At 59.3% G+C, this 47,374-nt stretch carries 39 protein-coding genes and 3 pseudogenes; 9 read left to right on the top strand and 33 right to left on the bottom strand.

The genetic code is table 11. The features are described 5' to 3' along the window. From EM858_RS25125 to EM858_RS25175, 11 genes are all read right to left on the bottom strand, one after another. Positions 1-244 (bottom strand): transposase (locus EM858_RS25125; protein ID WP_164865476.1); only part of this gene is annotated, 244 nt, incomplete at its 3' end. Positions 245-492: 248 nt separating this feature from the next. Beyond that, complete coding sequence (locus EM858_RS25130; RefSeq protein ID WP_127758347.1) at positions 493-1,407, bottom strand: alpha/beta fold hydrolase; 915 nt, start codon at positions 1,405-1,407, stop codon at positions 493-495. Positions 1,408-1,476: 69 nt separating this feature from the next. After that, complete coding sequence (locus tag EM858_RS25135) at positions 1,477-3,321, bottom strand: HAMP domain-containing methyl-accepting chemotaxis protein (RefSeq protein ID WP_164865567.1); 1,845 nt, start codon at positions 3,319-3,321, stop codon at positions 1,477-1,479. A gap of 62 nt (positions 3,322-3,383) precedes the next feature. Further along, on the bottom strand, positions 3,384-4,649 hold the full coding sequence (locus EM858_RS25140; protein WP_127758349.1) for an NAD(P)/FAD-dependent oxidoreductase: 1,266 nt from the start codon (positions 4,647-4,649) through the stop codon (positions 3,384-3,386). A 77-nt stretch (positions 4,650-4,726) separates the two neighbouring features. Then, the gene (locus tag EM858_RS25145; protein WP_127758350.1) at positions 4,727-5,035 is read right to left on the bottom strand and encodes a putative quinol monooxygenase; all 309 of its coding nucleotides are present in this window, start codon (positions 5,033-5,035) and stop codon (positions 4,727-4,729) included. A 12-nt stretch (positions 5,036-5,047) separates the two neighbouring features. Further along, a complete protein-coding gene (locus EM858_RS25150; RefSeq protein ID WP_127758351.1) occupies positions 5,048-6,151 on the bottom strand; it encodes an NAD(P)-dependent alcohol dehydrogenase in 1,104 nt (367 codons plus the stop codon). 67 nt (positions 6,152-6,218) lie between these two features. Beyond that, positions 6,219-7,217, bottom strand: a complete 999-nt coding sequence (locus tag EM858_RS25155) for an ABC transporter permease (protein ID WP_127758378.1) — start codon at positions 7,215-7,217, stop codon at positions 6,219-6,221. A 5-nt stretch (positions 7,218-7,222) separates the two neighbouring features. Then, positions 7,223-8,164: an ABC transporter permease gene (locus EM858_RS25160; protein ID WP_127758352.1), complete on the bottom strand. Its 942-nt coding sequence runs from the start codon at positions 8,162-8,164 to the stop codon at positions 7,223-7,225. A gap of 10 nt (positions 8,165-8,174) precedes the next feature. Next, entirely contained in the window at positions 8,175-9,704 is a 1,530-nt protein-coding gene (locus tag EM858_RS25165; protein WP_205649562.1) for a sugar ABC transporter ATP-binding protein, read from the bottom strand. A 56-nt stretch (positions 9,705-9,760) separates the two neighbouring features. After that, the gene (locus EM858_RS25170) at positions 9,761-10,849 is read right to left on the bottom strand and encodes an ABC transporter substrate-binding protein (protein WP_127758353.1); all 1,089 of its coding nucleotides are present in this window, start codon (positions 10,847-10,849) and stop codon (positions 9,761-9,763) included. Positions 10,850-11,626: 777 nt separating this feature from the next. Further along, entirely contained in the window at positions 11,627-12,736 is a 1,110-nt protein-coding gene (locus EM858_RS25175) for an alcohol dehydrogenase catalytic domain-containing protein (RefSeq protein WP_205649563.1), read from the bottom strand. A 307-nt stretch (positions 12,737-13,043) separates the two neighbouring features. On the opposite strand from EM858_RS25175, the gene EM858_RS25180 reads away from it, so the two are divergent. The 5 genes and pseudogenes from EM858_RS25180 to EM858_RS27480 all read left to right on the top strand — a co-directional run bounded on the left by EM858_RS25180 (position 13,044) and on the right by EM858_RS27480 (position 18,098). After that, entirely contained in the window at positions 13,044-14,150 is a 1,107-nt protein-coding gene (locus tag EM858_RS25180; protein ID WP_127758354.1) for an NAD(P)-dependent alcohol dehydrogenase, read from the top strand. 78 nt (positions 14,151-14,228) lie between these two features. Then, entirely contained in the window at positions 14,229-15,893 is a 1,665-nt protein-coding gene (locus EM858_RS25185; protein ID WP_127758355.1) for a GMC family oxidoreductase N-terminal domain-containing protein, read from the top strand. Further along, positions 15,890-16,372, top strand: a complete 483-nt coding sequence (locus tag EM858_RS25190; RefSeq protein WP_127758356.1) for a hypothetical protein — start codon at positions 15,890-15,892, stop codon at positions 16,370-16,372. The genes EM858_RS25185 and EM858_RS25190 overlap by 4 nt, the downstream gene beginning before the upstream one ends. Positions 16,373-16,393: 21 nt before the next feature. Then, the gene (locus EM858_RS25195; protein ID WP_245483044.1) at positions 16,394-17,269 is read left to right on the top strand and encodes an N-acyl homoserine lactonase family protein; all 876 of its coding nucleotides are present in this window, start codon (positions 16,394-16,396) and stop codon (positions 17,267-17,269) included. 367 nt (positions 17,270-17,636) lie between these two features. Continuing rightward, a pseudogene (locus EM858_RS27480) lies at positions 17,637-18,098 on the top strand (mannose-6-phosphate isomerase). Between the two features lie 298 nt (positions 18,099-18,396). On the opposite strand, the gene EM858_RS25205 reads toward EM858_RS27480, so the two are convergent. The 21 genes and pseudogenes from EM858_RS25205 to EM858_RS25305 all read right to left on the bottom strand — a co-directional run bounded on the left by EM858_RS25205 (position 18,397) and on the right by EM858_RS25305 (position 41,560). Continuing rightward, positions 18,397-19,884: an NAD-dependent succinate-semialdehyde dehydrogenase gene (locus EM858_RS25205; protein WP_127758357.1), complete on the bottom strand. Its 1,488-nt coding sequence runs from the start codon at positions 19,882-19,884 to the stop codon at positions 18,397-18,399. 23 nt (positions 19,885-19,907) lie between these two features. Further along, positions 19,908-20,927: an ABC transporter permease gene (locus EM858_RS25210; RefSeq protein WP_127758358.1), complete on the bottom strand. Its 1,020-nt coding sequence runs from the start codon at positions 20,925-20,927 to the stop codon at positions 19,908-19,910. A 12-nt stretch (positions 20,928-20,939) separates the two neighbouring features. Then, positions 20,940-21,914, bottom strand: coding sequence for an ABC transporter permease (locus tag EM858_RS25215; RefSeq protein ID WP_127758359.1), 975 nt, complete (start codon positions 21,912-21,914; stop codon positions 20,940-20,942). After that, positions 21,911-23,464 carry a sugar ABC transporter ATP-binding protein gene (locus tag EM858_RS25220; RefSeq protein ID WP_127758360.1) on the bottom strand — a complete coding sequence of 518 codons (1,554 nt, stop codon included), beginning with the start codon at positions 23,462-23,464 and terminating at the stop codon, positions 21,911-21,913. The genes EM858_RS25215 and EM858_RS25220 overlap by 4 nt, the downstream gene beginning before the upstream one ends. Positions 23,465-23,553: 89 nt before the next feature. Further along, a complete protein-coding gene (locus tag EM858_RS25225; RefSeq protein WP_245483046.1) occupies positions 23,554-24,696 on the bottom strand; it encodes an ABC transporter substrate-binding protein in 1,143 nt (380 codons plus the stop codon). Between the two features lie 49 nt (positions 24,697-24,745). Beyond that, positions 24,746-25,642, bottom strand: a complete 897-nt coding sequence (locus EM858_RS25230) for an alpha/beta hydrolase (protein WP_127758362.1) — start codon at positions 25,640-25,642, stop codon at positions 24,746-24,748. Then, positions 25,639-26,022 (bottom strand): hypothetical protein, encoded by a 384-nt coding sequence (locus EM858_RS25235; protein WP_127758363.1) that lies wholly within the window; start codon positions 26,020-26,022, stop codon positions 25,639-25,641. The genes EM858_RS25230 and EM858_RS25235 overlap by 4 nt, the downstream gene beginning before the upstream one ends. A gap of 78 nt (positions 26,023-26,100) precedes the next feature. Continuing rightward, positions 26,101-26,529, bottom strand: a complete 429-nt coding sequence (locus EM858_RS25240; protein ID WP_170985392.1) for a carboxymuconolactone decarboxylase family protein — start codon at positions 26,527-26,529, stop codon at positions 26,101-26,103. A 91-nt stretch (positions 26,530-26,620) separates the two neighbouring features. Further along, a complete protein-coding gene (locus tag EM858_RS25245) occupies positions 26,621-27,457 on the bottom strand; it encodes an NAD(P)-dependent oxidoreductase (protein WP_245483047.1) in 837 nt (278 codons plus the stop codon). A 145-nt stretch (positions 27,458-27,602) separates the two neighbouring features. After that, positions 27,603-28,280 carry a GntR family transcriptional regulator gene (locus EM858_RS25250; protein ID WP_127758364.1) on the bottom strand — a complete coding sequence of 226 codons (678 nt, stop codon included), beginning with the start codon at positions 28,278-28,280 and terminating at the stop codon, positions 27,603-27,605. A 538-nt stretch (positions 28,281-28,818) separates the two neighbouring features. Beyond that, positions 28,819-29,242 (bottom strand): annotated as a pseudogene (locus tag EM858_RS25255) (RpiB/LacA/LacB family sugar-phosphate isomerase); the annotation flags it as partial. A gap of 65 nt (positions 29,243-29,307) precedes the next feature. Next, positions 29,308-30,330, bottom strand: a complete 1,023-nt coding sequence (locus EM858_RS25260; protein WP_127758365.1) for a glycerol-3-phosphate dehydrogenase — start codon at positions 30,328-30,330, stop codon at positions 29,308-29,310. 33 nt (positions 30,331-30,363) lie between these two features. Beyond that, a complete protein-coding gene (locus tag EM858_RS25265; RefSeq protein WP_127758366.1) occupies positions 30,364-32,412 on the bottom strand; it encodes a bifunctional aldolase/short-chain dehydrogenase in 2,049 nt (682 codons plus the stop codon). A gap of 72 nt (positions 32,413-32,484) precedes the next feature. Next, positions 32,485-33,549 carry a sn-glycerol-3-phosphate ABC transporter ATP-binding protein UgpC gene (gene ugpC / locus EM858_RS25270; protein ID WP_127758367.1) on the bottom strand — a complete coding sequence of 355 codons (1,065 nt, stop codon included), beginning with the start codon at positions 33,547-33,549 and terminating at the stop codon, positions 32,485-32,487. 50 nt (positions 33,550-33,599) lie between these two features. Beyond that, positions 33,600-34,325, bottom strand: coding sequence for an SDR family oxidoreductase (locus tag EM858_RS25275; protein ID WP_127758368.1), 726 nt, complete (start codon positions 34,323-34,325; stop codon positions 33,600-33,602). 73 nt (positions 34,326-34,398) lie between these two features. Next, positions 34,399-35,895 carry an extracellular solute-binding protein gene (locus tag EM858_RS25280; protein ID WP_127758369.1) on the bottom strand — a complete coding sequence of 499 codons (1,497 nt, stop codon included), beginning with the start codon at positions 35,893-35,895 and terminating at the stop codon, positions 34,399-34,401. A gap of 82 nt (positions 35,896-35,977) precedes the next feature. Beyond that, positions 35,978-36,853 carry a carbohydrate ABC transporter permease gene (locus EM858_RS25285; protein WP_127758370.1) on the bottom strand — a complete coding sequence of 292 codons (876 nt, stop codon included), beginning with the start codon at positions 36,851-36,853 and terminating at the stop codon, positions 35,978-35,980. Positions 36,854-36,855: 2 nt separating this feature from the next. Next, positions 36,856-37,743 (bottom strand): sugar ABC transporter permease, encoded by an 888-nt coding sequence (locus EM858_RS25290; protein WP_127758371.1) that lies wholly within the window; start codon positions 37,741-37,743, stop codon positions 36,856-36,858. Between the two features lie 124 nt (positions 37,744-37,867). Further along, on the bottom strand, positions 37,868-39,403 hold the full coding sequence (glpD, locus tag EM858_RS25295; RefSeq protein ID WP_127758372.1) for a glycerol-3-phosphate dehydrogenase: 1,536 nt from the start codon (positions 39,401-39,403) through the stop codon (positions 37,868-37,870). Then, a complete protein-coding gene (locus EM858_RS25300; protein WP_127758373.1) occupies positions 39,400-40,212 on the bottom strand; it encodes an HAD-IIB family hydrolase in 813 nt (270 codons plus the stop codon). The genes glpD and EM858_RS25300 overlap by 4 nt, the downstream gene beginning before the upstream one ends. Positions 40,213-40,216: 4 nt before the next feature. After that, positions 40,217-41,560, bottom strand: a complete 1,344-nt coding sequence (locus EM858_RS25305) for a sn-glycerol-1-phosphate dehydrogenase (RefSeq protein ID WP_245483045.1) — start codon at positions 41,558-41,560, stop codon at positions 40,217-40,219. Positions 41,561-41,689: 129 nt separating this feature from the next. Between EM858_RS25305 and EM858_RS25310 the strand changes: the two genes are divergently transcribed. The 3 genes and pseudogenes from EM858_RS25310 to EM858_RS27485 form a co-directional block, all read left to right on the top strand. Continuing rightward, positions 41,690-42,676, top strand: coding sequence for a sugar-binding transcriptional regulator (locus EM858_RS25310; RefSeq protein ID WP_127758375.1), 987 nt, complete (start codon positions 41,690-41,692; stop codon positions 42,674-42,676). Between the two features lie 120 nt (positions 42,677-42,796). Next, positions 42,797-44,284, top strand: a complete 1,488-nt coding sequence (locus EM858_RS25315) for an FGGY-family carbohydrate kinase (protein WP_127758376.1) — start codon at positions 42,797-42,799, stop codon at positions 44,282-44,284. Between the two features lie 176 nt (positions 44,285-44,460). Next, positions 44,461-44,828 (top strand): annotated as a pseudogene (locus tag EM858_RS27485) (IS21 family transposase); the annotation flags it as partial. 64 nt (positions 44,829-44,892) lie between these two features. On the opposite strand, the gene EM858_RS27335 reads toward EM858_RS27485, so the two are convergent. Next, positions 44,893-45,450, bottom strand: coding sequence for a DMT family transporter (locus EM858_RS27335; RefSeq protein WP_280960152.1), 558 nt, complete (start codon positions 45,448-45,450; stop codon positions 44,893-44,895). Positions 45,451-45,981: 531 nt separating this feature from the next. Between EM858_RS27335 and EM858_RS25330 the strand changes: the two genes are divergently transcribed. Further along, a complete protein-coding gene (locus EM858_RS25330) occupies positions 45,982-46,791 on the top strand; it encodes a LysR substrate-binding domain-containing protein (protein WP_127758377.1) in 810 nt (269 codons plus the stop codon). Positions 46,792-47,374: the final 583 nt, after the last annotated feature.

A 47,374-nucleotide genomic window follows, 5' to 3' on the forward strand; every position in this document is an offset into this window, starting at 1 on the left:
CGCGGTTCTCCCGCTCGAGAGCCTTCATCTTCTCGGCGACATCGCTCGGCAGGCCTGCTCGTTTGCCGCTGTCGACCTCGGTCTTCTTTACCCATTCATGCAGCGTGGCTGGCGAGCAGCCGATCTTGGCAGCGATAGATGAAACGGCAGCCCACCGCGAAGGGTGCTCGGCTTCGTGATCCAGCACCATACGAATGGCACGTTGACGGACTTCAGGTGAAAACTTGTTCGTTGTCTTGCTCATGATGGCTCCACTCTCTCAGAAGTTGGAGCCTCCGGCAAACCCGGAGCGGTTCAATCCCTGGTGTTACCACTAGGACGTCCGATGTTCGGGCTCGCCTCACAAGGCGGCCATCACCGTGTGCTTACCGTGTTGATCCAACGGTCCTGCGGAAACCCCGCGGTCCGCTGCGAAGGGTTCACATATTCAGCCGGACCGCGGCGCACTTTCTGCCGCGGCCCCAACATGTGCCCTGGGAGGAGCAAAATTGCTCAACGCTTCGCGAGCATGAATTCTCGAAGCGCCAAGGCCAGTTGCGCTTCGGCTTCCCACGCTAAGCTGTGGCCACATTCTGCAAAGACCTCGGAACGCTCGACGCGCTCGGCCACCTTTCGCATCTGCTGCTCTACGAAAGGGCCGAAGAACTCTGGAGCTCCAATGGTCATTACGGGCAACGTCAGCTTTTCCGTCGAAAGGCGCCGATTGATCTCGGCATTTTTCAGGCCGGCCCTGTAAGTTTCGAGGCACCCCCTCAGTCCACCCGGCGCTGCGAGGCGGGCGACCCATTCGCTGATGGCAGCGTCGTCGATCGCCGTTGGATTCCAAGTTTCGGCTCTTATCCAATACTCCCAGAATTCCCTCTCGCGTCCCGTTATCAGCATTTCCGGAATATGAGGAATCCAGAAGAACGGCAGATGCCAATTCCAGACGCCCTGCTGTCGATACTGGGCACTAATGTTCTCGGGTGTGAAATGCGAGAATTCCTCAAGACCCAGTCCCGACAGCATCATTTCGCAGAACGAGAGTGTGAGCACACGGTCGCGTTGAGTCGCCGCAAGAACATAGCCAAATTCCGCGCCACGATCTTCCCCGTGTAGGTGGAATCTCTCATGTCCAAGTTGGGTCATGAGTTCGGCCATATCGCTCGCGTTGGTGAGGGAGTCGTACCCTTGCTCAGCAGGCGGCTTGTCCGTGTACCCAAATCCTCGCAAATCAGGAGCGACGACCGTGAAATGCTTCGTCAGCAGCGGCATTAACTTCGCCCAATAGTACGAGGTCTTCGGCGTTCCGTGGAGAAGCAGAAGGGGCTCTCCCTGTCCAGCGCTAACATAATGCATCCGAATACCATTGATGCGTGCCCGGCCGTGTTTCACCGGGTTTCCGGTATGGTCCAGTATATCGACCATGTCGCCTCCTTATGTTTCGGCGTAACATTAGAGCTTGTAACGGAACGCCCTTTGCCGCGGGCCATCGCGTTATTCCGCAATTCGCTGACGCAGCGGTGGTACGTCGCGATCGGAGTTGGTGTCGGCGGAAGTCATGGCCTCAATCTTGAACTGTGTCAGCAGGTTGGTGAGCGCTTCGACGTCCAACGCAAGCTGAGCTCCCGCGGCAGCAGTCTCCTCGGCAATCGACGCGTTCTTTTGAGTTTCGTGATCAATGGACGCAACCGACTCATTGATGCTGTGAAGGGTTGAGGACTGCTCTTGAGCAGATGCTGCAATGGCTCCAACATGCACATCGATTTCCGCCACTCCACTGATGATGCGGTTCAGCGTCGTTCCTGTCTCGCCGACAAGAACAACTCCCTTGGCCACTTGAGTGGCCGAACTTGAAATAAGTTCTTTGATCTCGCGCGCTGCACTTGCAGATCGTTGTGCTAATTCTCTAACTTCTTGCGCGACCACCGCAAAACCGCGGCCTGCCTCGCCTGCCCGCGACGCCTCTACACCGGCGTTAAGTGCTAACAGGTTCGTTTGGAACGCGATTTCATCGATCACGACGATGATGCTTGTGATCTCTTGCGAGGATTTCTCAATCGTGCGCATGGCTTCGATTGCGGAGCGAACGACGTCACCCGAGGCAATTGCCTCAGATCGAGCTTGCGCAACAAGAGTTTTGGCGTCGGAGGCACGGCCGGCACTATCTTTTATCGTCACAGTAAGCTGCGCTATGGCGCTCGCGGTCTCCTCAAGGGAAGCTGCTTGTCGTTCTGCTCGACTTGCGAGGGCATCTGCTGCCGAACTGATTTCCCCGCAACTATGGTCGATCCTGCGAGCATTCTCACTAACGCAATTTAGCGCGGCCAACAATTTTTCAACCGAGGTATTGTAGTCGAAACGGAGAGCGTCCAGGTCATGTCGAAACGTTGTTTCGATCCGATGCAGGAGATCGCCGTCAGCCAACCTTCGCAGCGCAAATCCAAGAGTTTTCACAGCGAAATCTGTACTGCTGGCATTTGCGGTGTCCCTCTCTAATTGGACGCGTCGACCTTCCTCCACTGAAAGTCTCGTGGCCTCTCCCTCCTGTTCGAGGCGTTGCCGCTCCACCGCGTTAATCCTGAAAACGGAAACTGCCCGCGCCATGTTTCCGAGCTCATCGCGCCGTTGTACGCTGGGTATATCAGCGCTTGTTTCGCCTTCAGCAAGCGCGATCATCCTATCCCGAAGTTTGACAATCGGAATCGTTATGAAACGAGATGAAATGAAAAGGGAAGCTGAAAGGAAAGCCGCGAATGCCAGAGTGATAATTGCAAGTGAATATTTGCTCGTCGCATCGGCATCAGCCGCAAGCTCGCTGCTTTCCATGTCCACCGACTGCGTAAATTTGTCGGTCCAATCCCGGACGGCCAGGACTTGGCTTGCAATGAGTGGGTCAGCTTTGCGCAGAGATGCGTTCGCGGCAGTGGCATCGCCTTTAAGCGCGAACTGCACGGCCTGATTGGTGAGTAAGAGAATATCGTTTGCTGCAGCGATGAACCTGTCGATCGACGTTTTTTGATCCGGAACCAGGCGCTTGACGAGCCGCAGCTCGGAAACAAGCTTCGCCTTGTTATTCTCGTAAAAAAGGGCAAATTTTTTGATATTCGGGTCTTTGATATCATAAGAAAGGATTTGATAGGCGTTATAGCTCACAGCCGTGAAGTGCTGGTTCGCACGTGCCATATGGATTGCGGCGGCCCCATCCTCCGCTATGAAACTGACGTAGCTTTGAGAGGCGTTTCGGTACTTGAGTGAGACGAACGTCAGTCCGGCGATGCCAATCGCACAAATCGGAACGACTAAAAGCAGCATTTTCGTTTTGATACTGATATGTTCCATGAACGACATTATTGCCGACCCTTTTCTATATGTTGTTCACCACCCCACCCCCTGGCGTGGTTCTAGACCTCGTTCTTCAGCGTCTCCTTCTGCGTAATCAGGCGGGCAGAATGGTGCCCGGCAGTAAATGCCCAAAGCCAGCTCAGAGCGACGGCCATGCGGCTCCTTGTTCCGATCAAAAAGTAAATGTGCGCGAAGCCCCAGATCCACCATGCGAGCGTTCCCTTAAGCCGAAGCTTACCGAAATCGATCACAGCAGAGCTCGGTCCGATCGTAGCAAGGTTACCAAGATGCTTGTATTTGAAGGGAGGCGGTGTTGGGCGCTGGTTGGCGCGGGCCTTGATCACCTTAGCGACATATTTTCCTTGCTGTTTTGCGGCTGGCGCAATGCCGGGAACGGGCGTTCCCTCGCCGGTTTTCACCAAAGCGGCGTCTCCGATAACGAAAATCTCCGGGTGATCCATGACCGTGAGATCGGGCTGCACGATTGCCCGCCCCACTCGATCTTTCTCCGCGCCGACCCAAACTGACGCCTTCGATGCTTGCACGCCTGCAGCCCAGATTACCGTGTGACTTGGCACGAACTCATCTCCAATCGATATTCCATGCTCATTACAGTTCGTTACCGGCCTACCGGTTCGAACTTCGACGCCCATCGCTGCAAGTGATCGCTCAGCATAATGCGACAACGTCTCATGGAACGCGGGCAAAACGCGGGGCCCTGCCTCTACAAGCAGGATGCGGGCTCGCGTTGTGTCAATGGATCTAAATTCCTCGACAAGCGTTCTGTGGGTCAACTCCGCGATAATGCCGGCCATTTCCACCCCAGTCGGCCCCGCTCCAATGATGCTGAACGTCAGCATCGCCCGTCGGATGTCGGGATTGCTTTCGAGTTCCGCCTTTTCGAACGCCAGAAGAAGCCGTCGGCGGATTGTCGTAGCGTCCTCCAGTGCCTTCAGCCCCGGAGCAAATGGTTCCCAGTCGTCGCGTCCGAAATAGGCGTGACGCGCCCCGGTCGCAAGAACGAGCGTGTCGTAAGGGATCGTATGTCCGTCCTTAAGTGAGACAAGTCGTGCTGCTGTATCCACTCCAATGACCTCGCCAAGGAGCGTCGACACATCTTTCCGGCTGCGGAATACCGCCCGAATGGGCCACGCGATTTCTGATGTCGCGAGGACGGTAGTGGCGACCTGATAAAGCAAAGGCTGAAAAAGGTGGTGGTTGCGTCTGTCGATGATCGTGATTGAGGTGTCGGGGCACTTGAGGTCCTTGGCCAGTTGCAGGCCTGCGAACCCACCGCCAACGATAACGACACGATGCTCAGCCATTCAATTCTCCGTTCACAGTTCTAAAAAACGCGCCCCTAACCCAGAGCGCGTTCATTGGAATCGAAAGTCCTTACCAGTCAGTCGCTGACGCGGTTGCTGACGATGATTGACGGAGGGCTGGCCAGAAGGGGCAGGAGCGGCTCAAGGACGCGCTTCACGTTCGGATGCTCGCCGTGTCCAGCAACTGCCGCCTCGTTGACCCAGCCGTCCAAGATAAAGAACGTGTTCGGATCATCCGAACGCTGGTAGAGGTCGTAGTACAGGCAGCCAGCCTCCTCCCGTGCAGGTCCGATGAACTCCTGAAGAAGCGCCTTTACGCGGTCCCGGTTCTGCGTCGTGGTCTTGAATTCGACGATGAGGTGCTGTTCCTCTGTCTTGCTTGTCATCCAAACTTGCTCCTAGTTGAAGACGATAACTGGTTTGATCACCCGGCCGGCTTCCGCGTCCGAGATTGCCTCGTTGATCTTCTCGAACGGATACTTCGTGATCAGTTTCTGAAACGGGAACAGGCCGGCTTGATTAAGCTCGACCATCTGCGGAATGAACAGTTGGGGGATTTGATCGCCAAGGATCGCGCCCTGGATTTTGCGATTGAACACCATGAGGTCCAGCGGGATCGGAATGTCCTTACCGAGCGCGTCGAGGCCAAGGAGAACGACATGACCACCCGCCCTCGTGCATTTGATCGAATTCAAGATAACAGGGATGATACCGACCGCGTCAATCGCGAAGTCAGCACCACCGCCCGTTAGCGCGTGAATTTGCTCCACAACGTCGGTATCTTCGCCGTTGATCGCGTGGGTGGCTCCAAGCTCCTTGGCCATATCCAACCGTTGCTGGTTCAGGTCAACGATGATGATTTTGCTGCAACGGCGTACCTTAGCCGCCATCACGGCGGCCATCCCGACCGCCCCTGCCCCGAAAACGGCGATCGTCGATCCGATCTCCGGCTTCATGGCGTTGATGACCGTGCCCGCGCCCGTCGCCATGCCACATCCAAGGGGCGCGGCATTCGTCAGATCGAAGTTTTCCTTGGGAAGGAGCGCCGCGTTGTTCTCAGTGGCAAGGATATGCGTCGCAAATGAAGACTGGCCAACGAAATTGCTACCGATACCGACCTCGTCGCAAAGCAGGGCTTTCTTGCCATTGGGCCGAAGGCCTGTCAGGTTGTACTGGGTATAGTTCTGGCAATTCATCGGGTGCGAACGACGGCAATCGGCGCAAAATCCACACGAGCTTTGGCTGAGAGCAACGTGATCGCCAACCTTGAGGCTTTGCACGTCTGCCCCGATCGCTTCGACGATGCCCACTCCTTCGTGGCCGGGGATGACGGGAGCCGGAGGCCCGAAGATGCCATCGCGAAGAAGCAGGTCGGTATGGCAGATACCTGTCGCGACAGTACGAACCAGAATCTCGTTGCCTTCCGGATCAGCCAGTTCCAGTTCACGGAACTCCAACGGTGCCTTGGGCTTTACGGCAACCGCCGCTGTGATCTTCACCATTATTCTTCTCCAGCTTTATTTCCGCGACTACAGCGGCAATTATTTGATCGACCCAACGGGGGAAAACCTAGACCCGTCCGGTGCGCGCCCCGTAGATGATGGCGGCAAGTGCGATGATCCCGCCTTGTACGATTAGCTTCCCCGGCTCCTGGATACCGAAGACGGTCAGCATCGCGAAAAGGAAACTGAACGCCACTACGGCGACGAAGGGTCCTGCGACGCCGCCCCGGTCCACACCGAAAGTTACGCCACCAAGAATGGTCGCGGCGAGCGCGTTCATGAAGGTATCGAAGCCGGGCTTGATGGTTCCGACGGCGAGCGCCGAGACTTGCACCAAGGCAGCGATCCCGGTGAGCGTTCCAGCGAGCGTATGGGAAACGAAGATTGTGCGGGCGAGCGGGATGCCCGTGGTTTCGGCTGCCCGCGGATTGTCGCCGACGGCGCGGAAATAGCGGCCTATGATGAGGAACCGGAACGCCAGCGCGACGAGGACGGATATTCCGATCCAGACGATTACGGAGTACGAGAGCCCATGGATATTGCCGCTTGTAAGAACCCGAAGCCAACTCGGCGTCGATCCCGGCGCGCGCCCCGCGCTCAAGTACTGCACAATACCGATGAGAATGGCCGAGACGCTGAGCGTCGAGATGACTGCTGACGCGCGGATGTACGCGACGAGGACGCCGTTGATCAGACCGACAGCAAGGCCGACGACGATCGGCATCAGGACGGTCACATACGGTGGATAGTTGTTCAGAAAGCCCGAGCTGGCCAGGTAGATCGCGAACGCGAATACGCCGCTGACCGAGAGGTCAATCGAACGCACGCGCATGACCAGGGACTGCGCCAGCACAGCAATGCCCAATGGAGCGGACTGCTTGAGGATCACGAACCAGTAATTCGGGTTGATCAGCGTCGCGCTGACCGCCGGAGCAACCGCAATCAGGATCGCGAGAACGTAGTAGGCAGGCGGCAGGCCGAGTATCCAAGAGATCGCGCGCTTCGCGCTCAGGGCGCGCGATGGTGTCTCAATTTTCGAGTCTGTCGTTGTCATTGAGAAGTCCATCTCTTTCAAAGTCCAATTGTTTTGCGACGCTGCGAAACGACGAGCACGAGGAGCAGCAGACCCTTGACGACCGACTGGAGGTAGGCCGACACATTGGCGAGGTTCATCACGTTGTTGACGATGCCGAGAATGGCCGCTCCGACGACGGTCCCGAGGATGCTGCCGATACCCCCTGCGAGATGGACACCGCCCAGCGCCGCGGCTGTGACGGACTCGATGCCGAAGGTCGCACCTCCCTTGGGGTCACCCGAGGCGAGTCGCCCGGCAAGGAACATTCCGGCGGCGCACGCGAAGAGTGCCGACAGCATGTAGGCCTTGATGACCGTGCGCCCCACGGGAACGCCGTTCATGCGGGCGTTGAAGTCGTTGCCGCCGGAGGCGAAGAGATAGAGACCGAAAGGTCTGCGGTAAAGAATCCAGGCCGCGGCGCAGGATGCGGCGATCAGCCAGAGAAGCGAGTTGGGTATCGGGCCGATCGATCCAGCTACAGACGCGGACAACCATTCGGGAACGCGGCCTCCGGGAATTGGGAGGATGATGAGGGCCAGTCCCTGGCCGATACCCATCGTCGCCAGCGTCATGATGATCGGGTGGACGTTCAGTCGCGCCACCCCGTACCCGTTCGCCAGGCCGAACGCCACCGCCACCGCGATACAGAGCAGGACCCGGACGATTTCGGGAAGGTCGAGAGTCATGATCGTGGTCGTGATGCTGATGATCGATCCGACCGAGACATCTAGCCCGCCCGTCAGGATGACGAACGTCTGCCCGAGCGCCGAGATGACCAGCACGGTGGACTGGGCGAGCAGGTTCGAAAGGTTCTCGGGAGCGAGGAAGCCCGGAAGGAGGATGACCGATGCGATGAGCATCACCAAAAGCGTTCCAATCGAGAGAAGGATCGCTCCGGCTCGATACGGAACCTTGATAAAGTTCGTTACTGTATTCATGGGTTCCTCCTCAATGAACCGCTGCGCGCGGATCGTCCGCGGAGTTAGAACCAAGCGCGGTTCCAAGAATGCTTTCTTCAGTTGCATCCGCGGCGGGCATCTGCCCGACAATCTTCCGGTCATGAACGACGAGAATGTTGTCGCAGAGACCGATAAGCTCGGCGTGTTCGCGGGATGAGACGATCACCGCCCCTCCGCGGTCGCTGAAGTCGTGGAGAAGTCTATAGATTTCCGCCTTCGCACCGACATCGACACCACGTGTCGGCTCTTCGATCACCAGGATATCGACCCCGGACAGGAGCCAGCGGCCAAGCAAGACCTTCTGCTGGTTGCCACCGGAGAGCTTCCCGACGGGCGCGCTTGGGTCTGCCGCGGCGACGCGCAACGACTTGATGACTTCGCGAACCTTGGACACGGAACGCCATGCGAAACTCGCCATATTGCGGTTGAGCTGCTTTCCAAGCGCGATGTTGTCGTAGATCGGAAGACGGAGGAACAGACCTTCCTGCTTCCGGTCTTCCGGGATAAAGCCTATCCCTGCGGCGATCGCGTTCGAAAATCCCGACGAGACGTTCACCGCGCTCATGGCCGCGTCACTGCCTCGCCGGCGAACCGTAACGGCTCTTGCCGTCTCGACCCCGACGACAGCGCGCATGATCTCGCGTTGGCCCTGCCCTTCGAGTCCAGCCAGCCCGATGATCTCCCCCTTCCGGACGGTGAAACCGATGGTCGCGCCGTCATCGTGGAGCTTGAGGTCCGAGACCTCAAGCATGGGCTCTCCTGTTTCGCGCGATCGCGGTGGGAAAAAATTCTGGAGCTCGCGCCCGACCATGGTCGCGACCAGCGAATGGAGATTGAAATCCTGCGTCCTGGCAGTCTTCACCCATGCGCCGTCCTTCATGACGGTAATCGTGTCGCAGAGTTCGAAAACTTCGTTCATGCGATGCGAGATGTAGACGACCGCTTTCCCCTTTGCCTTGAGGTCGCGTATGACCGCAAAAAGATGCGCGACGTCGGCGGAGTTCAACGCGGCTGTCGGTTCATCGAAGATGAAAACATCCGCGTTCGAGGTCAGGCCTTTCGCGATTTCCACCGCCTGCTGCTGGGCGACAGTCAGCGTGTCCACGATCGCCGTGGCATCGAGCTGAGGGAAGACTTCGGCGAGCAGTTCGCTGGAGCGTCGGAGCACTTCCGCACGATCGATGGAACCGTCCGAACGCCGCGGCTCATGCCCGAGAAACATGTTCTCGGCCACGGTCAGGTTCGGGATCAAGGTGAATTCCTGGAACACCGTGGAGACACCCGCGAGGCGGGCTTGCTTAGGTGACCGGAAACTGACTTCCTGACCCCGCAGACGGACGCTTCCGGTGGTTGGCTGGTATACGCCGGCCAGGATACGCATCAACGTGGACTTGCCGGCACCGTTCTCGCCCATGAGGGCGTGCACTGAGCCGCGCTCCAGGGAGAACCTGACGTCAGACAGGACCTTTGTGGCACCGAACGACTTGTTGATGCCAACCATCTCGACAAGCATGCTCATGAACATTTCCATCTTTGAGAGAGATGCGGGCGCAAACTGTCTGCGCCCGACTTTCATCAGGCCTTGAAGTACTCGAGGAGCTTCTCGTTCGGCATTTCGGTCGGCGCCCAGTAGGCATCGGTGAGATCGGCGCGATAGAAGCGCGACAGGTTCTCGTCGACGATCGGCTTGGGACGGTTGATCCAGTTGCGCTGGATCGGCTTGCCCTCGAGAAGCGCAAAGGACGCACGCAGTGCGGCCGTGGACAAGGCTGGGGGGCATATCGGACCGATAGACGAGAGCTTCTCGTCGTTCCAGCGGCGCATCCAGCCGTTCAAGGCCTCGCCTGTGATTGGCGGAATCGTGGACGCGCCCGCCTCCTGCAATGCGTCGAGCACGCCGAGAGACATGTTCGCACCGTCGGTCCAGACACCAGCGACGTCCGGGTCGGACAGATAGAGGCTTTCGGCAATCTTCTTGGACTCTTCGTAAGACCAGCTCCCGTGTTGTGTCGAAGTGATCTGCAGACCCGATTTGCTGAAGACCTCCATAGCGCCGGCATAACGGTCCGCGTCGATCGGATGTCCAGCGACACCGCGCAGCACCCAAACCTTGCCCTTGTTTCCGAGCTTGTCGACCAGGAACTGGGCCATCACCCGCCCGAAGTAGAAGTCGTCGCCCTGCACCTGAACTGTGAAGTCCTCAGTATCGACGCGACCGAGGTATACAATAGTCGGTATGCCAGCGGCCTTCGCCTTCCTGATACCCTCGACGGCGGAGCCGGTCGTGAGCGGCGCGATAATAATGGCGTCCACCTTCTGCGCGATCAGGTCTTCGATATCGGCTACCTGCTTCGATGCGTTAAGATCGGCGCTTCTAAACTGATAGTCCGCGACGCGGTGCTTGTTCTTTCCGATCTCGTATTCGGCCTCGAACGCGGTCTGATATGTGTGCGTCGAGCCGGCCAGACCGTAGTGGCTGTGCCCGATTTTCCAGGGACCGGACTTTGCGAACTTGCCGGCTTCGACGATCGGGTTGTCGCCTTCCGCCGGCCAGGTGTCCGGAAGAAGGTTGATGACATCCTGCGCACGAAGAATGCTCGGCATTGCAAAAGTCCCGGCCACCGCCAACGCCCCGCTGGCCTGCAGGAAAGTACGTCTTTTCATTAAATTCTCCTCCTCAAACCGCTCTTGGCGGCGGACATTGTCTGCTTGCGCGAGAGCCGTTTGTTCTCCCGCCGTTGCCGGACTCTCCTCAGAACGGCATTTGCATTGATATAAATCATCAGACAATCTGTCAATTGAATAAGCAAATTAAGATAATTTTCTCGGAAACCATCTGATAATATCTTGATTTTCTAATTTTTTTTGAATCTACAGGCTACAACAGGCAATAGGACAATAGTGGAACACGTGGTCAGTTGCAGGATTGCCCTTTAGTCCACCCCTGCAATTCTCCACCGCAGAGCTCGGCTAGCGAACGAAATCAACTCGCGGGTTGAAAGACGCTGCGTTAAGCTTGATCGGGCACGAGCACTGTCGGCTTCTTGGCAAGTTTTTGAATGCACTCGGATTGCGCTTCGATCACACCTTCAGCGCCGAGCGACCGATAACTGCGAACTGCGTCTTGCGGAGATGAGCTGGAGACGCTTGTCCCTGGTCTCACCACCGGGCGAAGAAAGCATCCGCGACACAAGCGCCAAGGTCGCGCCTTGCTTATCTGCAAAGCCTTGCACCCGCTCTTGAAGAGCAAAAAAGTGCGGCTCTCGGCGCCCAGGCAACTTCTTGAGAACAATCTTATCGAAAGGCTTTCGATCAAAAAGATGCTCCCGTTGGAAATACCAACAGCCGCACCCACGATCTGCCGCCTAAAACCCCGATCCTATTCTAAGGGATAAGGTCACCCTTTCCGGGAAGCCGCACCGCTCCCCGGAAAGGCTAAGCCTATCGGAAATCCGTGATGACGACGTAACCGCTTGTCTTAAAGCTATCCATATCGTGGAGGACAGATTCCACGTCCCGCAACGAAACCGTTCGACTTACCAAAGCTGTTGGGTTGAGCTTTCTCGACGCCACAAGTCCGAGCAAGTCGCCATATTGGCTCTGGGGGTTTCCAAGACTGCCTCGAATCTCAAGTTCCTTGAGGACGATCATGTCCATGGGAATTGCGACGATGCCCTTTTCAGCCTGCGATGTGAGGCCAACCTGCGAAAGGCGACCGCCTTTTCGAAGAGAATGCAGAGCTCCGTGGACCGTCGCGACACTCCCAAGTGCATCTACCGCCAAGTCAACGCCTGCATCGCGCTCGGTGATAGCCCGGACTGCCTCCCCGGCCTTTTCAGGCGACATGCCCTTTGCGTTTACAACGTCATGCGCACCGATCTCCCGGGCCCTCGCCAGTTTGGCGTCGTCAACGTCGACCGCGATAACACGGCCACCCAAAGACGCCGCGATTTCAATCGCCGCCTGCCCGACACCGCCGCACCCGAACACAGCAACAGTCTCGCCGCCGCGCAGCGCTCCACGGTTCTGGATCGCGCGCCAAGCGGTCATATACCTGCACCCAAGCGCGGCGGCCGTCAGCTCGTCGACACCATCGGGCAGAGGCACGCAATTGAGGTTGGCGTTCGGTGCACGCATGTACTGCGCCCAGCCACCAGAACCGGGAATGAGATGTGGAACAGCGGCATTGTCGCAAACGTTCTGCTCCCCACGAGAACAATGATGGCAATGGCCGCACGCGAGATTGAAGGGGACCGTCACCTTTTGGCCGGGCCGGACAGACCGGACGTTAGAGCCCACAGCCTCGACGATCCCCCCAATTTCATGACCAAGGACAGCGCCGGGCTGGAGCTTCATCCCCACCCATTCCCAATCGCCATTCCAAAGATGCCAGTCGCTTCTGCATATACCGGAGGCGATGACTCTCACCAGCGCGTCGTCTGGATCAAGCTCCGGAACCTGCACTTCGGCGACGGATACACGCCCCCGGATGCCCTCAATCTGGGCTGCTTTCATTGATTTGCTGGACCACTTTTTTGGCGCTTCAAACATACAGTTTCCTCCCGAAATTGATGTAAAAAAGATTTTTGCGATTAAGATTGCTACTTTTTGTCTGTCAATCCGTCAACATAACCTGGCGTCTTCCACGACCTCAAACGTCACTATCGACGAACATAGAGCGGAAACTATGCTATATATACCAATGATTTGCCTCGAACTCGGCAACGATTATCAAAAGCGTCGAGTTGTCCAGACTTCCCGGCGCCACCATCTGCGATAAACATTATTGACGGATTGTCTGATAATGCTTTAGTTTCGCGCTTGATTTGCGCTGAGGCGCATTCGGAGGAGCATTTTCATGAAGCAAGCGTACGCCGCTATTTCGCGCGAGAAATCGAAACCCCTTGTCCTGGAATGCATCGGTATCGATGAACCAAGGGCTGATGAAATCCTGGTGCGTATCGTCGCGTCGGGTGTTTGCCACACCGACATGGTAGTCCGAGACCAAGGATACGACGTCCCACAGCCCGTAGTTCTGGGTCACGAAGGCTCGGGTATCGTTGAGGCAGTCGGCAGTGGGGTCAAAACCCTCGTTCCGGGGGACCATGTCGCCTTGAGTTATTCCTTTTGTGGCAAATGCGAGAAATGCCTTGGTGACACGCCTTACTACTGCGAGGACTTCTTCGGCAGGAACTTCCGCGGCACCCGCCCAGATGGCACCTGCCCGATCCATGATTCGCATGGTTCCCAGATCAGTGGTTGCTTCTTCGAGCAGTCTTCCTTCGCCACCTACGCCATCGCCTCAGAGCGAAACGCGGTCAAGATTTCGAAGGACGTCCCGCTCGAACTCATCGGACCGCTGGGTTGCGGTCTCCAGACAGGCGCAGGCGCGGTTCTGAACTGCCTGAAACCACGGGAGGGTTCGTCCATAGCGATCTTCGGCGCAGGCGCGGTCGGCATGGCGGCAGCCATGGCCGCTAAGATCGCCGGGTGCGCTACTATCATCGTCATCGACCTCACGGACGAGCGCCTTGAACTCGCCATAGAACTCGGCGCGACGCATACCATCAACGCGCGCAAGGCCGACAGCGTCAAAGCCATCAGGGAAATCGTTCCCGCCGGGGTGGACTTCAGCCTCGAATGCACCAGCTCGCCCAAGGTTTTCCGCCAAGCAGTGGATTGCCTTGGCACTCCTGGAACATGTGGTCTCGTGGGGTCTTCGGCTCTCGGAACCGAAGGCGTGATTGACATCGGCAGCTTCCTGTTCGGCCGCACGCTGGTCGGCGTTGTAGAAGGCCAGAGCATTCCGTCGGAATTCGTGCCGCAGTTGATCGAGTACTGGCAGCGGGGCCGCTTCCCATTTGACAAGCTCGTCCAGTTCTACGACCTCGACGATATCAACCAGGCGATGGCCGACTCAGAGAGCGGCAAAGTCATCAAGCCTATCCTGCGCATGAAGCACTAAGTTTTCGGGCCTTTACAAATAACGAACGGGACTGCGGCGGCAGCGCGGCCGTGGGATGCTTTTGCACTTGGAGGAGAGATGGCAAACGCGAGCAATGGATCGGAGACGTTCGACTTCGTCGTCGTCGGAGGAGGAACGTCGGGTTGTGTCATCACGAACCGACTGAGCGAAGCAGGCTTCAAGGTGTGCCTTCTGGAGGCAGGCCCGAAGGACATCAATCCGATGATCCACATCCCTGCCGGCTACATCAAGAACATATACAGCAAGAAGCTGACCTGGAACTTTATGTCCGAGCCGAACCCCAGCACGAACAACCGCAGTTTTTCCCTTCCGCAAGGGCGTGTGCTCGGCGGATCGAGTTCCATCAACGGCCTCAACTACGTCAGGGGCCAGGCCATCGACTATGACAACTGGGCCGCCGAAGGAAACCCCGGCTGGCGCTACAAGGAAATCCTTCCGTATTTCAAACGGTCCGAGCGACGTATCGGCAACGCCGACGATCGTTACCGCGGGCGTGACGGCGAATTGCCGATCACCGATCTCGACTGGCACCATCCCGTAAGCGATGCACTGATCGACGCCGCAGTCGAGCTTGGAATTCCACGCAATCCCGATCACAATGGTGCTATGCAAGACGGCGCGGGCTTCTTTCAGCGGACGATTTACAAGGGGTTCCGCCACAGCTCGGCGAAGGCGTTCCTGAGCAAGGCGATCAAACGCGGAAACGTGGACGTCCGCACTAACTGCCAGGCGGCGGCAATTGTTTTCGAAGACACCAGGGCGGTCGGGATCAGGTATGTGATGGGCGGGCCCGGCGGGACACAACGGGAAGTCCGCGCTTCAAAAGAGGTCATCCTGACCGCGGGGGCGCTGAACACCCCAAAGCTTCTCCAGCTTTCGGGCATCGGACCGGCCGACGTCCTTGGCCGCGCTGGGATCAGTGTATTCCATGAATTGGGGGGGGTGGGAAACAACCTTCGAGACCACTATGCCGTCCGCATGGTGGCCAGGGTCAAGGGTTCAAAAACAATCAATGACGTTGCCCACGGTCCTGCCCTGCTTGGCCAGATTGCTCGGTGGGCGTTGGGAAGGCCCAGTATCCTCGCCGTCAGCCCATCACTGGTGCACATCTTCTGGAAATCAAACCCTTCCCTTTCAAGGCCCGATCTGGAGTTCGCATGCGCTCCGGCAAGCTTCCGCGAAGGCGTTGTCGGGCTGCTCGACAAGCATCCGGGATTGACGCTCGGTATATGGCAGGAACGTCCGGAAAGCTTGGGTTCATGCCACGTGAAGTCTTCGGATATATTCGACGCTCCAGCGATCCAGCCCAACTATCTCACACATGAGACTGACCAGCAGGTGCTGATCGGCGGCATGCGACTCGCCCGCCGGCTCTTCCGGTCCAAGGCGCTCGATCGGTACATCGAGTCGGAGATTTCTCCGACACCCGCCCTCGAAACCGATGACGAGTTGCTGGATTTCGCGCGTCAGAAGGGCACGACGGTATACCACATGATCGGGACCGCCCGGATGGGGCCTCGCTCCTCTCCCGGAACCGTCGTCGATGCGGAGTTGCGCGTTCACGGACTGGCAGGCCTCCGGGTGTGCGATGCCTCGATTATGCCGTCAATGCCCTCGGCGAATACGAATGCGTCCACTCTGATGATCGCGGAGAAAGCGGCCGATCTCATCCTTGGAAGAAAAGCAATGGTTATAGAGACGCTTGGAGAACATGCGGCATGAGGGCGGCCGTCACACGGAGGCGGATTTCTCCAATACGGGTGGCCGAAATCCTCGACGACGCGACGGCCTCGTATTCCATCTCTGCGCAGGCATGCTTCGAAAACCTGCACGGTGCGGCCAACCGCATGGCGGGCCTGCTGGTCCTGCTAGCCATCAAGAAGTCCCGTCACATACTCGACTGGGATGTTAAGAAAGCCGCTGCCGAACTGGTGAAGGCTGGGAACGAAGAGTTCCGGGGTCTCACCCCGACACCTCGCTCGCTGCATTTCCATCGGCATCTCGGGAAAGCGGCCGGTTTGTTGGCTATTGCCCTGAAAGACATCGACCAGACGCTTTCAGGGGCTGCCGGAGCCCGCGACCCGCTCGCCCCGCTACGGGCGGGATGGGAGGAACTCAGAATCGCATCGAAATACTTACCGGGGTTCGAAATTGTCGATTTTGAGCATTCCTGCTGTGCGCTTCACCAAACCGCAAATTGAACCGGAATCGGGGAGGATATTTTGCCTGACTACTCTATATGGATGCTCGAATTCGCTTGGGTGCCTGACGCGCCTGCCAGTTCGCTGATCTACGGCCGCCACAACATGGGGACGGAGAAACTCCCCTACTGTTATACGCTGCTCAAGGGCCGCGGGAAGACGATCCTGTTGGACTGCGGCGTGAATTACGCATCCCATGGCAAGGAATTCATGGACCGCTTTAATGTCCAAAACTGGTTCCCGCCCAAGGATGTCCTCGCCGAGGTCGGATGCACGCCGGAAGAGATTACCGACGTCATCCTGACACACGCGCATTTCGACCACATGGGCGGTCTCGAGTTATTCCCCAACGCTACTTTCCATATTCAGCAGGACGAACTTGCCGCTTGGGTGTCTATCATGGCGCTGGATCGTCGCTTCAGGTGGCTTCTCACCGCCACGGATACCGGGGACATGCTCTACGCTGTCCAGTTGGCGCGTGGGGGGAGGATGCGAGGCATCGACGGGAACGTTGACAACCTGTTTCCAGGAATTGACGTACGGGTTGCGCGCGACACCCACACTGCGGCGTCGCAGTACGTCATCATACGCAACGATGGCAAGACCTCGAGCGATGACGTCTATACCTACACGGGCGACCTGCTTTATCGCCACGACAACATGCACGGTGGCAATCTCGAAGACCCCGTCTACCTTCCTGTCGGGCTCGCTTTCGGCAGTCAGACAAACCTGGTCTTCGCGACGCACGAAATCCTCAAGACCGTCGGTTTTGACATCAGTAGAGTCCTGACCCCGCATGAACCGGGGATGACGAAACTGTATCCGAACAGGACGACGAAGAACGGGCATTACCTCATCGAGGTCGCGCTCGCCGAAGGTCAACAGTCCTACGTTTAGAAGCTCAGCCCTCCCAAGGCTATTTCGGGCGGGGTTGCGAACATCGCGCTCTCGCCCGAAAATTTTAGTTCGAGCGGGCTTTTCCCCTCTCCTCGGGTTGTTTGGACCTTTCCGCTCGATGGCTTTACCCCTAAATCCCGGCTTCTTCATGTGCCAGGTGGGCAGCTCGTGCGCGAAAACCCCATGTCGCTGGTTGACGTTCAGGACTTGGTTCTAGAAGGTGGTAACGCCGACTGAGGACCTATATTCAATCCTTGAAGACTCATCTCGCCTCGCCGCACGTCGACCGCGTTCCGCGGCCTTAGGAAGGCTCCGATAAAAGCCATGTAGGCCTATAGCTAAGAGGCGCAGCTTGGCATTATCGACGCTGGACCGAAACTATGGGCGATGACACCACCACGGTCATGCGGACCAGTGGAAGCACAACGATGTTCGCTTAGTTGGGGCGATCAGCTCGATTCCGACACCGCCCGGATCCCGGGAATGTTTCGGCAAGCTGCCATCAATCATGCTCGCGGTGGAGCAAGGAAAATCTGGGTAGGGACTGTCGTCAATGAACCGAACACTAAAACCGGGGTCCATTATCATGGGGCGCTCGAAAGCGTGATCTTCGTGATCCGCGGAAAGGCGAGAATGCGCTGGGTGACCATCCTTAGTATGTGGCCGAAGAGGGACCCGGCGACTTTGTCATCGTGCCGCCTCTAGTACCGCGTCGGAAGACCAAAGCCGACCGGACAACGAGGCCGTTGTAAACATTACGAACGTCGATCCCGTCGAAAAGCCGGAAGAAGTGTACCGGGTCGATCCGATCCATGCCCGTTCGGAGTGATGGGCAACGCTCGCCGCCCCAACATCCTAAGCTTTCGTCCCCCGCGGGCGGACCGCCCGGGGCACGTTAGGGCGGGTGGCCACGGTCCGGCCTTCAATACTTGCCTTGGCGGCAAGATCGGCCCATTCCTGCTCTCCGTCACCTCCAGTGTCATAAAGGTTTTGAAGTGTGTCCGCAGTTATCGTCCCGTTAGGCTCAGTCGTGCTGCCTTTATCTGCAAAATCTTTCATTCGCCTCTCCATGAACCAAGCAGGAACAGATCGGCGGCGGAGTTGACACTCGGCCGCCGAACACGAAATCAGGACGGAATGCCGCCCATGCAGACGTACTTCATGGACAGAAAGTCATCCATCCCGTATTTTGAGCCCTCGCGGCCGAAGCCTGACTGCTTGACGCCGCCGAAGGGTGCCACCTCAGTGGAGATGAGTCCTGTGTTGACGCCAACCATTCCGTATTCGAGCGCTTCCGTGACCTTCCAGACATTCCGGAGGTCGTTCGCGAAGAAGTAGGCCGCCAAACCGAACTCGGTATCGTTTGCCAACTCAATGACTTCGTCCGTCGTCTCGAACTTGAAGACCGGAGCCAACGGGGCGAACGTTTCCTCGCGGGCAACCTTCATATTCTTCGTGGCGCCCGAGAGAAGCGTCGGCTGGACGAAGGTACCACCACGCTCGTCCCTTGCGCCGCCGACAACGACCTTCGCACCCTTACCAACCGCGTCGTCGATGTGGCTATAGAGCTTCGCCACTGCATCCTCGTTGATCAGCGGACCGATGGTGGCTCCATCCTCGAACCCGTCAAGAACCTTGAGGGCGGAGACCCGCGCCGCGAGTTTCTCTATGAAGCGGTCGTAGACCCCGCTCTGGACGTAGAGACGGTTGGCGCAAACGCAGGTCTGGCCTGCATTGCGGAACTTGGACAGCATCGCTCCTTCCACAGCCTCGTCGAGGTCGGCATCGTCGAAGACGATGAAGGGAGCGTTGCCGCCGAGTTCGAGGCTGAGCTTCATGATCTTTTGTGCGCCCTGCGCCATCAGGATGCGGCCGACCTCGGTAGACCCTGTGAAGGTCAGCTTCTTGACGACGGGGTTCGAGCAGACTTCTTCACCGAACATCCGGGCGTTGTCTGTCGGCAGGACGCTGAACAGGCCGCCGGGTATTCCGGCGCGCTCGGCGAGGATTGCAAGAGCAAGGGCCGACAACGGGGTTTCGGCGGCCGGCTTGAAGATGATGGCGCAGCCGGATGCCAGCGCCGGGGCGATCTTGCGGCAGACCATGGCTGAGGGAAAGTTCCAGGGCGCGATGGCGGCCACGACGCCGACGGGCTGTTTGATGACAATCAGACGCTTGTCGGCCTGATGCCCCGGAATGGTGTCACCGTAAACGCGCTTGGCTTCTTCACCGAACCATTCGATGTAGGAAGCGCCGTAGGCCACCTCGCCCCGTGCCTCGGCCAGAGGCTTGCCCATCTCGGATGTCAGGATGATCGCGAGGTCCTCGGTGTTGGCCGTGACGAGGTCGAAGAACTTCCGCATGACGCCGGCACGTTCCTTGCCCGATCGTGCGGCCCACTTTTTCTGGGCGAGTTTGGCGACGTCGATCGCTTCGCGGACGTCCTGGAGTCCTGCGCTCGGGAGGCTCGCGATCACGTCCCCGGTCGAGGGATTGTGAACCTGGATCGTCTTGCGGCTCGCGCCCTCTTTTCGCCAGTCGCCTCCTAACAGCATTTCCTCGCGTACCAGGGAGGGGTCTTTCAGGCGATCCAGTAGAGCGGTGGAGATAGCCATTGGTATTCCTTTCGATGCAACGTTCAAATCTGATTACGGATGTGCGGTGAGCGGGCGTAGATCGCGACCATGGGGACGATCAGCAGCCCTATGACGGCCTGTTGTGCCGGGAAACTCAGTCCAAGGCCGACGAGAAGCGAGGTCAGGACAGTAAGGACGAGGACGCCGAGGACTGTCGCTCCATACCCGCCGGCACCGCCCAGAAGAGATGTTCCGCCGATAACGACCGCCGCCACGGTGGTGAACAGGTAGGGATCACCGACACCGACGAAACCGCCGCCGGAAAAACCAAGAAGCAGCATTCCGGTCAGTGCCGACATCGCCCCGCTGACGCTGTGGATCACTGTCCAGATATTGAATTCCGAGATTCCGAGGCGGGCGGCGGCCGTGCGGCTCCCGCCAACAGCATAGAGGCTGCGGCCAAACCAGGTGTTGTGTATGGTCCAGCCCAGAGCTGCGGCAATGATAGCCCATATGACGATAACCGGTGGAAACGGCAGACCGAAGAATTTGCCGTTGAACGCCGAAAGGTTGCGAAGCCACCCAGGGACGGGGGCAAAGACGGTACCGCCGAACTGCGATCCGAGCGAGGTGTAGATCTGGACCGCCCCGACGGCGGCAAAACCAAGACCGAGCGACATGATCAGCGCCTGACCCTGCAACCGGAAGCTGAGGGCGCCGTTGCAAGCCCCGACCAAAATGCCAAGGACGAGCACGACGATCATGGCGACGGGCGCGGGAAGGCCCGCCACCGTGAGACTTGGAAGCAGGATATTGGCGCCACCGATGATGTATGGGATGGAAAGATCCAGCGCTCCAATGAGCGCGCAGAGCGTCTGCCCGACAGACGCCAGTCCCAGGAAGGCGGCGAGCAGGAGGACCGATCGCGCGTTCTGCGGCGACACGAAGCCCGGCACGAGCAGGGCACCAAGGATAAGCAGAAACGCAAGGAGACAGAAGCCGATCGAAATGCTCTTGTGCTTGCGCAAAGGGCTGGCGCCACGGGCTGCGCCGATTTCTGAGTTCAAGGCAGTGGAGATCATTTCCTTACTCCCTCACGCGGCTGTGCGGCGGCTAATGACGAACACGTTCACGAGAAGTGATCCAACGAGGATCAAGCCAAAGGCCATTTGCGTGACGAAGCCGGAAACCGTACCAAAGTTGAAAGTGGACAGAAGATACGAGATGAGGAACATGTTGATCGCGCCGAGCGTCGAACCGAGCGCACCGCCGCGGCCCCCGGAGAGACTGGCGCCGCCAAGGACCAGCGCCGTCACCGCTTGCAGCGTGTAGGTGCTGCCCTGGGTCGGGTCGCCAGACGAGATCAGCGCGGTGTAGCTCAATGCGGCAAGCCCGGCAAAAACGCCGCCGACCATATGGGCGATGATGCGCACGACATCGATCTGCACACCGCTTGTATAGGCCATCCGCTCGTCGGCCCCTGTCATCCGCAGGTTGCGGTAAAACATCGTGCCCCTCAGGAGGCCCCAGATTGCGAAAGCGCCGAGCAGAAGTAACAGGACAGGCGAAAATACGCTTGTTCCCGCGCCCCAGCTTAGCATCCAGTCTGGAGCCACACCGCCGGGACGCGACATGACCATCAGGTTGACGCCCGACAGAACGAGGAAACCGGAGAGCGTGACGATGATAGGCGCGACGCGCACATAGATGATCACAAGCGCTTGCACGAGCTGGAACGCCGCTCCCAATCCCACCGCCCAGGCAATGATGGCCACGGGGTGCGTGATGCCGTTGCCGACCAGCCACGTAATGAGCGTGACGTTGACGAAGCCCATGAGCGGGCCCACGGAAAGGTCCACAGCTCCGCGGCCCGCCATGACGATCGGTGTTATCGCGAGCGTGGTCAGGATTAGCGGCGTTGCAACCAGAATGGCTCCAGCCAGACCATTGTTCGTAAACAGACCCTGGCCCCGGAAGGCGACAGCGCAAAGGAGGACGAGGAAAAGCCCGGCCGGAACGAACAGCGAGCGGTCCTGCGTGACTTGACGGAAAGCAGTTGCGGACATCATGCGGTCCTTTCCAGATCGAAATCAACGGAAGCGTCCCGGGCTTTCCCGAACATAGCGGCGAGAATTGGTGCCTCGGCGATTTCCTCGCCGGTCAGGGCACGAAACAACGTTCCCCCGAAGAACACGTCGACGCGATCGGCAAACCCGATGAACTCCTCGATCTCACTCGACAGGTAGATGACACTGCCGCCTTTTTCAGCGAACAGGCGCAACTCCCGGTAGAGGTCGCGCTTGGTGCCGAGATCGACGCCGCGGGCGGGGTCATTCAGGAGGATGACTTGCGGATTATTTGCGAAGGCGCGCCCGATGAGTACCTTCTGCTGGTTGCCGCCCGACAGTGACGTGATCCTGTTCGACGGACTGCCGATCTTGATACGCAGACGATCCACTTCGCGCTTGAACATCGGTTTCAGCGTGGGCTTGCGGATCACGCCCAGGGGGCCGAGCTTTTTCCTGTAGACGCCGATGGCGAGATTTTCAAAGATGCTTTGTTGCGGGAAGATACCCTCGCGCTTGCGATCCCCGGAGACGTAGGAAACACCGAGGTTGGCAGCATCGTCGAGCGATCGCAACGCGATCATCTTGTTCGTGTCAACCGAGCGGACCTTCACCTCGCCACCGAACGGCTGGATGATGCCGGCCAAGGCGCGGATAAAAGCGTCCTGCCCCTGCCCATCAAGCCCGGCTACGCCGACGATGCTTCCCTTCGGAAGGTCGAAATCGAATAGGCGCCCCGACCTGTGCGCGGCGAGACCGGTCGCGGTTAGTATGAGAGGGGCCGAGAGCGACTTCTTTCGGGAGGCGTATTCCGTCGCATCGCTCGCGCGCCGGTCTGCCGGCGTCATCATGGACAGCAGGTTTTCCTCGGTAATCTCGTCCTTTCCGAGCGTACCGACAGTTATCCCATCACGCAGGATCGTCGCACGGTCGGCGATACGCACGAGTTCTGCGATCCGGTGGGTGACGATGAGGATCGTCGCGCCCTCGGCACGAAGGCGGTCGATTTCCGCGTGGAGCCGGAGGGTCGAGTCGAGGTCGAGCGCGGCCGAAGATTCGTCGAGGATCAGCACCTGTGGCCTGCGAAGAATAGCCCGTGCGATGACGATCCACTGTTTGATGCTGAGCGGCAGGCTGCCCGCCAGTTGATCGAGGTCTATGGATTTTCCAACGAGCCGCGCCAGGATTTCAGCCGCTTCGGTCCGCCGATCTCCGGTCGACTGCGAACGAAAGACACCATCACGACCGACATAGAGGTTTTCGAACACACTGGCCTCGTCAGCAACCAGGACTTCCTGGAAGATGGTGGTCAGGCCGACCCGCTTGGCGTCGACGGGCGAGGCAACCTTTTCACCCAGGATCGTGACCTTGCCTGCGTCCGGGCGCAAAACGCCCGACATGATCTTCGCCATCGTGCTCTTGCCGCTGCCGTTCTCGCCGACGATGGCGTGCACCTCTCCGGCGCGGGCCTCGAAGTCGCACTTCTTGAGTGCCCTCGTCTCGCCGAATGCCTTGGCGACATCTATCATTCTGACTGTTATCTCGCTGCCCATCGCAGACCTCCCACCCGCAACATCCGCCAAAGCGGCTTTACGATCATCCAACGGTCCGCCCGGCAGTTAAGCCACCGGGCGGATCCGGCTTACTGGGCTACCGATTTCCAGGGATCGGCAGGACGCTCGAAGTACTGGTCGGCAATCGTACTTGGGAACCATCCGTCCGCCTTCGGTTCGACGAAATCCGTCGAGTTCACATCGCAATCCTCGGGGATCGCCGCGCGAACCTCGTCGATTGTAAACGGTAGGACAGGGCGCAGGAAGGACTGTACCTTCGGCCCCTGCCCTTCGAGCGTGCGAAGCATGATTTCCCACATCTGCTGCATCTCACGGCGTGGCGGCCAGATATGGAAACCGGCATCGACCCATTCTGGATTCTGGCGCCAGTAACATGCCGCCGAAGCCTCCCCACCAAGCGTAATCGGTACCATGTCACGGCCCGACTGGAGTATGGCGTTCAACACGCCGTTCTCCTGCGCGCCCTGTGTCAGAATACCGTCGACCTCCGTGGGGTTCGTCGCCAGGAATTTCTGCACTTCGACCTGTGCGACCTGGTCGGTCCATTTGCCAGCCACTTCGCCGACAATGGTGATGTCGGGATACTTTGCCAGCGCATCTTTGGCAGCCTTGTCGAAGCTGTCGGATGAGGCGAAGCCAGGGATGCCCGATACGAGAAGCACGTTGCCTTTCTTGCCTATCTTGTCTGCGAGCCATGTCGCCATTTCGCCGCCGCCCTGCGCGTGATTGGCAGCGCCGTTGATCGCGTAAGGCGACGTCACGTATCCCGAAAACGAGAAAACAGGGACGCCTGCCTTATACGCGTATTCGATCGTCTGGTTGAGAGCGGTGACATTCGAGCAGCAGATGATGATGGCATCAACACCATCATCAACCATCTGGCGCATCTGCTGGATCTGGACAGCGTCCTTAAGGTCGGACTGCGTGACCACGACTTCGGATACGAGCCCCGCTTCCTTGGAACGCGGCAACAGGTCATTCATGACGGCATCGAGGGCGGCTGCGCGCCACGTATTGCCGGCATAGCTACTGGCGTAGCCGATCTTCCACGGTGGTCCCTTCTTTGGTTTGAAGTCCTTATAGGCACTCGCGCCGAGAGGGACCTGCGGGTCGACAACCTCATAGATTGTCCTCTCGCTGGCGGGGAGCTGGTCGACGCCGTCAGCCCACGTCGTAGTCGTAAGGGCGCCGACCGCGATCAGCGCCCCCATGGTTCCGGTTAAACAACGTCTCATTGGATGCTCCTCCCAAGAGATTGGTTCAGGCGACTTTCGCCCTGGTTGCGGAAGCCTGCTGGATTTCCTCGAGGATCGGCAGCAGGTATTTTCTGAACTCGGTGTAGTCTTCGGTGACCGGGAAATGTCCAAGCTTCTCCATCGTCCAGAACTTGCTGCCCTTGACGAGATCCGCGGCGATCTTGGTATCCGTCGGGGAGGTGTTGGGATCGTATTCGCCCGTCAGGAAGTACAGCATGCACTTCGACGTATCGATCTTGCTCGCTTCTTCGGGCGAGACGTTGTGGTCGTAATAGTAATAATAGAGGTCACCTGCGAAGACGCCCGGACCGCCACAACTATATTCCCACTGGATTTCACGGACATTGGCTTCTGGTGAATAGGGCGAGATGTTGAGCATCATGGCCGCGCCGATGGAGGTACGATTGACGTTCGGATTGTCGAATTCCTTCCTGATGCCTGCCATACCGACATCGACATATTCGGCAGCCGAGCGTAGTGCCCCTTCGACGGAGATGGTCGCGCGGAAGTTGTCCGGGTAATTGGACGCCAGATCGATGGCGAGATGTCCGCCCATTGAGCTACCCATGTAAACGGGGCGGTCCAGACCAAGGGCCTTCGAGAGTTCCAGCTGGAAATCCATCATGAACTTCTTGGTCATGTTGTATTCTTTCTCCCACCAGCGAACGCCGTGCGGGGGAAGAGACTTCCCGTGATAGGGCAGGTCGAACGCGATGACGCGGAAGTTCTTGGTCACCTCTTCGTCGCAGAGCGTGTGGCGGTACTGGCGGCCGTCCGAGCCTGCCGTGTGACCGACAAGCAAGGGAATGCCCTCTCCGGCTTCCTCATAATAGACGCGATATTCGATGCCTTCGATCGTCAGGTAGACGTAACGGCCCGTGATCGGATCATGCCTGGTCATGCTACTACTCCTTCCGGACGGGCTTCGCGCATCAGGTTCGTCATGCGATTGAGCGCAGGGAGATACGCGAAGGTTTCGTGATTGTTGCTAAGGTACAGACCGTGTTTGATATTCGACGACTGCAGGCATTGGTAAAATGGCTGCGGCTTCTTCTGGAGAAGCGCGTCCCACTGTTCACCCGTGCCCCGGATGACGATCTTGCAGTTCTCGTCGTCGTAGGCGGCTTCTTCGACCTTCACCATCTTGCCGTCTTCGAAGTGAAGTGCGACGCTGCGGGTCGGAAAATCGCATTTGAGAATGCCGTTGAGATAACGGGTTTCGCGCTTGAACTCGAAGTCCTCCAGCGCCAGTTTTTTGAACTTCTCGAGATCAATAGCCATGTTCGGCTCCTCCCTAGTTAAAACGGCGCGGCCGATCCACGCCTTTCAAAATTTTCCGCCGCGCCTGCGGCCGCGGCTTCAGATACCCATTTCGTTGAAGACCTCCTGGGCGTTTCTGAAACTGTCGATGCCCGCCGGTACGCCCGCGTAAATCGCGACCTGCAGGAAAATCTCCTGGATTTCCTCCTTGGTGAGGCCGTTGTTGATCGCGCCGCGCACGTGGCCTTTGAGCTCATGCGGACGATTGAGAACGGAGATCATGCCAAGGTTCAGAATGGACCGCGCGCGCCTGTCGAGGCCTGGTCGGTTCCAGATGTTGTCCCAGCAATACTCGGTGACGAGCTGCTGCATAGGCCAGGTGAAGTCGGTCGCCTTGCCGAGTGCCGCGTCGACATAGGCATCACCCATGACTTCACGACGCGTCGCCAGCCCTTGAGCGAACTGTTCCGAAGGGACAGGCCGCTCCTTGCCGTGTGTTTTCACTGTCGCTTCTTTCGTTGCGGTCATTCGACGGCACTCCTAGCTTTCCGGTTTTCAGTAAAATGAACTGATTTTCAGACAATCTGTCAATTTTACCACATTCCGCGGATTTCCGCGGCTAATTGTGATCTTCGACGTATCGGATGATGCGGGTGTGGTCCTCGGAAGGACCCAGCGCTTTCTGTGCCGCATCCCACGCATCTGCCGTGCTGGCGAGAGCGTCGAGGCGAAGACCAAGCGTCTTGGCCAGATCGGCGGCGATGCGAATATCCTTGGCCATCAGGCCAATGGCAAATCCCGACCCGAACGTCTCAGAAAGAATGAACTGCTTCATCTTCACTTCGGTGGCATTGTTCTTGCCAGACGACGAGTTGAGAATATCGACGATCGTCTCAGGCTCCAGACCGAAGGCACGTCCCAGAAGGACACCCTCGATCGCCGCGAGTACACCGGCACCAGATACGAAGTTGTTAATCGCTTTCATCGCGTGACCCGAGCCAACCGGCCCCGTCCGGAACACCTGTTGCCCCACTGCCTTCAGCAGGGGCTCGGCCTCATCGATATCAGCATCCTCCCCCCCGGCCATGATTGTCAAGGTGCCAGAAACGGCGCGCTTGACTCCTCCGGAGACAGGGGCATCAACCAGCCGAAGACCACGAGAAGCAAGCTCGAGACCGAGATCCCTTGTATCGCTTGGAGCGGACGAACTCATGTCTATGACAACGGCATTTTGCTTGAGGCCGCCACAGGCGTTGCCGCCCAGAAGCGCGTCGCGTACGATCTTGCCGTTCGGAAGCATGGTGATCACGAAACTCGCCCCGACCATAGCCTCGGAAATCGTTTCGACGGCTCGTCCGCCGGCATCGGTGAGCTTTACCCTGGCGTCTTTCGAAAGGTCGAAACCGACAACCTCGAAGCCTGCCGAGATGAGATGTTGAGCCATCGGCTGGCCCATGGCGCCCAGCCCGATAAAGGCCACGCGAGTTGCGTCGACTGTCGCTGACAATTTTTCCTCCGAATGCACGCGAGCAACAAAGCTCACTCTTCTTCAGAAGGTATTAAACGGATTATCAGACAATCTGTCAATCAAAATGTTAAGATTATGGCGCGGCGTTCTTTCGCAGGTATTCTAGTACCACTTTCGCAGCCTGGTCGATGTGGAATTTGCAGGCTGCAGCCGCCAACGGACCATTGCGATTCTTGATTGCGTTTGCGATATCCTTGATTTCGGCAATGCTGTGCGAAAGGCGCCCCGGCTGAGTCATGGATGTCATCCGAAGGAGGTTGATGCGGTTATGTAAAGCAGTCAGCATCTGCCTTACGAACACGTTTTTGCTTCCGTCCATCAAGCAGTTGTAAAACGCATTTTTCGCGTCTATCAGCCTCGTACCGACGCCACTTTCGGCAGCGGCTTCAAATTCGACCACCGCGGCTTGCAGGATCGCTATGTCGGCGGCTGTGCCGTGCTCGGCGAACTGCTGGCCCGCGAATCCCTCAAGAAGCGCTCGCACGGTATAGAGTTGCTGGGCTTCCTCGTAAGTGATCGTACTGACCACCGGCCCCTTATGGGGATAGCTTGTGATGATGCCTTCAGCTTCGAGCTGTCGCATGGCCTCGCGAACCGAGGTTCTGCCGACGCCCAGCATTTCGCAAAGTTCGCGCTCAACCAGTCGCTGGCCGGGCTTGAACCGCCCGCTGACGATCGCCTGACGTAAGGTTTCCTCAACTTTAGAGCGCAACGTCGCGCTCTGTTTGGATATTTGTAGGTCCGTCTGCATCGCCCCGCCAACACCTGTAAACGGCACACGCCGTGCTTAAATCATTCCCTACATATGCAGGCATTCGCGCTTAATATCAATCCAGATTGTCTGAGAGCTACCAGTATCAGTTGATCCTACTGCTATAGCTTTGCCTGCTCGTCTTCACATTCAAATATCGAGGGATCAAAAAGCGGGCGCTTCGGAGGAGAGCCGTGGCGGTACCGGATTCGCACCGGCTCGTCGTGTCAGACAGCCGCAGCCTTGCGGATTCTCCACGGTCATGGATGGCCCCGGCTCAAAGAGGGATCCGACACCCCTCCGAAAACTGGTGTCGTAAGTGTAAGCGATTGCTGAGGGGGTTATGTCAGCTGATATCGGCACTCGATGGCAGCTCGCCGCGCGCAGACAATCACAAACTTTTTGAGAAAACTGCGGGGCAAGGCTCAGACGGAGCTGTGGCTGTCACGTATTTTTACGCTTTCGGCACGTTAAAGATGTCGCCGCTGGATGGCCGGTTGATCGTCAACGATTGGGCCATCCGACAGCACGTCACCGTGAGCCTGTTATTCGCCTGAACATTGTCTGCCGATGGGCCGTCCGGATCGAAATTCGACGCCAGCCAGGTATCGACGATCGTCTTTGCCAGTTCGGGACCAACGACGCGCGCGTCCAGGGTGATTATCTGGGCGTTGTTCGATTTGGCGGCGCGCTCTACCGAATAAGTATCGTGCGTCAGAGCCGCCCGTATACCCTGCCACCTTGTTGGCCGAGATGCAGACGCCGATCCCGGTGCCGCAAAATAAAATCACCCGATCGTGCTTGTGCTCGAGAATATCCTGTCCGATCCTGGCGGCAAGATCGGCGTAGTAACCGGATTAGCTAAGGTCTGTGGCCTCGATATCCGGCCGCCCGGCCAGATGGGCGGCGATGATATCCAGCAGTGGTTTACCGGGGCGGTCGGCGCCGAGGGCAATTTTCATGGCGGTTTCCTTCCCTGTGTCTGAAGAATGAATTGGTGGCTGCGCAACCGGCGCGGCCTTGCGGCTCAGGCAAAAAGCGTGGCGAAATCGAAGTCCAGCGTGCCGCCATCGAGCACGGCGGCGATGATCGCGCAGGCGAGTGGAAAATCGGTTTTCGCCGAAGGAACAGTGTTGAGCAGCTCCACCAGCACGCGGGCGGTGTCGATACCTTCCACCGTCTCGCCCGCGAGTTCACTGGCCATCATGCCGCTCACTGTTTGGTTGCGTCCAAGGCCGTGGCCAAGACGGCTGTTGCGACCACCGCCAACGGTCACATGCAGATCACCGATGCCGGCAAGGTCGAAGGCGGTGTCGCACCGACCGCCGATCCGCTCGCAGAGCATCGCCATTTCGCCGGCGGCCTGCGTGAAGGCCGCCGCTGTCGGGTTCTTGGATTGCCCGTCGGCGCGCGTCGTATCGGGGTAACGGGTCTGCATGGCGCTGACGCCGATCGCGAAGAAATTCTTGAGGGCGGCACAGGCTTCGACCCCGATCACGTCGTCATTGACCGCAAGGCGGTAATAAGGCGTTCGTAACAATTCCGCTGCAAAAGCGGCGGTTTGCCGATCACGGCAGGCATAGACGCTCGTCGTCGGATAGCGATTGGCCAGTTCCCGCGCAATGCAGGGTCCGCCGATGCCGATGAAGGCTGCCATATTCGTCACTTGCCCCGGCAACGTTTGCGCATAAGTGACGATGCGACCATGCTTGCGATCGAGTCCCTTGGTTACGAAGGCGACCGGTTTCGGCGTCAAAAGGGTCTCGTTGAGCCGCTTGATCACCCATGAAATCCCCGGGCTGCTGACGCCAATGATGACTAAATCGGCAGACGCCATATGCTCGGACGTCAGTTCGTGATCGGCGAAGATCACAACGTTATCCGGCAGCGGCCGGTCGAGCTTCGGATGCGCCTCGCCCGCCTTCATGCGGCGAACAGGTTCGCCATCGAGGGGTGTACCTACCAGAGTGACCGCGTGGCCGTTATCCACCGCCGGAATGCTTAGCGCACTGCCCATAACGCCGGCGCCAAGGATGAGTATTTTTGCCATGGTCTTTTCCTTCAAACCTTTGGGAGACAGGCTTCAGCGCATCATCGCCGCGACATTGCCGCCATCGACGGTGATCACCGCGCCTGTCGAGCTGCGCGCTTTCGCAAGGTGCACGAAGGCCGCTGCCACATCCGCGCCCGTCACTTCACGGCCGACGAGATTGCCGCGCATATAGGCCTCCGGCGTCAGGCCGCGCGCTTTCGAGCGCTCCTGCACCATCGCATCCGTCATCAGGCCGGTGCGGATACGGTCGGCATTGACGGCGTTCGAGGTGATGCCCGATACGCCGTGCTCAATGGCGTATTGGCGCATCAGCGCCATCAGCGCCGCCTTGGAGGTGCCGTAGGGACCGAAATCGGCGCCGGGATTGACTGCCTGTTTCGAGACATTGAAGACAATCGCCCCGCCGGTATTCTGTTTCTCCATCACCCGCACCGCGGCGCGCGCCATGTAGTGATGGCCCCAGAAATTGAGGTCGAACGCCCTGCGAAAAGTCGCCTCATCCACGGAAAGCAGCTTGCCCTGGAAAGCCGCCCCGGCATTGGAAATCAGAATATCGACGCCGCCGAAATGGCGCGCCACGCTTGTCACCGCCGCATCCACGGAAGCGGGGCTGGTGACGTCGCAGACCACCGGAAATGCGCCAATCCGTTTTGCTTCCCGCCTCACCGCCTCGTCGGAAATATCGAACAGGGCGACTTCCGCCCCCTCCGCCTTCAGCGCCTCGGCCACGGCAAGACCGAGACCGCTTGCCCCACCGGTGACGATGGCGACCTGCCGGGTCAGCGGCTTTTCCTGAACCTTGGTCAGCTTCACCTGTTCGAGCGACCAATATTCGATGTCGAAGAGATCGGCCTCCGAAAGCGCCTCGAAGGCATCGATGCCCTCGGCATTGGTGATGACCGAAATGGTGGCTTCCGCCACATCTGCGCCGACACTCGCATTCTTGCGCGCCGCCCCGGCCGCAAAGAGGCCGATGCCGGTGACGTAGAACACACGGGGCATGGGGTCGAGCATATGTTTGATGCCGCCGACGCGGGCATTGTTGCGCTCGAAATAAGCCTTGTATTCGGCCTGATAGGCGCCCACCGCCGCACGGACCATCTCGGCCCATTGCTCCAATTGCCCCTCGACCGGGGCCGGCAGCGCCACGCCGAAGCGCTTGATGTGGATGACATGTTCCGGCGTCGCATTGCCACGCTTGACGAGGCTTTCGACATTTTCGGCATTGCAGAAATCGAGGATCTTCTCGCCCGTGCGGTGTTCGAGCACGAAGCGTTTCGGCGCGCCCTCAATGCCGGTGTCGATGGCGATTGCGCCGCGCAGGATCGGCGCGATATCGGCAGCGGTGGCGAGCTTTTCGGGAATGGCGATGCTTTTGAACGGCTTCGCCCGGCCTTCAGCGATACGGCGCTCGGCCCTGTCGATCTTTTCGATCATGTCCTCATAGGATTGGCGGGGATCCTCCGACCAGGTGAAGATGCCGTGTTTGAGGAGGATCATCCCGTCGCCATCAGGGTTCGCCCGGAAGGCAGCGTCGCAGGCCTTGGCGAGATCGAAACCCGGCATGACATAGGGCACGATGATGCTGTCGGGGAAGAGTTCGCGCACAATCTCTTCGCCATGCGGCTGGTTGGTCAGCGATACGATGGCGTTGGCGTGGGTGTGATCGATATGTTTGAACGGCAGCAGCCCGTGCAGGATCGCCTCCACCGAAGGATTAGGCGCGGCCGGATCGAGGAGCAACCGGCGCTGCAGCATCACCATGTCGTCATCGGTCAGCGTTTCGAAGCCGACCATCGCCTTCAGCGCCTCGAGACGCACGGCAGGCAGGCCAGGCGGTTCGATGGTGCCCATGTCCCAGCCGCTGCCCTTGACGCATAAAACATCGACCTCGGAACCGTCCATTTCCGTGAACACCGTCTTGACCGAGGTGTTGCCGCCGCCATGCAGCACCAGTTCCGGGTCCACGCCGAGAAGCCGCGTCGTATAGGTGCGGATGGCGAGGTCGCGGTTGATTCCCTTGGCGACATAGGCATCGACCACGGATTTGAACTCTGAGTCCGACCAGCGCGATTTCATTGCAAATTCCTTTCCTGCGGCCGTCTGCCCGGCCCGATATTCCTGACACTGTGAGATTTGGAGCGCGCACCCTTAGATGCGGACCTCCGTTTCGGCATCGAAGACATGAACCTTGGCGGGCGCGATGGAGAAACGGACGTCGCTGCCCTCGGCAAACCGCGCCGCCTTGTCGACGACGGCCAGGAAGCGGCCGTCCGGCCCGTCGCAGAAAAGCTGCGCATCATGGCCGAGCCGTTCGAGCAGCAAGGATTTCGCGGCAAGCGGCCCTGCCTCGTCCACCACGACATCGGTAGGGCGCAGGCCGACAATCACCTTTTGCCCGGCCCTTGCCGTCGTCGTCGCTTCAAGCGGCACCCGTCCGGTCGCCGTATCGACGGCGGGTGTGCCGTTCGATGCGACGACCGTTCCGGGGAGGAAATTGATCGACGAGCTTCCGATAAAGTCGGCGACATATTTGCTGGCCGGACGGTCATAGACATCGTCGGGCGAGCCGATCTGCTCGATCTTACCGGCCCGCATCACGACGATCTTGTCGGCCATGGTCATGGCCTCGATCTGGTCGTGGGTGACATAGATCGTCGTGGTCTTCAGGCGGTTGTGGAGCTGGCGGATTTCCGTGCGCATATGGGCGCGCAGCTTCGCGTCGAGATTGGAAAGCGGCTCGTCGAACAGGAAAACCTGCGCCTCGCGCACCATGGCGCGGCCCATGGCGACACGCTGGCGCTGGCCGCCCGACAATTCCTTGGGGTAACGGTCGAGATAGGCGGTGAGATTGAGCGTCGCGGCAGCCCATTCCACCCGCTTCCTGATCTCAGCCGGCGGCACCTTGGCGACCTCGAGGCTGAAGGCAATGTTGTCATAGACTTTCATGGTCGGATAAAGCGCGTAGTTCTGGAACACCATCGCAATCGAACGATCGCGCGGGTGAACCTCATTGACACGCCGGCCGCCGATCAGAAGATCGCCGCCGCTGACGGTTTCGAGGCCCGCCGTCATCCGCAAAAGCGTCGTCTTGCCGCAGCCCGAGGGACCGAGAAGCACGACGAACTCGTGGTCCTCGATCTTGAAGGAAATGTCTCGCATGATCGTAAAGGCGCCGAACGACTTGCCGATACCCTGATATTCCACGGTCGCCATGGGGTTCCCACTCCATTTTTGTCAGCCTGCCGGACCCGCCGGCGGCATGGTCAATATGTCTGCCGTGTCGGCGTGATGACGATTTCCTGAACGATGGCCCGCTGCGGCAGCCGGTAAGCGTCGAGGATGAGACCGGCGACGATATCCGCCGAAATTCCCCCACCGATGGCCTGCTTGTTGGCCCTGTAGCCGGCGAGCGTCGCCTCGTCCTTCACATGATCGAGCACTTCCGTATCGATGATCCCGGGAGAGACGACGATGACGCGCACATCGTGCGGCGCCAGATATTCGCGCAGGCTCTCGGACACGGCATGCACGAAGAACTTGGTGCCGCAATAAACGGTATGGTCGGGATAGACCTTGCGGCCGGCAATCGAACTCATCATGACGAGCGTGCCGCATTTGCGCGTCATCATACCGTTCATCACCGCATGGACGCTGTTCATCACGCCCTTGGTGTTGATGTCGATCATCTCGTCCCATTCTTCCGGCGGCTGGCGGCCGATATCGCCGAGCCTTGCGATGCCGGCATTGGCGAACATCATGTCCACCGGGCCGAACGTCGCCTCGGCCTCTTTCACCGCTTCGGCAAGAGCGGCGCGGTCGCGTACGTCCGCCTTTTTCAAAACGGCGTCCGGCAAACCGAGCGCCTCAAGCCGGTCGAGCCGGCGGGCGATCAACAGCAGCGGGTGGCCCGCCGCAGAGAAGGCCCGCGCCACGGCCTCGCCGATACCGGAACTCGCACCCGTGATCGCGATCAACGGTTTATCCGCCATGATTGTCCTCCCGTTTTCCCTTGTCTTCCGGTCTGGAAGGGCGACGGCCACGCCGCCCTTCGCATTTCTCGGATCAGCCCTTCAGCACCGCTTCGACCTGCGAGGCGATGTCGTCCATCGCCTGTTTGGACGAGCCGTAATTGCCGGCGAAATACTTGCCGAGACCGACCGGGATCGTGTCGTTGGAAAGCTGCGCCCATTCCGGCAGATCCGGCTCCGACCCCATATATTTGTCGATCGTCTCGCGCACGACGGGCAGGTGGCGGGTCGTGCCGGCGCCCACACGGGCATGGGCTTTGACGCGGGGATCGTTATAGACCGAGGTGCGGGTCGGCCCGGTGCCACCGCCGAGTGTGGTAATGAGGGCCTGCGTATCGGCGCAGGTCGCCCATTGCATGAACAGCCATGCCGCGTCAGGGCTTTTCGAATATCGCGAGACGGCAAGCGAGGAGCCGCCCTGGTGGCCGACGCCGGGGATTTCGCCGTAACCGCATTCCGAAGGCTTGCGCAGCGCAAACGGCTGCGGCGGAATGACCGCTTCGCAAAGTCCGGAAACCTTGGTCTGCGTCGGATCGTCGAAATAGGGGAAGAACTCACCCCAGGAGAGCATGGAGGCTGCGACGCCCTGCGCGACCGCCTGACCCTGACCGTCCCAGGTCCATTGATCGACGCCGGGCGGCATGACCTTGCGCAGCGACGTATAGTAGTCGAGCGCGGCGATACCCCGCTCGTCATTGCCGGAGAATTTCTTGTCGGCGGTGAAGACCGAGCCGCCGTGACCCCACAGCATGGAAGTCCATTCGCATTCCAGCGCATAATGGCCGGATTTCATCTGGCCGGCATAACCGTAAACCTTCGGCCCCATCTCCTTGGTAATAGTGACGGAATTGTTGAGGAGATCCTCGAAAGTGGTCGGGGCCTTCAGGCCGAGCTTCTCGTAGATATCCTTGCGGTAGATCATGATGAAGATCGGGATATCGTAGGGCACGCCCACCCAGCGATCCTCGTATTTGGCGATACCGTCGACCAGCGCCGGCATGAAGTCGTCGATATTATAATTCGGCATGGCGAGGTCGGGCTTTGCCTGAATTTGCTCGCGCGGGTCGAAAACATCCTGACTGAACGAGGCCGCCCAGCTCTGGTCGATGTAATAGAGGTCGTAGGTACCGAGCGAGGAGGCGACGTCGAGCGTCAGTTTTTGCAGAACCTGTTCGAGCGGCAGAACCTCGATTTCGACCTTGATGCCGGTCGCTTCCTCGAAATATTTCTTGAGCTGCGAGTTGATGGCGTTGGATGGCGGCGTCGATTCCGTCGCAAGCTTCAGCGTCGTGCCGGCGAAAGGTTTGCCGACGTCCTTCAGCCACGCGAGAATGTCCGGGCTGGGGGTCAGCTGCTCCTCAGCCAGCGCCCTGTTCATGACGAACGGCCGGCTGCCCATGCCCATGCCGAGCGCGGCGGCTCCGAGGCCAAGCTTGCCGGCGGAACTCAGGAACGAACGGCGATCCATCCCCCCGCGCACGAACCGGTCGGTGATGGATGCGAGATAAAGCTTTCTGTCTTCCTCTTTCATGTTCTCTCCTCCTCTTTTCCCTCGCCGTGTTTGACGACGGGATTCCCTTGTTGATCCGCGCACTCCTCGTGCGCAGGCTTTGTCACTGCTTCAGCGAACCCATGGTCAGGCCGCGCACCAGATGGCGCTGGACGAGAAGGATCACGATGAAGGCCGGTACGATCGCCGCAGCGCCAAGGGCGGCCATGTTGCCCCAGGCGGTGCCGATAGACGTCACGAAGGTGGACGAGACGACGGGCACGGTCTTGATGCCGGTCTGCGTCAGCGTCAGCACGAACAGGAACTCGGTCCACGAAAAGATGAAGCAGAGGACCGCGGTGGCGGCGATGCCGCCCTTGGCCATCGGCAGAACGATGCGGCGGAAGATCGTCCAGCGCGACGCGCCGTCGAGCAGCGCGCTTTCATCGATCTCGGCCGGAATGTCGTCGAAGAAGCTCTTCAGCAGCAGCACGGCGAGCGGCAGGTTCATCAGCCCGTGAATGAGGATGATGCCGACGTAAGTATCGAGCAGGCTGAACTGCTTGAAGATGAAGAACATCGGGATCGCGACCGCGACCGGCGGCATCATGCGGGTGGACAGCACCCAGTTGACGAAGTCGTGGCGGCCGCGAAAATTCATGCGCGACAGCGCATAGGAGGCGAGCGTCGCGACGACGATGGCAAGCACGGTCGAGAGCGAAGCGACCACAATCGAATCCCACAGGCGCGGTCCCATATAGAAATTGCCGCCGCCGGGCGACACGCTGGCATCGCGGGCAAAACCGAACGAGATGCCGAAGACCTGTTCGAAATTGCGCACCGTCGGCTGGAAATCGGCGATGATCGGCGGCCAGTTGAAGATGTCCTTGGCGTCGCGGAAGGCGACCGAAGTCCAGAAATAGATCGGGAAGAAGAACGCCCCGACGACCAGCCAGCCGGCAATGGTTCTGAGGGTGCGGGCAAAACGGCTCTGATGCATGATTACCACCGTATCTTTGCAATGCGGATGAACAGATTGGCGAGCACCATGACGATCACCAGGCTGGTAAGGCTGAGCGTTGCGCCGTAACCCCACTTCAGGAAGGAGAAGGTCTGCTGCCAGGCATAGAGGCTGAGCGTATAGGTGGAGGTGCCGGGTCCGCCGGAGGTCATCACGAAGACGTAGTCGAAGACACGGAACAGATCGATGCCGCGCAACAGCACCGCCACCGCGATCACCCGCGACATCATCGGCAGCGTCAGGCGACGGAACATCTGGAGCGACGACGCCCCGTCGATCATCGCCGCCTCATAGGGTTCGCTCGGCAGCGAGCGCAGGCCCGCCATGAAAATCAGCACCATGAACGGCGTCCACTGCCAGATTTCCGCGACGAGGACCCCCGCCAGCGCCAGCGAGGATGTCGCAAGGATCGGCGTCGATTTGTCGAGCAGGCCGAGCGTATCGAGAAGATAAGGAATGATGCCGAATTGCGGATCCTGCATCAGCAGGAACATCATGCCGGCAATGGCCGGCGGAATAACCAGCGTCATCGACAGAATGGCGCGCAGCGCCCCGAAACCCGGCAGTTCGGCATCGAGAAGCAGCGCAACCGCCATGCCGAGGACGATCTCGATGGTCAGCGCCACAACGAAATAGACGAAAGTCACGCCAAGTGCGCCCCAGAAGCGGGTGTCGTTCCAGAGCTGGATCCAGTTATCGAAGCCGACAAAAGCGAGCGTGCGCTTGCGCGGCACGAATTCATGGAAGCTCAGCCAGACATTGTAGATCAGCGGATAGATGGTGAAGACGATCAATAACGCGATCAGCGGCAGCAGCCATGGCCATGGCGAATCCGAAATCGCGATGCGTTTTACCTGTGCAACGGACATGCTGTTCCTCCTCCTCGGGCCGTCGTGGAACACGCATGGCGTGTCCCGCGTCGTCCCCTTATTTTTCAAAGTCCCACGGATATCCGTGTTACTGCGCCCACCTCTCCCAAGGGTGACGTCATTCCTATCGCGCAGCGCTCGCCCTTTTCGGAAATGAGCGGCGCTGACGCATCCAAATGTCCAGCGCTTCGATCTCCCCGACCGTCATTCGCAGGCCTGACTTCGTGCGCCGCCAGACAATATCGGCGGCGGTACGCGCATATTCCCGCTCCATCAGGAAATTCACTTCCGCCTCTGTCAGCGAGCCGCCGAAATCACGGCCGAGATCTTCCCTGCTCTTTGCCGTACCGAGTATCTCCCTTGCCTCCAGACCATAATGGCGGACCAATCGGCGCGCCTGGCGAACGGACAGGAAGGGAAAATCCGCGCGAAGGTCGGAGATGAGATCGTCGGCCGTGCCGACGGGAAAGCCGCCCCCCGGCAGGGCGCGTCTGGCGGTCCAGCCGCGATCCCTGTTCCAGTCGGGAAAGATCGCGGCAAGCCTGTCGAGCGCGTCTTCCGCCAGGCAGCGAAACGTGGTGATCTTGCCGCCGAAAACCGAAAGCAGCGGCGCTTGCCCGGCCGGCCGGTCGAGCAGCAGCACATAGTCACGTGTCGTCTCCTGCGCTTTGGCCGCGCCATTGTCATAGAGGGCGCGCACCCCGGAATAGGTCCAGACCACATCCGCCGCCGTCAGCTGCCGCTTGAAATAGGAGGACGCCGCCGCCACGAGATAGTCGATCTCCTCCGCTGACGCTTCGACCTTGTCCGGCGCACCCTGGTAATCCCGGTCGGTCGTGCCGATCAGCGTGAAATCCTCCTCATAGGGAATGGCGAAGAAGATGCGGCCGTCCGGATTCTGGAAGATATAGCAGCGGTCGTGATCGTAAAGCTTGCGCACGACCACATGCGAACCCTGCACGAGACGCACCCGCGCCGGCGCTCCGCCGCCCGTGATATCGCCGACGACCTTGTCCACCCACGGACCGGCGGCGTTCACGATGGCGCGGGCACGCACTTCGCTGCCAGCGCCGGTTTCGGCATCCTGAAGACGCACGACCCACAGCCCCTTGTCGCGACGGGCAGAGACGCACCGTGTTCCAACCCGTACATCCGCACCCAGCGACGCCGCATCGCGAACATTGAGGACAACGAGGCGATTATCCTGCACCCAGCAATCCGAATATTCGAAGCCGACCGAGGAAACATCCCGCAGCGGCGCGCCGGCGGGATCGGTCTTCAACCGAAGCGTCGTAGTGGCGGGCAAAAGCCTGCGGCCGCCCAGATGGTCATAGATGAACAGGCCAAGACGCAGCAGCCATGCCGGGCGCAGCCCCTTGCGATGCGGTAATACGAACCGCAACGGCCAGATGATATGCGGCGCAATCGCCCACAGACGTTCGCGTTCCGCCAGCGCATGACGCACCAGCCTGAACTCGTAGTGCTCCAGATAACGCAGGCCGCCATGGATGAGCTTCGTCGAATTCGACGACGTCGCAGAACCGAGGTCGGCCTGTTCGGCGAGCAGCACCTTCAACCCACGACCGGCCGCATCGCGCGCGATCCCCGCGCCATTGATGCCGCCGCCGATGATAACAAGATCGTAAACCGTCTCGGTCATGCCGCATCCCTCCCGCCGCGCGCGTCGAGAATGCGATCCGCGACCTCCACGAAACCGTGGCCGCCTTCCCGAACCGTCACATAGGCCGGCTCCGCCTCGATACGGCCGCGGAACTGAAGCACGTTCGCGACCCCGCAGGCATGGGGAAAGAAGCCGAACATCGGCGCGTCATTCGGGCTATCGCCGACGAAGACCACGCGGTCGCGATCCCGATCGATGTCGAGATCAAGAATTTCGGCAGCGAAACGGCGGGCCATGGTCAGCTTGTCGTAAGCGCCGTACCAGCCGTTGACGTGGATGGACGAAATCTTCGCGACCGCGCCCTCCTCCTCGAAAATCCGTTTGATCCGGTCGATATGGGCGACCGGCAAAAGCGGCACGTCCTCGCTGAAATCGATGGCGAGATCGGCTTCGCGATAAAGCTGGTCGGCCGAGACCGCCGCCCCCGACACCTCGGCCAACACCCGGGCGCGAATCTTTTGAAGCTTTTCCCGATCCAGCGTGCGCTGGCTGTCCTCGATGGCGAAGACGCGGCGCATGCGGCGGGCATTTTCATTGTAGGCAAAATAGAAGGCACCGTTTTCGCCGACGACGCCGGCGACAGGCCAGAGGCGGGCGATCATGTCGCACCAGCCGGCCGGCCGGCCGGTGATCGGCACCACCGCGATGCCCGCCTGCGTCAGCCGCTCCAGCGCCGCGTAAGCGCAGGCCGGAAGCCGCCCCTCATTGGTGAGCGTATCGTCGATATCGCAAAGCAGCACCCTGACGTGGCGCGCAATCTCGATGGGCATATCCGCGATCGCCTGCATCTGATCAAGCCTCCCCGGACACGAAATCGGCGAGGATGCCCTCGTCGGCGGCAATATCGAGGAAGGAATAGCGATTGCGCATTTCACGGCAATGCAGAACCGACTCGCGGTAGAACTCCACCGGCAGACCGAGATCGGCCGCCGTCATCGGCCCGCCCGCATCGCGAAGCAGTTGCTCCATTTCCACAACAGGCAGCGCGAAAGCCTGCAACTCCCGACGAAGGGTCGGCCACAAGTCAGCGAATTTTTCGTTCATCGCGGCGGCGGCGCGCGCGTCGAACAGTTTCGGCTGGATTTCCGCAAGGCAATGCGCGGCGATATCGCCGCCCATGCGCCGCGCCATGTCGGCCGGATCGATCACGCTCGGCCGGATGACCGGCGGCGTTTCGCTGGCGAGGTAATGCGCCTGCAGCCGCGCCATGGTCAGCGTCGCAACGCCGACCTGCTGCCCATGCAGCGTGCCACGATGGCGCTCGCCCGCGAAGCAGTCGATATAGTGGGAAATCTGATGCTCGCCCATCGACCCGTGGTTCGACATGCCGGTGAAGGACACGCCGAGACCGCAAAAGGCCAGCACGCGGTGCAGATAGCCATTGGCCGCAACATCGCCGGCGGCAAGCCCTTTCGCGCGGGCATTCAGCTCCGCCTCATCCTTCTCCTGAAGAATATAGGGAACGGTCGAATAGAGACTGCCGAGCAGGCGGTGCGACATCCACCAGTCGATCTGCGCGACGGACCGCACCAGGCAATCCGCAAAGCCGGACGCCGAAAGATAGGTGGGCGCAGCGGCCGTCACGCCCAGATCCACGAAGAAACCGGCCGGCGCATGGGACGGCAACGAGACCTTCAACCCGTTTTCGAGCGTGATCGAGGCCGTCGTCGAGGTGTAGCCGTTCATCGACGCGGCCGTCGCGAAAACGGCGTAACGCCGGTCCGTCTTACCGGTCACGAATTTGCAGAGATCGTTGATCGTGCCGGAGCCGACCGCGATCACCGCCCCGGCATGTTTCAGCTTTTCGGTGAGGTCGGCCACGGCGGCCATGTCGGCATGGGGATGATCGAGGATCACCGTTTCGACCGGGCCGAGCGCCTTGAGCGCCGCCGCCACCCGCGACCCCATGGCATCCCAGGTATCGGGATCGGCAACGACAGTGAAGCGCTCACCGAGATCGAGACCCGCGACAAGACCGGCCTCCGCGCCGTCGAGCGTGTCTTCGATGACGATCTTTTCATAGGGAACGGTGGCGCGCTTGCCGGTTTCGGGGTTGGTCCAGTTGCCAGCCACCAGATCATCGATCAGCGCCGTCCAGCCGCCCTGAGGCGCCTCCGTGCCCAATGCCACCGTCATCGCTGTTTCCATCTCCCAAGCCCTCGTCTTCCACGTCCATTTTCAACAAGTGACAACATCATCTGTCATTTGTCAATACACATGACAAGAGCAGTTGACAAATGACACCTGCTTGCGCCAGATAGCGGCATGACACAGGAAAGAACTTCAGGAAGACCGGCCGGAGAAACCGGGGCCATAGTGCCCACGGAATTCGGCGACGCCATCATGTGGGCCGCCTGGCTCTATTATGCGGATCAGATGACCCAGAGCGAAATCGCCAAGCAGCTCGGCGTTTCGCGCGCGACAATCGTGAATTATCTGCAGGAGGCCCGGGAGCGCGGCGTCGTCTCGGTCCATATCAGCCCGGCCGCCGGCAGCCGCACCACGATTGCCCGGGCGCTGATGGAAAAATACCGTCTCGACGGCGCCTTCGTCATACCGAGCGCTGACGAGCAAAACCTCGCCGACCGGCTGGGAGACGCCGGGGCGCGGGTTCTGGCCGATATGCTGGTGGATGGCGATACGATCGGCGTCGCCTGGGGCCGCACGGTGCTGGCCGCCGCCGACCGCATTTCGCTGACCCGCCCGGTCACCGATCTGACGGTGGTGCAGGTTTCGGGAAGCTCGACGGGGGAGCGCGATTTTTCGCCGGAATTCTGCACCTCGCTCCTGTCAAACCGCATTCATGCGCGCTGCGTCAACCTGCTTGCACCCGCCTTTCTGACGACGCGGGAACTCAAGGCCCAGCTGCTTGCCGAGCCTATCCTCAAGAAGCAGATGGAATTGGTGCATTCGACCAATCATGTGCTTTTCGGTGTCGGCGATATCGGGCCGAAGAGCACGGTGCGTCTATCCGGCATCGCCAGTAAAGAAGAGATGGAAGATTATGTGGCGCGCGGCGCCGTCGCCGTCATCATCGGCCGCTTCATCGGCGCGGATGGCCGCCCGCTCGGCGGCGATCATGACGATCGCATGGTCGGCATCACGCTCGATGAGCTGCGCCGGGTGCGCAACCGCATCTGTCTGGCGGGAGGATCGGCCAAAATCGCGGCGATCAGGGCGACGCTGAACGCCGGTTACGCCACGCATTTCGTGACGGACATGGCAACGGCCGAAATCCTGTTGTCCGGCTGAGGCTGCGACAGGGCACCCGGATGGCGAGGGAGACGCCGCCCGGCGACAAAGGCCCGTAACACTGCGAATTCACCGGGCCGGCAGAAAGCGGAACCGGAGCATGGGATGGGAGGAGCGCTTATGCAGTACAGGGAACGCTATGTCGTCGGCATCGATTCATCGACCCAGTCGGTGAAGGCGATCGCCTGGACCATGGACGGCGCCCCGCGCGCGGAAGGTCGCGCGCCGCATGTCATCAGCACGCCTCACCCTTTGAAAGCGGAACAGAATGCGGAAGATTGGTGGGCTGCCGCCATCGACGCACTGAAATCCCTCACCCGGCAGGTCGCCGCCGACAGCATCGATGGCATCGCCATTTCCAACCAGCGCGAAACCATGGTCCTGCTCGATGCCGAAGGCAGGCCGCTTGCTCCGGCAACGCTTTGGCTGGACCGCCGCGCCGCCGAAATGGTTCCCGTGCTCGCAAACGAACTTGGCGGCAAACGCATACACACCATTTCGGGAAAGCCGGTCGATGTCATTCCCTGTGTTTATCGTCTGCGTCATCTGCGCGAGACCGATCCCGCCCTCCTCGACAAAGCCGCGCAGATACTCAGCGTCCATGATTTCCTCGTACAGAAACTGACGGGAGAAGCAGCCGCAAGCTGGACGAGCGGCGATCCCTTCGGCATTTTCGACATCGAGAAAAAAGCCTGGTCACACGAAATCCTTGACCATCTCGGCATCCCGCCGGCAAAACTCCCGCCCGCCCATCGCCCGGGTTCCCTCATCGGTCACGTGACGGCAGATGCCGCATCTTCGACAGGGTTGCGGACCGGCACGCCCGTCTATGCGGCAGGGGGTGACGGCCATTGCGCGGCTCTCGGCGTCGGCGCCATCAGTTCCGGCATCGCCTATCTCAATCTTGGAACCGCCGTCGTGGGCGGTCTTTGGTCACCGACGGCTGAACTGAGCCGATACTGGCGCACCCTCACCTCGCCGAGCGGGGAAGGTTATCTTCTGGAGAATTGTCAGCGCGGAGGCGCCTATTTCATAAACTGGTTGCTAGAAACCTTCGCGGGGAGCCGCAGCAGCGCGGAACTTTTCGGAAAACTCGAAGCGGAGGCGCGCGGATTACCGATAGGCTCGGGCGGGGTCACCGTTTCAACCTATCTCCTAGGCTGTATGGACCCCCATTGGGATATGACCGCACGCGCCGCTTTCGTCGGCATGGGCCCCGAAACCGGCATGGGTCATCTTTATCGCGCCTCTATCGAGGCGATCACGCTGGAGTTTGTACGGTCGCTCGAACAGATGCGCGCTGCCGGGATTGAAGCAGATCGCATATTCGTCATCGGTGGCGGTGCCGAAAGTTCGCTGTGGCGGCAGATAGTGGCAGACGCGAGCGGCCTGCCGGTGATCCGCAGTCTCTCCAATGAAGCCTCGGCCCTTGGCGCCGGGATCAGCGCAGCTGTCGGTCACGGCTGGTACGAAAATTTTGCAGCAGCAACCAACGCCATGACCCGCCTTGCCGAGCAGGTTGATCCGGATTTGCATGCGCGTGACGATTGGCGCGCCCTTTCAGCACGTCAAAGCGGTCTCTATCCCGCCTTACATGGCGTCATCTAATTCCTTCCACAGTTCTCAACGCTGTTTGACCTCGATCGCAGTTGCGATAATGAACGCAAAATGCACGCTGTTGATTTGCGCTAAGAGCTGACCCGGGACGGCGGGAAAATATCACTCAGAATTGACCCATGTTTCAATCCCCTGTGGTTTCAGCAGGGGGCTCTGGAGTGATCGGCATGGCGTTACTGAGCGTAATCCGACGCTGGCATTTTCGGGATCAGCTATCGATCCGGGAGATATGTTGCAGGACGGGCCTATCCCGGAATGCCATCAGCAAATATCTGCGTGCCGGCGGCGTTGAGCCGAAGTTCAGCGTCCCGGAGCGGCCGAGCAAGCTTGATCCATTCGCGGATCGACTATCTTGCCCGGCTGAAGAGGAATCGAAACAACGCGACGCGGCACGTTTGTCCCCCTGGCGTTTGAGCCGGGTGAAGCTTTCCAGTTTGACTGCTCTGAGGATTGGGCGATCATTGGCAATGAGCGCACCAAGCTGCAGGTGGCACATACGAAGCTGAGCGACAGCAGTGCCTTTATCGTCCGGGCCTAATTAAGTTGGTGCGTAGCGATCTTGATGCTGCGCATCTTACGTCCGTTCTCCGCTTCCACATCTATGATTTAGCGGTCGCAGGCCTCAACTGCTCTGTCATCCGGACGGCACGTTGTCTGCCAATCTGCAACATGGCGATACTGGCAAGAACCAGAACAATTGCGGCAATTTCCTGTATGCCGACTTTCTCGCCGGCGGCCCAGCCGATTAGCAATGCAACATTTGGCGTGATATAGGTCGCGCCCGAGGCTGCTACCGCGCCCAGTTCTTGCAGCAAAAAATAGTAGATCAGGAAAGCCATTCCCGTTCCCAGGACGCCGAGACCTATGGCAACACCAGCGGCGGCGTGCCAGTTTTGCAGAATGTTGCCCATTCCCGTTCGATCGGTGACAGCTAGGAGCAACAGCAAGGCCACGCCCGTTTGCCATGTGGCAAGCGCAAGGGGCGGCAGATTGTGGGGCGGCAGGAAACGACGGACATAGACGTATGAGACGCCGAGAATTGTAGTCGCAGCCAGCATCCACGCCACCCCAGTCAAGTTGATAGTTCTGTCTGTCACTTCCCAAGGCTGCGCAATGAGGACGATGCCCGCGAACCCCACTAGCACACCGCCGAGCATCAAAGCATTTAACTTTTCAGTGCGCAGGAATAAGAGAGTCGCGATGGTCGTGAAAATTGAGATCGATCCCCATTCCGCTCTCAAGATGGCTTCCCCTCGGCAGTTCATCAGGGCTAAATCAATCTAGCCGACATGTCCGGCGAAACGGGGGCACTCCAAGCGCCATGACAAGAAAATGCGGTAAGTGCCGGGCCTGATCGCGGTGAACCACACCTTTTTGCCACGCGACGAAGGCCAGTGGCAGGAACCCGAAAAACACACGCAAGAGCGTTATTTGCAAAGGTGTTATCAGCTCGGCCGCCCACTTCATGTAGATGAAGTTCGAGCCCCAAAATTATCCAAGGAGAGCGAATACGAGATATGTAAAACGCATAAGTTTGCCTCGTTGCTACGGAGCTAGGATGAAAGATCAAAGGCTTTGCCAAAACGGCGCAAGGCCGGATTTTCGAATAAAAATAATTACACCCGATACCGGTCAATCTGGCATAAGTTTCATTGTAACCTGCATGTAGAAATTCTATCATCTGCGATATGAAGTCTCTTCGTGCACTTCCTCCTCTTAATGCTTTGCGTGCCTTCGAGGCCGCAGGACGACGACTGAGTTTTAGAGCCGCGGCTGACGAACTTGGTGTTACGCAGGGCGCGGTTGCCCAGCAGGTTCGCGGATTGGAGACGAAGCTTGGCTTCCTGCTCTTCCAACGCCTGCGACGGGGCGTGCAGTTGACCGAGAGAGGGGCGGTCTATTTCTCTGAGGTCCACCGGGCCTTTGAGCAACTTATCGCGGCGACGGACACCGCGCTGTCGCGGAAGCGGATTGTGACGGTTAGCGTGACGCCGACATTTGCGTCGAAATGCTTAATCCCTAACCTGCCCAATTTCTCTGTCGAATATCCAGATATCGAATTGCGCGTACTTGCGACTGATGCGGTTTCTGACTTTGAACGAGATGGCGTTGATCTTGCTGTGCGCCTAACCAAACCGCCATTCCCGTTGGGGCAGGCCGCAGAATTTCTGTTCTCCGACATGATCGTGGTGGGTAGTCCCAACCTGATATCAAAGTGCTCGCTTCCGTTGACAGCACAGGACCTCGCTGAATTCACGCTGCTCAACGATGGTCAGGCTATTTGGACGACGTTACTTGGCGATCACCAGGCATGGGCGGAGCTTCATATTAACCAGGCTGCTCTTGTGATCGAGGCGGCGATGTCCGGTCAAGGATTGGCAATGGCAAATCGTGTTTTTTTGGAAGATGCTCTTAGCTCAGGGAGATTGGTGCAGGTGGTGGATAACATCGTCGCCACTCGGCTACTATCTGGTTCTTCCGAAGAAGACGCACGATGATGCGGCCTTAGCCGTTTCACGTGGATTCGGGAGCATGTTGTTTAGGCGCAACCGAGCCAAAACGGTTGCACCCGATCCGGAGCGATAGGGTCGCTGCCGTTGCCGTGTGCCGACCTGCTCAAAGTCCGACTCCCCGGCCAGCACAGGTCTTTACTGTTCGGCAGCCCCTGTTGCCTCACTGGCCAGTACAGTAGGCGGGCGTAAAGCGTCCGGACGCGGCGACCGGCATTAGACGCCGCAAATGGACGGCAGTTGACATTGGGCACGTTTTCGAACGAGCTTCTTCGCCTTGAACGGAATCGAACCGCTGACCCGTTGTTACTACGCGCCAATGGGAGACATGGCTTCGCATTTCAGTCGCGGTCGTGTTTCGGCCCCATCGCTACAACGATGGACCGATCCATGTCTTAGTGAACCGTCAGTGTCCCCCCACCTTTGCGTTGGAGGTGCGTGCACCCGGAGTAAATCCGCGCGCCCGTCCGGACCAGGCGATCAAAAGGGCGATGATCAGCAAAACGGTCAGCGCCCATGGAAACGCCGTTTGGCCATAGGCGTCCAAAAGAATACCGCCCATGATTCCACC

This window comes from Agrobacterium sp. CNPSo 2736 (assembly GCF_004005385.1).
In the GTDB taxonomy this organism is placed as follows: domain Bacteria; phylum Pseudomonadota; class Alphaproteobacteria; order Rhizobiales; family Rhizobiaceae; genus Agrobacterium; species Agrobacterium leguminum.

Excerpts from the sequence above, each read along its gene's own strand:
- EM858_RS25130 (WP_127758347.1), bottom strand. The coding sequence starts at position 1,407 with ATGGTCGATATACTGGACCATACCGGAAACCCGGTGAAACACGGCCGG.
- EM858_RS25135 (WP_164865567.1), bottom strand. The coding sequence starts at position 3,321 with ATGGAACATATCAGTATCAAAACGAAAATGCTGCTTTTAGTCGTTCCG.
- EM858_RS25140 (WP_127758349.1), bottom strand. The coding sequence starts at position 4,649 with ATGGCTGAGCATCGTGTCGTTATCGTTGGCGGTGGGTTCGCAGGCCTG.
- EM858_RS25145 (WP_127758350.1), bottom strand. The coding sequence starts at position 5,035 with ATGACAAGCAAGACAGAGGAACAGCACCTCATCGTCGAATTCAAGACC.
- EM858_RS25150 (WP_127758351.1), bottom strand. The coding sequence starts at position 6,151 with ATGGTGAAGATCACAGCGGCGGTTGCCGTAAAGCCCAAGGCACCGTTG.
- EM858_RS25155 (WP_127758378.1), bottom strand. The coding sequence starts at position 7,217 with ATGGACTTCTCAATGACAACGACAGACTCGAAAATTGAGACACCATCG.
- EM858_RS25160 (WP_127758352.1), bottom strand. The coding sequence starts at position 8,164 with ATGAATACAGTAACGAACTTTATCAAGGTTCCGTATCGAGCCGGAGCG.
- EM858_RS25165 (WP_205649562.1), bottom strand. The coding sequence starts at position 9,704 with ATGAGCATGCTTGTCGAGATGGTTGGCATCAACAAGTCGTTCGGTGCC.
- EM858_RS25170 (WP_127758353.1), bottom strand. The coding sequence starts at position 10,849 with ATGAAAAGACGTACTTTCCTGCAGGCCAGCGGGGCGTTGGCGGTGGCC.
- EM858_RS25175 (WP_205649563.1), bottom strand. The coding sequence starts at position 12,736 with ATGTTTGAAGCGCCAAAAAAGTGGTCCAGCAAATCAATGAAAGCAGCC.
- EM858_RS25180 (WP_127758354.1), top strand. The coding sequence starts at position 13,044 with ATGAAGCAAGCGTACGCCGCTATTTCGCGCGAGAAATCGAAACCCCTT.
- EM858_RS25185 (WP_127758355.1), top strand. The coding sequence starts at position 14,229 with ATGGCAAACGCGAGCAATGGATCGGAGACGTTCGACTTCGTCGTCGTC.
- EM858_RS25190 (WP_127758356.1), top strand. The coding sequence starts at position 15,890 with ATGAGGGCGGCCGTCACACGGAGGCGGATTTCTCCAATACGGGTGGCC.
- EM858_RS25205 (WP_127758357.1), bottom strand. The coding sequence starts at position 19,884 with ATGGCTATCTCCACCGCTCTACTGGATCGCCTGAAAGACCCCTCCCTG.
- EM858_RS25210 (WP_127758358.1), bottom strand. The coding sequence starts at position 20,927 with ATGATCTCCACTGCCTTGAACTCAGAAATCGGCGCAGCCCGTGGCGCC.
- EM858_RS25215 (WP_127758359.1), bottom strand. The coding sequence starts at position 21,914 with ATGATGTCCGCAACTGCTTTCCGTCAAGTCACGCAGGACCGCTCGCTG.
- EM858_RS25220 (WP_127758360.1), bottom strand. The coding sequence starts at position 23,464 with ATGGGCAGCGAGATAACAGTCAGAATGATAGATGTCGCCAAGGCATTC.
- EM858_RS25225 (WP_245483046.1), bottom strand. The coding sequence starts at position 24,696 with ATGGGGGCGCTGATCGCGGTCGGCGCCCTTACGACTACGACGTGGGCT.
- EM858_RS25230 (WP_127758362.1), bottom strand. The coding sequence starts at position 25,642 with ATGACCAGGCATGATCCGATCACGGGCCGTTACGTCTACCTGACGATC.
- EM858_RS25235 (WP_127758363.1), bottom strand. The coding sequence starts at position 26,022 with ATGGCTATTGATCTCGAGAAGTTCAAAAAACTGGCGCTGGAGGACTTC.
- EM858_RS25240 (WP_170985392.1), bottom strand. The coding sequence starts at position 26,529 with ATGACCGCAACGAAAGAAGCGACAGTGAAAACACACGGCAAGGAGCGG.
- EM858_RS25245 (WP_245483047.1), bottom strand. The coding sequence starts at position 27,457 with ATGGGCCAGCCGATGGCTCAACATCTCATCTCGGCAGGCTTCGAGGTT.
- EM858_RS25250 (WP_127758364.1), bottom strand. The coding sequence starts at position 28,280 with ATGCAGACGGACCTACAAATATCCAAACAGAGCGCGACGTTGCGCTCT.
- EM858_RS25260 (WP_127758365.1), bottom strand. The coding sequence starts at position 30,330 with ATGGCAAAAATACTCATCCTTGGCGCCGGCGTTATGGGCAGTGCGCTA.
- EM858_RS25265 (WP_127758366.1), bottom strand. The coding sequence starts at position 32,412 with ATGAAATCGCGCTGGTCGGACTCAGAGTTCAAATCCGTGGTCGATGCC.
- ugpC (WP_127758367.1), bottom strand. The coding sequence starts at position 33,549 with ATGGCGACCGTGGAATATCAGGGTATCGGCAAGTCGTTCGGCGCCTTT.
- EM858_RS25275 (WP_127758368.1), bottom strand. The coding sequence starts at position 34,325 with ATGGCGGATAAACCGTTGATCGCGATCACGGGTGCGAGTTCCGGTATC.
- EM858_RS25280 (WP_127758369.1), bottom strand. The coding sequence starts at position 35,895 with ATGAAAGAGGAAGACAGAAAGCTTTATCTCGCATCCATCACCGACCGG.
- EM858_RS25285 (WP_127758370.1), bottom strand. The coding sequence starts at position 36,853 with ATGCATCAGAGCCGTTTTGCCCGCACCCTCAGAACCATTGCCGGCTGG.
- EM858_RS25290 (WP_127758371.1), bottom strand. The coding sequence starts at position 37,743 with ATGTCCGTTGCACAGGTAAAACGCATCGCGATTTCGGATTCGCCATGG.
- glpD (WP_127758372.1), bottom strand. The coding sequence starts at position 39,403 with ATGACCGAGACGGTTTACGATCTTGTTATCATCGGCGGCGGCATCAAT.
- EM858_RS25300 (WP_127758373.1), bottom strand. The coding sequence starts at position 40,212 with ATGCAGGCGATCGCGGATATGCCCATCGAGATTGCGCGCCACGTCAGG.
- EM858_RS25305 (WP_245483045.1), bottom strand. The coding sequence starts at position 41,560 with ATGACGGTGGCATTGGGCACGGAGGCGCCTCAGGGCGGCTGGACGGCG.
- EM858_RS25310 (WP_127758375.1), top strand. The coding sequence starts at position 41,690 with ATGACACAGGAAAGAACTTCAGGAAGACCGGCCGGAGAAACCGGGGCC.
- EM858_RS25315 (WP_127758376.1), top strand. The coding sequence starts at position 42,797 with ATGCAGTACAGGGAACGCTATGTCGTCGGCATCGATTCATCGACCCAG.
- EM858_RS27335 (WP_280960152.1), bottom strand. The coding sequence starts at position 45,450 with ATGCTCGGCGGTGTGCTAGTGGGGTTCGCGGGCATCGTCCTCATTGCG.
- EM858_RS25330 (WP_127758377.1), top strand. The coding sequence starts at position 45,982 with ATGAAGTCTCTTCGTGCACTTCCTCCTCTTAATGCTTTGCGTGCCTTC.